The 57369-nt window shown below is 61.9% G+C and carries 52 protein-coding genes and 2 tRNA genes (1 of these 54 only partly in view); 26 read left to right on the top strand and 28 right to left on the bottom strand.

The window, feature by feature from the left end:
* From aceF to ampD, 3 genes are all read right to left on the bottom strand, one after another.
* Positions 1-1398, bottom strand: partial view of a pyruvate dehydrogenase complex dihydrolipoyllysine-residue acetyltransferase gene (aceF, locus tag IE091_RS00265; protein WP_189462517.1) — the 5' portion only. It extends 597 nt beyond the left edge of the window; the window shows 1398 of its 1995 coding nt (coding positions 1-1398); its start codon is at positions 1396-1398; its stop codon lies off the left edge, out of view.
* A gap of 58 nt (positions 1399-1456) precedes the next feature.
* Complete coding sequence (gene aceE / locus IE091_RS00260; RefSeq protein ID WP_039181586.1) at positions 1457-4129, bottom strand: pyruvate dehydrogenase (acetyl-transferring), homodimeric type; 2673 nt, start codon at positions 4127-4129, stop codon at positions 1457-1459.
* A 374-nt stretch (positions 4130-4503) separates the two neighbouring features.
* Positions 4504-5100, bottom strand: a complete 597-nt coding sequence (gene ampD / locus IE091_RS00255) for a 1,6-anhydro-N-acetylmuramyl-L-alanine amidase AmpD (protein ID WP_144979525.1) — start codon at positions 5098-5100, stop codon at positions 4504-4506.
* A gap of 83 nt (positions 5101-5183) precedes the next feature.
* Here ampD and nadC point away from each other — a divergent pair, with 83 nt between their 5' ends.
* A complete protein-coding gene (nadC, locus tag IE091_RS00250) occupies positions 5184-6038 on the top strand; it encodes a carboxylating nicotinate-nucleotide diphosphorylase (RefSeq protein ID WP_189462516.1) in 855 nt (284 codons plus the stop codon).
* A 3-nt stretch (positions 6039-6041) separates the two neighbouring features.
* Here nadC and IE091_RS00245 read toward each other — a convergent pair whose 3' ends face one another.
* Positions 6042-6572 (bottom strand): GNAT family N-acetyltransferase, encoded by a 531-nt coding sequence (locus tag IE091_RS00245; protein ID WP_189462515.1) that lies wholly within the window; start codon positions 6570-6572, stop codon positions 6042-6044.
* Between the two features lie 173 nt (positions 6573-6745).
* Here IE091_RS00245 and tsaA point away from each other — a divergent pair, with 173 nt between their 5' ends.
* Positions 6746-7486 carry a tRNA (N6-threonylcarbamoyladenosine(37)-N6)-methyltransferase TrmO gene (gene tsaA / locus IE091_RS00240; RefSeq protein ID WP_189462514.1) on the top strand — a complete coding sequence of 247 codons (741 nt, stop codon included), beginning with the start codon at positions 6746-6748 and terminating at the stop codon, positions 7484-7486.
* Positions 7487-7526: 40 nt separating this feature from the next.
* On the opposite strand, the gene purC is transcribed toward tsaA, so the two are convergent.
* The 3 genes from purC to dapA form a co-directional block, all read right to left on the bottom strand.
* Positions 7527-8243 carry a phosphoribosylaminoimidazolesuccinocarboxamide synthase gene (purC, locus tag IE091_RS00235; RefSeq protein ID WP_039181600.1) on the bottom strand — a complete coding sequence of 239 codons (717 nt, stop codon included), beginning with the start codon at positions 8241-8243 and terminating at the stop codon, positions 7527-7529.
* A 31-nt stretch (positions 8244-8274) separates the two neighbouring features.
* Positions 8275-9255 (bottom strand): outer membrane protein assembly factor BamC, encoded by a 981-nt coding sequence (locus tag IE091_RS00230; protein WP_039181603.1) that lies wholly within the window; start codon positions 9253-9255, stop codon positions 8275-8277.
* Between the two features lie 83 nt (positions 9256-9338).
* A complete protein-coding gene (gene dapA, locus IE091_RS00225) occupies positions 9339-10223 on the bottom strand; it encodes a 4-hydroxy-tetrahydrodipicolinate synthase (RefSeq protein ID WP_039181608.1) in 885 nt (294 codons plus the stop codon).
* A gap of 269 nt (positions 10224-10492) precedes the next feature.
* Between dapA and IE091_RS00220 the strand changes: the two genes are divergently transcribed.
* Entirely contained in the window at positions 10493-10966 is a 474-nt protein-coding gene (locus IE091_RS00220; RefSeq protein WP_096921463.1) for a peroxiredoxin, read from the top strand.
* A 66-nt stretch (positions 10967-11032) separates the two neighbouring features.
* Here the strand turns inward: IE091_RS00220 and IE091_RS00215 are convergent, their stop codons facing one another.
* Positions 11033-12133 (bottom strand): AI-2E family transporter, encoded by a 1101-nt coding sequence (locus IE091_RS00215; protein ID WP_039181613.1) that lies wholly within the window; start codon positions 12131-12133, stop codon positions 11033-11035.
* Positions 12130-12408 carry a sulfurtransferase TusA family protein gene (locus IE091_RS00210; RefSeq protein ID WP_039181616.1) on the bottom strand — a complete coding sequence of 93 codons (279 nt, stop codon included), beginning with the start codon at positions 12406-12408 and terminating at the stop codon, positions 12130-12132. The genes IE091_RS00215 and IE091_RS00210 overlap by 4 nt, the downstream gene beginning before the upstream one ends.
* A gap of 203 nt (positions 12409-12611) precedes the next feature.
* Between IE091_RS00210 and IE091_RS00205 the strand changes: the two genes are divergently transcribed.
* Positions 12612-14072, top strand: a complete 1461-nt coding sequence (locus IE091_RS00205) for a M48 family metalloprotease (protein WP_189462513.1) — start codon at positions 12612-12614, stop codon at positions 14070-14072.
* A gap of 87 nt (positions 14073-14159) precedes the next feature.
* On the opposite strand, the gene nadA is transcribed toward IE091_RS00205, so the two are convergent.
* From nadA to purL, 8 genes are all read right to left on the bottom strand, one after another.
* Positions 14160-15188: a quinolinate synthase NadA gene (gene nadA, locus IE091_RS00200; RefSeq protein ID WP_189462512.1), complete on the bottom strand. Its 1029-nt coding sequence runs from the start codon at positions 15186-15188 to the stop codon at positions 14160-14162.
* Positions 15189-15525: 337 nt separating this feature from the next.
* A tRNA-Lys gene (locus IE091_RS00195) sits at positions 15526-15601 on the bottom strand.
* An 85-nt stretch (positions 15602-15686) separates the two neighbouring features.
* Positions 15687-15762: transfer RNA gene (locus IE091_RS00190), tRNA-Lys, on the bottom strand.
* Between the two features lie 115 nt (positions 15763-15877).
* Complete coding sequence (rluB, locus tag IE091_RS00185; RefSeq protein ID WP_016916149.1) at positions 15878-16747, bottom strand: 23S rRNA pseudouridine(2605) synthase RluB; 870 nt, start codon at positions 16745-16747, stop codon at positions 15878-15880.
* Positions 16734-17522, bottom strand: coding sequence for an SMC-Scp complex subunit ScpB (gene scpB / locus IE091_RS00180; RefSeq protein ID WP_096921466.1), 789 nt, complete (start codon positions 17520-17522; stop codon positions 16734-16736). The genes rluB and scpB overlap by 14 nt, the downstream gene beginning before the upstream one ends.
* Positions 17519-18463, bottom strand: coding sequence for a segregation and condensation protein A (locus tag IE091_RS00175; protein WP_189462511.1), 945 nt, complete (start codon positions 18461-18463; stop codon positions 17519-17521). The genes scpB and IE091_RS00175 overlap by 4 nt, the downstream gene beginning before the upstream one ends.
* A gap of 48 nt (positions 18464-18511) precedes the next feature.
* On the bottom strand, positions 18512-20329 hold the full coding sequence (radD, locus tag IE091_RS00170; protein WP_189462510.1) for a DNA repair helicase RadD: 1818 nt from the start codon (positions 20327-20329) through the stop codon (positions 18512-18514).
* 30 nt (positions 20330-20359) lie between these two features.
* Positions 20360-24286, bottom strand: coding sequence for a phosphoribosylformylglycinamidine synthase (gene purL / locus IE091_RS00165; RefSeq protein WP_189462509.1), 3927 nt, complete (start codon positions 24284-24286; stop codon positions 20360-20362).
* 175 nt (positions 24287-24461) lie between these two features.
* Here purL and mltF point away from each other — a divergent pair, with 175 nt between their 5' ends.
* A complete protein-coding gene (mltF, locus tag IE091_RS00160; protein WP_189462508.1) occupies positions 24462-25928 on the top strand; it encodes a membrane-bound lytic murein transglycosylase MltF in 1467 nt (488 codons plus the stop codon).
* 14 nt (positions 25929-25942) lie between these two features.
* On the opposite strand, the gene tadA is transcribed toward mltF, so the two are convergent.
* A complete protein-coding gene (tadA, locus tag IE091_RS00155; protein ID WP_222114775.1) occupies positions 25943-26395 on the bottom strand; it encodes a tRNA adenosine(34) deaminase TadA in 453 nt (150 codons plus the stop codon).
* Between the two features lie 109 nt (positions 26396-26504).
* On the opposite strand from tadA, the gene IE091_RS00150 reads away from it, so the two are divergent.
* Positions 26505-27326, top strand: a complete 822-nt coding sequence (locus IE091_RS00150; protein WP_016916141.1) for an acyl-CoA thioesterase — start codon at positions 26505-26507, stop codon at positions 27324-27326.
* A gap of 111 nt (positions 27327-27437) precedes the next feature.
* Here IE091_RS00150 and IE091_RS00145 read toward each other — a convergent pair whose 3' ends face one another.
* Entirely contained in the window at positions 27438-28709 is a 1272-nt protein-coding gene (locus IE091_RS00145; RefSeq protein ID WP_039181639.1) for a malic enzyme-like NAD(P)-binding protein, read from the bottom strand.
* A 437-nt stretch (positions 28710-29146) separates the two neighbouring features.
* Complete coding sequence (rpmE, locus tag IE091_RS00140) at positions 29147-29362, bottom strand: 50S ribosomal protein L31 (RefSeq protein WP_016916139.1); 216 nt, start codon at positions 29360-29362, stop codon at positions 29147-29149.
* A 144-nt stretch (positions 29363-29506) separates the two neighbouring features.
* On the opposite strand from rpmE, the gene IE091_RS00135 reads away from it, so the two are divergent.
* From IE091_RS00135 to tatC, 13 genes are all read left to right on the top strand, one after another.
* On the top strand, positions 29507-31762 hold the full coding sequence (locus IE091_RS00135) for a primosomal protein N' (protein ID WP_229800651.1): 2256 nt from the start codon (positions 29507-29509) through the stop codon (positions 31760-31762).
* Positions 31763-31906: 144 nt separating this feature from the next.
* On the top strand, positions 31907-33592 hold the full coding sequence (argS, locus tag IE091_RS00130) for an arginine--tRNA ligase (RefSeq protein WP_039181646.1): 1686 nt from the start codon (positions 31907-31909) through the stop codon (positions 33590-33592).
* 3 nt (positions 33593-33595) lie between these two features.
* Positions 33596-34378, top strand: a complete 783-nt coding sequence (locus IE091_RS00125; RefSeq protein WP_189462507.1) for an SPOR domain-containing protein — start codon at positions 33596-33598, stop codon at positions 34376-34378.
* Between the two features lie 169 nt (positions 34379-34547).
* The gene (gene hslV / locus IE091_RS00120) at positions 34548-35081 is read left to right on the top strand and encodes an ATP-dependent protease subunit HslV (RefSeq protein WP_016916135.1); all 534 of its coding nucleotides are present in this window, start codon (positions 34548-34550) and stop codon (positions 35079-35081) included.
* Between the two features lie 8 nt (positions 35082-35089).
* Positions 35090-36412: an ATP-dependent protease ATPase subunit HslU gene (hslU, locus tag IE091_RS00115; protein WP_189462506.1), complete on the top strand. Its 1323-nt coding sequence runs from the start codon at positions 35090-35092 to the stop codon at positions 36410-36412.
* A gap of 86 nt (positions 36413-36498) precedes the next feature.
* Positions 36499-36927, top strand: a complete 429-nt coding sequence (locus IE091_RS00110; protein ID WP_189462505.1) for a gamma-butyrobetaine hydroxylase family protein — start codon at positions 36499-36501, stop codon at positions 36925-36927.
* A gap of 121 nt (positions 36928-37048) precedes the next feature.
* Positions 37049-37804, top strand: coding sequence for a bifunctional demethylmenaquinone methyltransferase/2-methoxy-6-polyprenyl-1,4-benzoquinol methylase UbiE (gene ubiE / locus IE091_RS00105; protein WP_016916132.1), 756 nt, complete (start codon positions 37049-37051; stop codon positions 37802-37804).
* 37 nt (positions 37805-37841) lie between these two features.
* A complete protein-coding gene (locus IE091_RS00100; protein ID WP_189462504.1) occupies positions 37842-38504 on the top strand; it encodes a ubiquinone biosynthesis accessory factor UbiJ in 663 nt (220 codons plus the stop codon).
* Positions 38501-40123 (top strand): ubiquinone biosynthesis regulatory protein kinase UbiB, encoded by a 1623-nt coding sequence (gene ubiB / locus IE091_RS00095; RefSeq protein ID WP_081136348.1) that lies wholly within the window; start codon positions 38501-38503, stop codon positions 40121-40123. The genes IE091_RS00100 and ubiB overlap by 4 nt, the downstream gene beginning before the upstream one ends.
* A 54-nt stretch (positions 40124-40177) precedes the next feature.
* Complete coding sequence (locus IE091_RS00090; RefSeq protein ID WP_016916129.1) at positions 40178-40531, top strand: phosphoribosyl-ATP diphosphatase; 354 nt, start codon at positions 40178-40180, stop codon at positions 40529-40531.
* A 24-nt stretch (positions 40532-40555) separates the two neighbouring features.
* Positions 40556-40837: a Sec-independent protein translocase subunit TatA gene (tatA, locus tag IE091_RS00085; RefSeq protein WP_039181664.1), complete on the top strand. Its 282-nt coding sequence runs from the start codon at positions 40556-40558 to the stop codon at positions 40835-40837.
* Between the two features lie 3 nt (positions 40838-40840).
* Positions 40841-41257 carry a Sec-independent protein translocase protein TatB gene (gene tatB / locus IE091_RS00080; protein WP_039181667.1) on the top strand — a complete coding sequence of 139 codons (417 nt, stop codon included), beginning with the start codon at positions 40841-40843 and terminating at the stop codon, positions 41255-41257.
* Complete coding sequence (gene tatC / locus IE091_RS00075; RefSeq protein ID WP_144979492.1) at positions 41254-42045, top strand: twin-arginine translocase subunit TatC; 792 nt, start codon at positions 41254-41256, stop codon at positions 42043-42045. Before tatB ends, tatC begins: the two co-directional genes overlap by 4 nt.
* A gap of 84 nt (positions 42046-42129) precedes the next feature.
* Here tatC and elbB read toward each other — a convergent pair whose 3' ends face one another.
* The gene (gene elbB / locus IE091_RS00070; RefSeq protein ID WP_096921476.1) at positions 42130-42789 is read right to left on the bottom strand and encodes an isoprenoid biosynthesis glyoxalase ElbB; all 660 of its coding nucleotides are present in this window, start codon (positions 42787-42789) and stop codon (positions 42130-42132) included.
* A 185-nt stretch (positions 42790-42974) separates the two neighbouring features.
* Here elbB and hemB point away from each other — a divergent pair, with 185 nt between their 5' ends.
* The 3 genes from hemB (at position 42975) to IE091_RS00055 (ending at position 47382) form a co-directional block, all read left to right on the top strand.
* Complete coding sequence (gene hemB / locus IE091_RS00065; protein WP_016916124.1) at positions 42975-43982, top strand: porphobilinogen synthase; 1008 nt, start codon at positions 42975-42977, stop codon at positions 43980-43982.
* 115 nt (positions 43983-44097) lie between these two features.
* Positions 44098-46308 carry a polyphosphate kinase 1 gene (gene ppk1, locus IE091_RS00060; RefSeq protein ID WP_039181679.1) on the top strand — a complete coding sequence of 737 codons (2211 nt, stop codon included), beginning with the start codon at positions 44098-44100 and terminating at the stop codon, positions 46306-46308.
* Between the two features lie 144 nt (positions 46309-46452).
* Positions 46453-47382, top strand: a complete 930-nt coding sequence (locus IE091_RS00055) for a LysR family transcriptional regulator (RefSeq protein ID WP_096921478.1) — start codon at positions 46453-46455, stop codon at positions 47380-47382.
* Here IE091_RS00055 and IE091_RS00050 read toward each other — a convergent pair.
* A complete protein-coding gene (locus IE091_RS00050; RefSeq protein ID WP_096921479.1) occupies positions 47354-48976 on the bottom strand; it encodes an ATP-binding protein in 1623 nt (540 codons plus the stop codon). The two genes, IE091_RS00055 and IE091_RS00050, sit on opposite strands and share 29 nt — an antisense overlap.
* A gap of 17 nt (positions 48977-48993) precedes the next feature.
* On the bottom strand, positions 48994-49752 hold the full coding sequence (locus tag IE091_RS00045; protein WP_016916119.1) for a winged helix-turn-helix domain-containing protein: 759 nt from the start codon (positions 49750-49752) through the stop codon (positions 48994-48996).
* Between the two features lie 227 nt (positions 49753-49979).
* Here IE091_RS00045 and IE091_RS18550 point away from each other — a divergent pair, with 227 nt between their 5' ends.
* Positions 49980-50111 (top strand): hypothetical protein, encoded by a 132-nt coding sequence (locus tag IE091_RS18550; RefSeq protein WP_016916118.1) that lies wholly within the window; start codon positions 49980-49982, stop codon positions 50109-50111.
* Positions 50112-50206: 95 nt separating this feature from the next.
* Here the strand turns inward: IE091_RS18550 and IE091_RS00040 are convergent, their stop codons facing one another.
* From IE091_RS00040 to IE091_RS00030, 3 genes are all read right to left on the bottom strand, one after another.
* Entirely contained in the window at positions 50207-50386 is a 180-nt protein-coding gene (locus IE091_RS00040; protein WP_039181690.1) for a PLDc N-terminal domain-containing protein, read from the bottom strand.
* A gap of 71 nt (positions 50387-50457) precedes the next feature.
* Positions 50458-50973 (bottom strand): retropepsin-like aspartic protease family protein, encoded by a 516-nt coding sequence (locus tag IE091_RS00035; RefSeq protein ID WP_096921480.1) that lies wholly within the window; start codon positions 50971-50973, stop codon positions 50458-50460.
* 16 nt (positions 50974-50989) lie between these two features.
* The gene (locus tag IE091_RS00030; protein WP_229800648.1) at positions 50990-52315 is read right to left on the bottom strand and encodes an MFS transporter; all 1326 of its coding nucleotides are present in this window, start codon (positions 52313-52315) and stop codon (positions 50990-50992) included.
* 162 nt (positions 52316-52477) lie between these two features.
* On the opposite strand from IE091_RS00030, the gene IE091_RS00025 reads away from it, so the two are divergent.
* The 3 genes from IE091_RS00025 to IE091_RS00015 are packed head-to-tail and all read left to right on the top strand — an operon-like array spanning position 52478 to position 55258.
* Positions 52478-53266, top strand: a complete 789-nt coding sequence (locus IE091_RS00025; protein WP_227407595.1) for a substrate-binding periplasmic protein — start codon at positions 52478-52480, stop codon at positions 53264-53266.
* Positions 53267-53300: 34 nt separating this feature from the next.
* Complete coding sequence (locus tag IE091_RS00020) at positions 53301-53996, top strand: substrate-binding periplasmic protein (RefSeq protein ID WP_229800647.1); 696 nt, start codon at positions 53301-53303, stop codon at positions 53994-53996.
* A complete protein-coding gene (locus IE091_RS00015) occupies positions 53993-55258 on the top strand; it encodes a GGDEF domain-containing protein (RefSeq protein ID WP_189462501.1) in 1266 nt (421 codons plus the stop codon). The genes IE091_RS00020 and IE091_RS00015 overlap by 4 nt, the downstream gene beginning before the upstream one ends.
* Positions 55259-55296: 38 nt before the next feature.
* Here IE091_RS00015 and IE091_RS00010 read toward each other — a convergent pair whose 3' ends face one another.
* Positions 55297-55443: a hypothetical protein gene (locus tag IE091_RS00010; RefSeq protein WP_189462500.1), complete on the bottom strand. Its 147-nt coding sequence runs from the start codon at positions 55441-55443 to the stop codon at positions 55297-55299.
* A 47-nt stretch (positions 55444-55490) separates the two neighbouring features.
* Positions 55491-57113: a BCCT family transporter gene (locus tag IE091_RS00005; RefSeq protein WP_039182919.1), complete on the bottom strand. Its 1623-nt coding sequence runs from the start codon at positions 57111-57113 to the stop codon at positions 55491-55493.
* Positions 57114-57369: the final 256 nt, after the last annotated feature.

The following is a 57369-nucleotide window of genomic DNA, read 5'->3' as shown; positions in this document are numbered from 1 at the left end:
GTCGAACTGGGTGACGTGAGGCACGTTGAGCCAGCTGCGATGCAGATTGGTCGCACCCATCTTGAGCAGGCGACCCATCGGCTTCTCTTCCACTTCACCGAACTGGCTGAAGTCGACTTCCGGCACGGCAGGAATACCCGCGCCACCTGACGCTGCCGGTGCGGCGGTCTGGGCGCTGCCCTGGTTGGCCATCACCTGCTTGACGTAGGCCTGCACGTCTTCCTTGAGCACGCGCTCTTTCGGGCCGCTGGGCTTCACCAGCCCCAGGTCGACACCCAGTTCGCGGGCCAGCATGCGTACCGCCGGGCCAGCATGTACCAGCTTGCCGTCACGGGGCTTGTGCGCTGCCATTTGCGCTTCTGGGCTCGGCGTGCCGCCACTGGCCGCAGGCTTGGCGCTGGCCGGGCTGGCACTGCTTTGCGATGCCTTTTCAGGCGCCGCTTTCTTCGGCGCGGCCTTCTTGGCGCCCGCCACTTCCATGTAGCCAATCACGTCGCCTTCGGAGACGGTATCGCCCTCCTTGACGGTCAGCTCGACGAGTTTGCCCTTGTAAGGGCTGGGCACGTCCATGGAAGCCTTGTCGGACTCCAGCGTGATCAGCGGGTCTTCGACGTCGACTTCGTCGCCTACCGACACGCCAATCTCGATGATGGGCACGTCTGCAGAGCCGGAAAGATCCGGCACGCGGATCTCCTTGCGCTCTGGCTCACCGCTGCCACTCTCTTCTTCAGCCGCTTCTTCTTCGGCTGGTTCGCTGGCAGGGGCAGGCTGTTCGGCCTTGGCAGGCTCTTCGTCGGCAGCGTCATCGCCACCGGCGATTTCCATCTTGCCGATGACATCGCCTTCCGACACGGTATCGCCTTCCTTGACGGTCAAGGAGACGATTTTTCCGCTATGCGGGCTGGGCACGTCCATGGAAGCCTTGTCGGACTCCAGCGTGATCAGCGTGTCTTCGGCGTTGACGTCGTCGCCTTCGCCAACGGCCACTTCGATGATCTCGACGTTGTCGGAACCACCCAGGTCAGGCACCTTGATATCAACGGTCTGCTTGCCACCGCTGGCTTTTTTCGCTGCCGGTGCAGGGGCCTCTTCCTGCTTGGGCGCAGGCGCTTCCTCGGCGGCACTGTCAGCCTTGGCTTCCGGTTCGGCATCGCTGCCGCCATCCACTTCCAGCTCGACGATGTCGTCTCCCTCGGAGACCTTGTCGCCCTCTTTCACCAACACTTTGACCACCTTGCCGCCTTTCGGGGCCGGTACATCCATGCTGGCTTTGTCGGATTCCAGAGTGATCAGGGTGTCTTCCGCTTCAATGACGTCGCCTTCTGACACCGCAATCTCGATGATTTCGACATCGGTATCGCCACCGATATCGGGAACTTTGATGATTTCGCTACTCAAGGTCGCGCTCCTTCCAAATCGGATCGAGCCGGCGGGCAGTGGCCCGCCGGGCAGCGGTTTAGCTGGTCAGCGGGTTGGGCTTGTTGGCATCGATGCCGTACTTCTTCAGCGCTTCGCCAACGTGCTTGCGATCAATTTCACCGCGATCGGCCAGGGCGCGCAGCGCCGCAACGGTCACGAAGTAGCGATCCACTTCGAAGAAGTAACGCAGCTTCTCACGGGTATCGGAACGGCCAAAGCCATCGGTGCCCAATACGGTGTAGTCGTTGGGTACCCAGGCGCGTACCTGGTCCGCATACAGCTTCATGTAGTCGGTAGAGGCAATCACCGGGCCATCACGACCTTCCAGGCACTGGGTCACGTGAGGCTTGCTGGCCTCGGCGTCCGGGTTCAGGAAGGCTTCGCGCTCCAGCAGCAGCGCTTCGCGGCGCAGCTCGTTGAAGCTGGTGACGCTCCAGATATCGGCCCCGATGCCCCAGTCGTTGGTCAGCAGCTCGGCAGCGGCTTCGACTTCACGCAGGATGGTGCCCGACCCCAGCAGCTGAACGCGGCCTTTGTCACCCTGAGTCTCCTTGAGCAGATACATGCCCTTGACGATATCGTCGGCGGGGACGTTCTCGAGCTCGGGGTGCTCGTAGTTCTCGTTCATGACGGTGAGGTAGTAGAAGCAGTTCTCTTTGTCCGTGAACATGCGCTTCAGACCATCCTGCACGATGACCGAGACTTCGTGAGCATAAGTCGGGTCGTAGCTGCGGCAGTTGGGGATGGTAGACGCCTGGATCAGGCTGTGACCATCCTGGTGCTGCAGACCTTCGCCGTTCAGCGTGGTGCGCCCGGCGGTACCGCCGACCATGAAGCCGCGTGCCTGCAGGTCGCCTGCGGCCCAGGCCAGGTCACCGATACGCTGGAAGCCGAACATCGAGTAGTAGATGTAGAACGGCAGCAGCGTGACGTTGTTGTTGCTGTAGGAAGTGGCGGCCGCAATCCACGCGGACATGGCGCCAGCTTCGGAGATACCCTCTTCGAGAACCTGACCTTTCTGGTCCTCGCGGTAGTACATGATCTGACCTTTATCGACCGGCTCGTACTTCTGACCTTCCGAGGTGTAGATACCCAGCTGACGGAACATGCCTTCCATACCGAAGGTACGCGCTTCGTCGGGGATGATCGGTACGACCTGCTTGCCCAGCTGCTTGTCCTTCACCAGGCCGTTCAGGATACGCACGAAGGCCATGGTGGTAGAGATTTCGCGGCCTTTGGAACCGCCCATCTGGGAAGCAAACGTCTTGTCTTCCAGGCTGGGGATTTCCAGCGCTTCGAAATCGCTGCGGCGGCTCGGCAGGTAGCCGTTGAGACGCTCGCGCTGCAGGTGCATGTACTTGAGCTCGGGAGAGTCTTCTTCCGGCTTGTAGTACGGGACTTCCTTGAGCTGTTCGTCGGTCAGCGGAATGCCGAAGCGGTCGCGGAATTTCTTCAGCGCTTCGTATTCCATGCTCTTGACCTGGTGCGCTTCGTTGGCCGCTTCGCCATCGCCGCTACCCATACCGTAACCTTTGACGGTATGCGCCAGGATCACCGTGGGCTTGCCGTTGGTGGTGTTGACCGCCTCGTGATAGGCCGCATAGACCTTGAACGGGTCGTGACCGCCACGGTTGAGCTTCCAGATGTCTTCGTCGGTGAGGTCCTTGACCATCGCTTCGGTTTCCGGGTACTTGCCGAAGAAATGCTCGCGGGTGTAAGCGCCACCGTTGGCCTTGTAGTTCTGGTACTCGCCGTCGACCGCTTCGTCCATGCGCTTCTGAAGGATGCCTTTCTTGTCCTTCTCGAACAGCGGATCCCAGTGACGACCCCACACCACCTTGATGACGTTCCAGCCGGCACCGCGGAAGACGCCTTCGAACTCGTCCATGACGCGGGAGTTGCCGCGTACCGGGCCGTCCAGACGCTGCAGGTTGCAGTTGATGACGAAGATCAGGTTGTCCAGATTTTCGCGGCCAGCCAGCGAGATGGCACCCAGCGATTCCGGCTCGTCGCACTCGCCGTCGCCCATGAAGCACCAGATCTTGCGGTCTTTCATGTCTTTCAGTTCACGGTGATGCAGGTACTTCATCACGTGAGCCTGATAGATGGCCTGAATCGGGCCAAGACCCATGGATACCGTGGGGAACTGCCAGTAGTCAGGCATCAGCCAGGGGTGGGGGTAAGACGACAGGCCGTCACCATCCACTTCACGGCGGAACTTGTCCATCTGCTCTTCGGTCAGACGGCCTTCCAGGTAGGAACGCGCGTAGATACCCGGTGCCACGTGGCCCTGGATATAGATCAGGTCGCCTTCGAAATCACCCTTGGGGGCGCGGAAGAAGTGGTTGAAGCCCACATCGTACAGCGTGGCCGACGACATGAAACTTGCAATGTGACCACCCAGCCCAGGATTGGCACGGTTGTTACGAATGACCTGAGCAATGGCGTTGTAACGGATCAGGGAGCGAATGCGACGCTCCATGAACAGATCGCCAGGCATCGGGGCTTCGCGATGAACCGGTATCGTGTTGCGGTGGGGGGTTGTCACCGAGAAGGGCACCTTCATCCCGTCCCGGCGCAGGCGATCCGCCAAGCGGGTCATCAGGTAGCGGGCGCGATCTTCGCCCTCACGATCCAGTACCGATTCCAGGGATTCCAGCCACTCCGTGGTTTCGACCGGATCGAGATCTTCTCTTGTCTCCAGACTCATAGAGGTCTCTCCGAATGACGATAAATGACAATGAGCCCCGCCAACCCTTCGGGCCTGGGGCGGCTGCGGTGTTTGGCCACCACAGGCCTGTGAATAGCCGACGCGATGCATCGAGCAGGGGATTTTCACCCTACATTCAATGAGCTACGCTTTCATGAATGTAGTTAAGCTACAGGTATTTGGTAAAAATTAGCCTTTTGTATATGCGAAGATACCGCAAAGTCGTCACGCTGCCAATTCCGGCACGCCGCAAAAAGCCATCGAAAACAAACTATTGCACTGCAACATAAGCGCTTTATAGGACCTTGGTCGCTACGACTTAGGATACCTTCGTGTAACCAAACTACCGTTTCATTTGTTGCTAAAAGAACCACTTATTCGCCACGTTTAACCGTGTCATGGGTGGCCGCCATCAAGCGCTGGCGGAAATAGGCCCAGTCGAAGGCGGGCCCGGGGTCGGTCTTGCGCAAAGGTGCTACATGGGCATGGCTGGTGATCCGCTCAGCGGTCAACGCCGGGTAACGCGCCATCAGCCAGTGCGTGGCCTCGACCAGTGACGCATACTGCGCCTCGCTGAACGGTGTCTGGTCATCGCCCTCCAGCTCGATTCCCACGGAGAAGTCGTTCAAGCGTGTCCGCCATGCCTGCGCAGCCGGGTCCCACCAGCGCGATTGCCCGGCGTGCCAGGCGCGCTGGTCGACGTCGACGAACTGAACGCACTCGCCATCGCGGCGAATCAACAGGTGCGCCGACACCCGCAGGTGCGCAATCGTGGCGAAGAAAGGGTGTGCATCGGGCACCAGCCGATTGGTGAACAGCGCCTCGATGGCGTGACCCGAGAATTGCCCGGGGGGCAGGCTGATCGCGTGAAGCAACAGCAGCGACACTTCGTGCTCGGGCCGCGCATCCTGGTTGGGTGACACGACCTGCCGAGCCTTGGCCCACTGGCCGCGGGATGCGAGTTGGTTCATTCGGCTTACTTGCTCCTCTACGTTCGCGTTGTGTTTCACTATAATGCCTTTCACCCAAGATCACGCTTCGAGAACCCACTGCTATGCATTATCAAACCGCGCTTGATGAAGAGATTCGCACCTGCGTTCCCCGCTGGCTGGCGGAAGACCTGGGCACTGGGGACATCACCGCACAGCTGATCCCTGAGAACCAGTGGGCCACCGCCAAGGTGATCACCCGCGAACCGGCGGTACTCTGTGGCGTTGCCTGGGTCGAGGAAATTTTCCGCTGTCTGGACGAGCGCGTCACGCTGCGCTGGCAGGCCAGCGATGGCGACATGCTGGAGGCCCAGCAGTGTTTTCTGGAGCTCGAAGGCCCCGCCCGCAGCCTGCTGACCGGCGAGCGCGCCGCGCTGAACATTCTGCAGACGCTGTCTGCCACGGCCACCGCCACTCGCCGCTATGTAGACCTGATCGAAGGCACCGGCGTACGCCTGCTGGACACCCGCAAAACGCTGCCGGGGCTACGCTTGGCACAAAAGTATGCGGTCAGCTGCGGCGGTGGCCATAATCACCGCCTGGGCCTGTGGGATGCCTTCTTGATCAAGGAGAATCACATCGCGGCCTGTGGTGGCATTCAGGCCGCCGTGGCGCAGGCCCGCAAACTGGCCAGCGACGTACCGGTGGAAGTGGAAGTCGAAACCTTCGAAGAGCTGGACCAGGCGCTGGCAGCGGGCGCCGATATCGTCATGCTGGACAATTTCGACATCGAAGACCTGCACGTAGCGGTAGAGATCAATGGGGGACGCGCCACCCTGGAAGCCTCCGGCAACGTCGATGACACGACGCTGAAAGCCATTGCCGACACCGGGGTGGACTGCATTTCCAGCGGCGCGCTCACCAAGGATGTGGCCTCCGTCGACCTGTCGATGCGCATCACCCAGACCTTCAACGTTTGATCGCTAGGTTTCCACCGCGCTGAGCTGCTTCACCAGCCGGTAGCGCTGAAGCATTTCACCGCTGCGCTCGACCCACTGCTCGCCGAGGTTATCGTAGCCACGGCGCTGCAGTCGTTCGAGCAGCATCCGGCTGGCTTCGATCTCTACCTGCGAAACGCCATGCTCCAGCAGAATGCGCTCGGCATGGATCAACAGCGTGGTGCCGATGCCACGCCCCGCCAGTGATGGCCAGACGTAGAGCGTTTCAATGCGCCCGCCGCTCACGTCCAGCTCGAGAAAGCCAACGCAGCGGCCATCGCAGGCGGCCACCAGCGTTGTGTAGAGCGCCTGACGCGCCGCCCAGGCAGTGGCTTCACGGGGCAGTGCTTGCGCCCAGACACGCCGCTCGGCCAGCCCATAATGATTGGCCGCGCCTTGCATGACGGCGTGATAGAACACCTCGGCCTGGTCGGCGGCGTCCTTTGCCAGCGCCGCGCGATACGTGACGCGGGCCGTTGGCGTGGCCGCCGGTGAAGAAGGGTCGATGTTTGACATGCGTTGCCTCAATGGGATGACGCTGGCCGTCAAGCGCAGCGCTGTGTCGGTTCCGTTGGCTAGTCTATACTCATCGCCCTGGCGGGCAACCCATGCCAGCCGAGCTTGAATTCATCGAACGTGCGGCGCCATGTCACCACGCAACAGTGCGCTCACACACAAAAGGGAGTGCCATGCACGATCCTCGGGGCCTCGGGCCGTTTTCGATCACGCCCATTGGCCATATCATCAGCGACTACCCGGACAAGTTCGGCGTGCCTCGCCAGCCTGGCCTGGCCCCGGCCGCCAATGCTCGCCTGGTACTGGCCCACCCTTTCGACGACCCACTGACCGTGCGCGGACTGGAAGACTTCAGCCACCTGTGGGTATCGTTCATCTTTCACCAAAGTCCCGAGCGCTGGTCGCCCCTGGTACGCCCGCCCAGGCTGGGGGGGAACCGCAAAGTGGGCGTCTTCGCCAGCCGCAGCACCCATCGCCCCAATCGGCTGGGGTTGTCGCTGGTCGCACTCTCCGGCATCGAGATCGGGCCCGGCGTGACGCTTCACTTGGCGGGCTGCGACCTGGTCAGCGGCACCCCCGTGGTGGACATCAAGCCCTATCTGCCCTGGGCAGAGGCCGTCCCCAGCGCTCAGGCGGGGTTTGCCCCCCAACCGCCGGAAACGGTGGCCGTGGTGTTCTCGCCAGAGGCTCACGACGCACTGTCCGAGCGGCAAGATGGCGCGTCGCTACGGGCGCTGATCGAGCAGGTGCTTGGCCAAGACCCACGCCCCGCCTATCAGCGGGGCGGACAGGCCGAACGTCTTTACGGGGTGCGCCTGCGCAATGTCGATGTGCGCTTTCGGGCGCTGACCACCCCTGAAAACGACGCCACCACCCTGGAGGTGGTGGCGATAGAGCCCGAAGACCGCAAGTGACCATGGCGCCAGCGAGCGGCCCCATGGCAAGCCTGACGGATCAGGCGGGGAAGGTGATACCCAGGCGACGGCCGACTTCTTCATAGGCCTCGATGACCCCGCCCAACCCCTGACGGAAGCGGTCCTTATCGAGCTTCTCACGGGTATTGGCATCCCACAGGCGGCAGCCATCCGGAGAGAACTCGTCGCCCAGCACGACTTCGCCCTTGAAGAGACCGAACTCCAGCTTGTAGTCCACCAGCAGCATGTCGCCCTCGGCGAACAGCTGCTTGAGGATGTGGTTCACCTTGAAGGTGAGCGCCTTCATCTTGCTCAGCTGTTCCGGCGTGGCCCAGCCAAAGGTTTCAGCCAGCGACTCGTTGATCATCGGGTCGCCCTTCTCGTCGTTCTTCAGGAACAGTTCGAAGGTAGGCGGATTGAGCGCAATGCCCTCTTCCACGCCCAGACGCTTCACCAGTCCACCCGCAGCGATATTACGCACGACACACTCGACGGGGATCATGTCCATCTTCTTGACCAGACTTTCGGTATCGGAAATCTGCTTTTCGAAGTGGGTGGGAATGCCGCCCTCTTCCAGACGCTGCATGATGTAGGCATTGAAGATGTTGTTCACCATGCCTTTACGGGCGAGCGCCTCTTTCTTCTTGCCATCGAAGGCACTGGTATCGTCACGAAAGTGCAGTACCAGCAAGTCAGGGTCGTCAGTGGTATATACGGATTTTGCCTTACCGGCGTAGAGTTCCTGGCGCTTTTCCATGGGGGCTCCGTCTAAAATCGAGGTCTAAGAGTTAACGTAAGTAGCCGGAGACACGCTCAAGCAACTCGCGCTGGTCATCAGCGCTGAATCCACGCTCGCTGGCATTGATGGCGCGCAGCACGGTCTGGTTGCCCTCCGGCTGGAGCACGAGGCGAATATTCTGAGACATGCGGCGCACGTCCTGGCTGAACACGATCTGCAGCGGGTTACGCCCACGCTCGGTCTCGGTCATGTACTCGACCAGGAACTCGTAGTCATCCGCCGAGGCCTCAAGCAGGTCACGCTGACCTTCCTGAGTGAAATCCAGTGCCAGGTAGTGGTTCATTTCGGCCCACACGCGCTCGATGGGCTGCGGAATCAGAACTTCCCACTCATCGCCCTGCTGACGCATTTGCAACGTTTGCTCACTGGCAAGACGTTGAGCGGTCCAGGAGGATGCGCTGGCCGTTGCGCTACGCGCACCGAGATACTGCTCCAACGCGGCCACACAGCTCTCGACACTCTGGCCACCCTGCTCGCAGCGCACTTCGCTGCTGCCGGCACGCAATGCGCTTTGCAAGCGCAACGTGGCTTGAGGCGTGACGATGACGCCCTGAGTAGCGCTGCTTTCCTGAACGCCCAGCTGGCGACTGCGCACGAATGCCTCGAGCTGCGGCCATACCGCGCCCGTATCCGCCGCGACTACCAACCAGACCTGATCACCCGCCTGGCGACGCTCGACGTACTCAGGCTCCAGCCCACTGCCCAATGCCAGAGACTGAGGAGGCCCAATACGCGCTGCTTCATCGACACGAGCACCTTGAAGACCCGCCTGAGGAATCGGCATGGCATCACGATAACGCTGAGCATTGCGCGTTTCCGGCAAAACGAGAGGCGGCGCTGGGGCGGCTTCGGTGTAGTCCAGGTTGCGGTCGTGGTAGTAACCGTCACGCGCGCAGCCCGCCAGCGTGACGGTTGCGGCCAGCGCCAGCGGAATCCATTTCAGCGCACGTTTTTCTAGCACAGAGCTCATCAAGCCACCTTAACAGTCAACAGGTCATTTACCCGGCAAGGCACGTTGTCACCGGGTAGCAAATGCGTTCGCAGCGCCTGGGGTTACTCCTTGATCACACCCGCCAGTTGCAGCGCTTCGTTTACCGTACCGTGATACTTTTCGGACAGCCAGGTCAGCGGCAGGCGAATGCCCTGCTCCATGTACCCCATACGGTTCAGGGCCCATTTGACGGGGATCGGGTTGGACTCGATACCCAGATTGGTATGCAGCGGCATCAGGCGCGTATTGATCTGATGGGCCTTGTCGGCATCCCCCGCCACCGCGGCGACACACAGCTCGTGCATCGCCTTGGGCGCCACATTGGCGGTGACCGAAATGTCGCCATGTCCGCCCATCAGCATGAAATCACAGGCCGTGGCATCGTCACCGGAGTAGAGCATGAAGCCGCTGCCTTTCAGGCGAGAGATTAGATCCTCGGCGCGCTCAAGGTTCCCGGTGGCATCCTTCAAGCCGATGATGTTGTCCACCTCGGCCAGGCGAATCACGGTTTCGTTGTAGAGATCCGAGCAGGTGCGCCCCGGCACGTTATAAAGAATGACCGGCAGTTTGCTGCCCTTGGCCACCGCCTTGAAGTGCTGGTACAGGCCTTCCTGAGTAGGCTTGTTGTAGTAAGGGCACACGGAGAGGCAGTAGTCGGCGCCTACTTCGCTGGCATAGCGCGCCAGCTCGACCGCTTCGGAGGTGGCATTCGCGCCGGTACCGGCAATGACCGGGATACGCCCATTGACCTCTTCCACGACGCTGCGGATCACATCGAAGTGCTCGGCAAACGACATGGTGGTGGGCTCACCGGTGGTGCCCGCGGCCACGATAGCGTCGGTGCCGTTCTCGAGATGGAAGTTCACCAGGCGACGAAGCGCCTCCCAGTCGATGTCGCCATTGACCTTCATCGGGGTCGCCAAGGCGACAATGCTGCCTGTGATCATCCGTATTTTCCTCACCTGCAAAAAGTGGAGCTCGACCGGCCAAGCGGGGTGGCATGGTCAATGATCGAGTAAAAGACGCGGCGCGGATACCTCGAAGGACACGATGACCCCGCCTGTAAAAAGCAAATGGTACTCAGGCGATTCGAGCCTGTACAGCGTAAAGCACGTAGAGTTTACCACCGAGACTTGCCAAACCAGAACGATTCGCTTTGACAGCACGGCGGCGCATGCGTGTAATCTTGGTGAACCCCTATCTGTGAGGAGCTTGTATGTCACTCGAAATCGGCCAACCCGTTCCCGACTTTTCGGCCAGCGCCACTGGCGACACCACCATTACGCTGTCCGAACTGCGCGGCCAGCAGGTGGTGATATTTTTCTATCCCAAGGCCAGCACACCGGGCTGCACCACCGAAGGCGGCGACTTTCGTGATCGCAAGGCGGCCTTCGATGCCGCGAACACCGTGGTCATCGGCATTTCTCGAGACGGCCTGCGCGCCCAGGAGAATTTCAAGGCGAAGCAGGACTTCAATTTTGCGCTGATCTCGGACAAGGACGAAGCGGTCTGTCAGCTGTTTGACGTCATCAAGCTGAAGAAGATGTACGGCAAGGAGCACCTGGGCGTCGAGCGCAGCACGTTTCTCATCGACAAGGACGGCAAGCTGGCCAAAGCGTGGCGTGGCGTCAAGGTGCCCGGTCATGCGGAAGAGGTGCTGGCAGCAGCTCAAGCACTGCATGCCGAATAACCGGCCCTGAAGGCTCGTTGAGCCATGGCACCGGGACAGCATCCGGTGCCACTTGGCAAGCCCTCGTCAATCGGCCTTCAGCTCTATCTGCTCACGCAGCTCCTGATGCTCCTCCAGCCCTCTGGGCCAGGCAAAGACCAGCGCCTTGAGCAGAGTCGCCAACGGAATGGCGAAAAAGACCCCCCAAAACCCCCAGATGCCGCCAAAGAACAGCACGGCCACGATGATCGAGACCGGGTGGATGTTATTGGTCTCGGAAAACAGCACCGGCGCCAGCACGTTGCCATCCAGGGCCTGGATGATGCCGTAGGCCAGCAGCACGTAGGCAAACTGCTCGCTCACGCCGAAGTGGAAGACCGCCACCGCCGCCACGGGAATGGTGGCCACCGCAGCACCGATGTAAGGCACCAGCACGGAAAAGCCCACCAGCACGGCCAACAGCGCCGTATAAGGCAGCCCAAACAAGGCAAAGGTCAGGTACGAGACCGTACCGACAATGACGATTTCGATGGCCTTGCCACGGATGTAGTTGGCGATCTGGCGATCCATTTCCTGCCAGATACGCGTCAACAGAGAGCGCTTTTGCGGGAGCAGCGAGAGCGCAAACCCCACCAGCGCCTCGCGATCCTTGAGCATGAAAAACACCAGAATGGGCACCAGCACCAGATAAATGATCAGCGACATCACGTTACCCAGCGACGACAGCGACAGTGTCAAGGCGCGCTGCCCTACCTGGCTGATCTCGCGTCCGGCCACCCCGATCCAGCTCTGCATCTGATCAGGCGTGATCAGGTTGGGGAAGCGCGCCTGCAGCTCATCCAGCCATATCTGCGCCGTGGCAAACATGCGTGGCGTCTCCTGCACCAGCCCCACCAGCTGGTTCCATATCAACGGCATCAGGATGAACGCCATGGTCAGCAACACGCTGACGAAGGCCACGAACACGATGATGACCGCCAACAGGTGAGGCACACCTCGCCGAGTCAGCCCGTTGACCAGCCCCTGCAGCAAAAACGCCAGCACCAATGAGGTGAAGAACGGCGCCAGCATGCGTCCAAACATGATGATGGCCGCCAACCCTGCGATCAGCACCACCAGCAGAACCAGTGCTTCTTCATCGGAAAAATAGCGTTCGATCCAGCTCCTGAGAATGGCGCGCATGGTCATGAGCAAGCCACCCCGGCTTTGCGTAGCCAGAACACGTAGATCTCGCCCTGCTGGGCTCTGGCTTCCAACCGATGGTCACTCAGCTCGGCGAAGGAAGCGACGTCGCGCCAGGAGCCCGCATCGGTGGCACGAATCTCCAGCAGCTGCCCGGCAGACAAGCCAGCCAGCGCCTGCTTGGCTTTCAACAGCGGCAACGGGCAGTGCAGCCCGGTAGCGTCCAGTACCGCATCGGGCTGCACCCCCTCGGCCAGCGCGGATGCTATTTGCTCAGACATACCCTCTCCCTTGTGAAAGCGCTATCACACATGACGAAAACAGTTCATCGCTACATAACCGCCGTATTGTTGCATACACTGTTCGGACGATGACCAACCTGACTCGATTTAACGGCACTTCCTTGCCCGAATCAATGTCACACGCTGTGTTTGCAGCGACGCATTTGCAACAACTGCAGCAACCAACCACCACGAGGGATGCCATGGCGCACCTTAAGACTGCTACGCCACGCCTGGCCTGCGTACTGGCCCTGCTGCTGGGCACTGCTGGCCTCAGCGCGCCAGCGCATAGCACCGACAGCTACCAGTTGCCCACTTTGGGGGGGGCCTCTACCTCGGTGAGCAACGAGGAGTATCGCCTGGGCCGTGCCTGGCTGCGCCAGTTCAGGGCCCATGCACCCCAGTGGCAGGACCCCATCGTCAACGACTACCTGGAAAGCCTGGTGGCCAGGCTGGCGCCCCATAGCCAGCTGGGCAATCTGCAGACGACCACGGTAATGGTCGATAACCGCTCGCTCAACGCCTTTGCCGTGCCCGGTGGCGTGGTAGGCATCAACTCGGGGCTGTTTGCCTTTGCCGAGGATGAAGGCGCCTTCATTTCCGTCATCGCCCACGAGCTGGGACACCTCTCCCAGCGCCACTTTGCGCGCGGCAGCGCCAGGGCAGAACAGACGCAACTGCCCGCCATGGCCGCCATGCTGGCGGGCATGCTGATTGCCGCCAGCGGCGGTGGCGATGCCGGTATCGCCACCGCCATGGGCTCCCAGGCGGCGCTGATTCAGGACCAGCTCAGCTACTCGCGGCGCTTCGAGCAGGAAGCCGACCGTGTGGGCCTGCAAGCCATGGCCGCCGCCGGTTACGACCCCGAAGCCATGGTGCGCATGTTTGGCGCCATGCAGCGCATGGCGCGCCTGCAGGGCGGCACGCCCCCGGAATTTCTGCTGACCCACCCGGTCTCCGACAGCCGCTTGAGCGATGCTCAGGCACGGGCAGCACAGCTCAGCGTCGCCAACCGTTATACCAGCGACACGCTGTACGACATGATGCGCGCCCGGGCACTGCTCAGCATTCATCGTAACAGCCCTCAACAAGCAGCTTCTCGCCTCACGCAAGAGGGCGCCGAGGAGCCCGCCCTGCGCTACGTCTCGGCCCTGATCGATGCGCAAAACGGCCAGACCGATCAGGCGCTCCAGACCCTGGATCGGCTGGCCAGCGAGCTGCCGGATTACGCCATGCTGCCCGCCTCGGCCGCCCAGGTAGCCCTGCAGGCCCAGCGCTACGACGATGCCATCCAGCGCAGTCAGCGACTGCTGCGACTGATGCCCAACTACCTACCCGCCCAGCTCACCCTGGCAGAAGCGCAGCTGCAGCGCGACCCCCAGGCAGCCTACACGCTGTTGCGAGAGGTCACGGCGCGCCACCCGGACAACCCTCAGGGGTTCAACCTGCTGGCGGAAGCGGCTGGCCGCAGTGGCCACAATGCCTGGGGGCACCTGGCCCGCGCCGAGCATTTGCAGCTCACCGGCCGAATGGATAGCGGTATTCGCCAACTGGGCATCGCCCGAGATGCTGCCCAGCAGGAGAACGACCAGCAGGCACTGGCGCGCATCGAGCAGCGCCGCGAGGCGTTCATCGAATACCGAGAGGCGCTGGAAAGGTTTTAGCCGCGCTGCCCAGCCACCGCCCAGCCAAATACGACAAGGCCCGGCGCCAAAGGGCGCCGGGCCTTGTGCATTCACGCCAGACAGAGCCTATGCGTTGAAGTTAAGCATCCGCTCCAGCGGCTTGAGCGCCTGCTGACGCAAGGCCGCATCGACGAAAATTTCGCCGCTGCCTTCGCGCAGCGCGCCCGCCAGGTTATCCAGCGCGTTCATCGCCATCCACGGGCAGTGGGCACAGCTACGGCAGGTGGCCCCATTGCCTGCGGTCGGCGCTTCGAACAGCGTCTTGCCCGGCACGGCCTGCTGCATCTTGAAGAAGATGCCGCGGTCGGTGGCCACGATCAGCTTGTCGTTGGGCAGCGTTTGCGCCGCCTTGATCAATTGAGAGGTCGAACCGGCCACATCGGCGAGCTTGACGACCGCCTCCGGCGACTCCGGGTGCACCAGCACGGCCGCCTCGGGGTACAGGCGTTTCAGGTCCTCGATACCCTTGGCCTTGAACTCCTCATGGACGATGCAGGCACCATCCCACATCAGCATGTCGGCGCCGGTTTTTTTCTGGATGTAGCCCCCCAGATGCTTGTCGGGAGCCCAGAGAATTTTTTCCCCGTTGGCCTGCAGGTGCTCGATCACCTCGATGGCGATCGAGGAGGTCACGACCCAGTCGGCACGCGCCTTGACGGCCGCCGAAGTGTTGGCGTAGACCACCACCGTGCGATCCGGGTGGGCATCGCAGAACGCGCTGAATTCGTCGATGGGGCAGCCGATATCCAGTGAGCAGGTGGCCTCCAGGGTGGGCATCAGCACCCGCTTTTCCGGGGAGAGGATCTTGGCCGTCTCACCCATGAAGCGTACCCCGGCCACCACCAGAGTAGTGGCGTCGTGGCGAGCGCCAAACCGGGCCATTTCGAGGGAGTCTGCCACACAGCCACCGGTCTCTTCGGCCAGCTGTTGAATGGCATCATCGGTATAGTAGTGCGCCACCAGAACGGCGTTGTGGGCCTTGAGCAGCTGTTTGATCTCGGCCACGCGGGCTTCGTCTTCCGCCGGGATGCGCGTTGGGCAGTACGGGCTTGGAAGCGGTGCCTCCAGCGCCACTTGAGAAGTCAGAATAGTCATCGTGTCTACCACTGTGACGAACAGGGAATCCCCCCGTTAAACACCAGTTGCGACGTATGCGCTCCGCATGCGCCGCCCTCGGGGCAACTGGCCGCTGCGTCTGTCGCACTCGCCGGTTGCCGATCTGGCCTGCTATTGCGGGCCAGCGCTGCCGAGCATGATCGACAGCCAAATCCACACATCGTTACAGGTCCATTGTGGTGGACAAGTATTGCCTGCTGCAAGCAGAACCGCACGCTGCAGTGCGGCACGGTTTGCCGATGCACCCTGCCCATCGCCAGGGCAGAACGCGCATAGCAGAACGCCCCTGGCAGCAAGCTACCAGGGGCGTTGAATTTGGTGGGTCGTGTAGGATTCGAACCTACGACCAATTGATTAAAAGTCAACTGCTCTACCAACTGAGCTAACGACCCAAATCCTGCTGCTTTTCTGAGGGCTTTCGCCGCTCTGTACGGCGTTACCGTAGTGTATCACTTGGTAACATCGCCGCTGTTCGAATGGTGGGTCGTGTAGGATTCGAACCTACGACCAATTGATTAAAAGTCAACTGCTCTACCAACTGAGCTAACGACCCGTCCGAACGGATGCATATAGTACGGATCACACCCGACAATAGCAAGCCTTTTTTGTCTTTCGTCTAAAAAAACCGCGCGGTGCTCGGTGTCCCCACACCGCGCGGCGAGCATCGCTTAACGACGCTTGGGCTTGCGCATGGCCTGAACCGGGCGACGCTTGTGCTTGTCGCGACTCCAGCGGTTTTTCTCGTCCGGCGTCAGCTCGGGCACCTTGCGGGTTTCCAGGTGGGCCAGGGTCGCCAGATCGTCGACTTCATCCTGGGAAAGCTCTACCCACTCGCCCGCCTTGGCACGCTTGTCGAGGAAGATATTACCGTAGCGCACGCGCTTCAGGCGGCTGACGGTGAGCCCCTGGGACTCCCACAAGCGGCGCACTTCGCGGTTGCGGCCTTCCAGAATCACCACGTGGAACCAGGTGTTGATGCCTTCGCCACCAAACTCCTGCACGTCGGTGAAACGGGCGGGGCCGTCTTCCAGCATGACGCCATCCACCATGGCGACGATATGCTCTCGCTTGACGTCGCCCATGACCCGCACCGCGTACTCACGCTCCACCTGGGTGGAGGGGTGCATCAAGCGGTTGGCCAGTTCACCGTCGGTGGTGAACAGCAGCAGGCCGCTGGTATTGATATCCAGCCGCCCGATGGCAATCCAGCGCTCGCCTTTCAGGCGCGGCAGACGCTCGAAGACCGTGCGACGGCCTTCCGGGTCCTTGCGGGTACACAGCTCGCCTTCCGGCTTGTTGTACATGATGACCCGACGCGGCACTTCTTCTTCCGGGCGCAGCGTGACCGGGCGGTCATCGAAGCTGACCTTGTCGCGGGCTTCCACGCGGTCACCCAGCTTGGCCACCTGGCTGTTCACCTTCACCCGGCCATCGGCAATCGCGGTTTCCATTTCACGGCGGGAGCCAAGGCCCGCACGGGCCAGCACTTTCTGCAGCTTTTCGCTGGTAGGCGGCGTGGTGTTGTTACTCTGACTCATGGTCGTCTGACCTCACATCGTTGGTCTGCGTGCCCGCGTCCTCATCTCGACGCTGGGCACGTGCCGCAAGCCGTGCCTCCAGATCGGCAAAGCTCAGCGGCTGGGTTAACGCCGTCTCGGCGTGGGGGTCGGCACTCGCTGCCGACGTGTTCTGATCTTGCTGGGGTGGCGCATCCTGCACGGTTTCGACGGCTTCGTCCAGTGCGACATGCGTCGCAGCGGGCGGTTCCTCAGCCAATGCTTCTTCGTCGGCGGCCACCAGCGTGTGCATAGGCGGCAAGGCATCCAGCGTCTTGAGCCCGAAGTCGTCCAGAAAGCTGCGCGTCGTGGCATACACGGCGGGACGCCCCGGCACGTCGCGGTGCCCGACGATGCGTACCCAGCCCCGCTCCATCAGCGTGCGAATGATCGAGCTGCTGACGCTGACGCCCCGCACTTCCTCGATATCGCCCCGGGTCACCGGCTGGCGATAGGCAATCAGCGCCAGGGTTTCCAGCAGGGCACGGGAGTAGCGCTGGGGGCGCTCATCCCACAAACGCGACACCCAGTGCGACAGCCGCGGGCGAATGCGCAGCTGAAAGCCCGAGGCCGTTTCGACCAGCTCCAGCGCCCCGTCCTCGTGGCGCCGGGCCAACCGCGCGAGGGCGTCGCGCAGCGCCTTGCGAGACGGGCACTCATCCTCCAGAAACAGCGTCTCCAGCCGCTCCACGGGCAGCGGTTCTCCGGCCGCCAGCAGCGCGGCTTCGACAATATCGTCCAACGTGGTGTCTCTCACCGTGACTCCTCGTCAGGTTCGAAGGCAGACTCTTCGTCCGCAGGGTCATCACTTTCCCGCGCAAAGGGGTCCTCGTCTTCATCGGCCAGCGCCGCCTGCCGAGCACGCACATGGATCGGCGACAGCGGCGCGTTCTGGACGATTTCGATCATCGACTCCTTGGCCAGCTCCAGAATGGCCATGAACGTCACGACGACCCCCGCCCGCCCCTCCTCCAGGGAGAACAGCGCTTCGAAGGGGGTATAGCGCCCATGGGTGCCATCTTCGTGCAAGCGCTCCATGATCTTCAGCATGCGCTCCCGGGTCGAGAGCACCTCTCGGCTGATCTGGTGGGCCTGAGCCAGCTCGGCCCGCTTGAGAATGTCCGACAGCGCGCCCAGCAGTTCGTCCAGCTCGACATCGGGGTGAATCACGCGGGTTTCCAGCGGTGGCAGGCCCGCCTGCACGCTGAACCAGTCCCGGCCCACCCTGGGCAGGGCATCCAGCGCTTCAGCGGCCTCCTTGAGACGCTCGTACTCCTGCAGGCGGCGTATCAGCTCCGCCCGGGGGTCCTCTTCTTCCTCGCCTTCCGCCTTGGGGGGGCGCGGCAGCAGCGTGCGTGATTTTATCTCGGCCAGCATGGCCGCCATCAACAGGTACTCACCGGCCAGCTCGATCTCCATGGCCTTCATCATCTCCACGTACTCGATGTACTGATGGGTGATCACCGCCACGTTGATACTCAGAATGTCGAGATTCTGCCGACGAATCAGATACAGCAGCAGATCCAGCGGCCCCTCGAACGCTTCCAGGAAGACCCGTAGCGCCTCGGGGGGAATATAGAGATCTTCCGGCAGCTGCGTAATGGGCTCATCGAACAGGCGCCCAAGGGCCTCTACGGTGGGCTCCACCGTAGAGGGCATCGCGTCTTGATCCGGCACGGCGCTGGGCGTCTCGCTCACGCGGGTCGAGTCCTTGTCAGTTGAAAACGGCAGTGTAACAGCGCTCCATCAACGCGGCATCTCGGCCGCCTCGGCGGCTTTACGATAGCGGCCCTGATAGTCGAACAGCTTGTCGCGGATTTGAAAGTGGCGGCCTACCTTTCTGCCCACCACAAAGTCGGGATGGCGCAGGCGGGACTGGGCAGTCACCACGTCGTCTGGCGTTGCTGGCTGCCACGGCACGCCCGGCGCGCGCAGATGGGCGCGCAAGAAGACCGCATAAAAGGCGCGGCGCTGGGCGGCGGTCTCCAGGGCAAACCATTCACTCAGGCTCGCACCGTCTTCGTCATGGTAGGTCACTTTGAGACGCGGCAGGCCGCGCCCGTTGGTGGTCGCCTCCAGCTGCATGCCGCTCACCCGCAGCACTTTGGCGTCCTTGAGCCGCAGCGCCTCCTTGAGCTTGTCATCGGCATCCACCAGCAGCTTCTCGCAGCCATGGCAGCGGCGGGCAGCGATATCGTTCTCTGCCCCGCACGCATCACAGACCTTGAAGCGAAAGCGAAAGGTGCACTGGCTACGGCGTCCGGCGTCGTCCTCCACCAGCCCCTGGCAGCGGCGGCCAAAATGCTCGATCACCAGCTCGCCGTCGCGCTTGCCCCAGAACAGGTTGGCGTGCCCACACTCGGGGCACTCGACCTGCACCGGCTCGCTATCGCTGTCGGGACGCGGCTCGCCTACCTCAGGGGCATAGAGGTCCCAGGGGTTGCCCGCATAATCCAGTATCAGGCACGCCTCCTTGCCTGGCGAGAGGCGCAGTCCGCGCCCCACGATCTGCTGATAGAGGCTCACCGACTCGGTTGGGCGCAGGATCGCGATCAGATCCACATGCGGGGCATCGAACCCGGTGGTCAATACCGCCACGTTGACCAGATACTTGAGCTTGCGCGCCTTGAACGCATCGATCAGCGCGGTGCGCTCGGCGGAGACCGTCGCACCGGTGATCAGCGCGGATTGGTCGGCAGGCAGATACCCCATGATCTCTTCGGCGTGGGCGACCGTCGCGGCAAAAATCATCACGCCCTGGCAGTCGGCCGACTGCTCGACCACTTGGGCAATGATGCCCGGCGTGGCACGGCTTCCGGCCACCACCCGATTAAGCTCTTCTTCCCGAAACAGCCCGCTGGAAGAGGGAGCAAGCGCCGAGAAGTCGTACCCCTCAATGGCCATGTCCAGCCGCCGAGGAGCGGCCAGAAAACCCTGCTTGACCATCAGGCGCAGCGGCTGTTCGAACACGCAGTCGGTGAAGAAACTCTCTTCTCCCCCGCGCACCATGCCGTGGTAGTGGCGGTGGTAGATAAACCCCTGACCCAGCCGAAAGGGCGTGGCGGTGAGGCCGAGAATCTTCAGCTGCGGGTTTTGGCGCTGCAGATGGTCGATCACCTGGCGGTAGCTGGAATCCTCCTCCAACGACACCCGATGGCACTCGTCGATCACCAGCAGCGTGAAGCTGGCGTCGTTGAACTGCGCCAGGTTGCGCACCACCGACTGCACCGAGCCAAACACCACCTGCCGACTGGCCTCCTTGCGCTTCAACCCGGCGCTGAAGATATCCGCTACCAGGCCATAGGCCTGGTACTTGGCGTGGTTCTGCTCCACCAGCTCGCGAACGTGGGCCAGTACCAGCACCCGCCCACGGGCCAGCCTCGCCAGCTCGGCAATCACCAGCGACTTGCCGCTGCCCGTGGGCAGCACGACCACCGCCGGGTCGCTGGTGGCGCGAAAGTGGTGAACTACCCGCTTGACCGCTTCCTGCTGGTAGGCGCGCAGCTGCGGCGGCGCATCAGGCGAGAAAGGCGGCCCGGAGGCCGCCTTTTCAGGGTATGTCATGGCACACCAGCGTCATGCTGCGCCTGCCCATCAACCCAGCCATACCCGCGCATTGCGGAACAGCCGCAGCCAGGCGCCGTCCTCGGTCCACTCTGCCGGACGCCAGGAGTTGGTCACTGCCCGCGTCACCCGCTCCGGGTGAGGCATCATGATGGTCACACGGCCATCCGGCGTGGTCAGCCCCGTGATCCCCGACGGGGAACCATTGGGGTTGGCCGGATAGCGAGTGGTGACCTGACCGTAATTGTCGATGTAGCGCAGGGCAATTTGGCTGCTCGACTGCATGCTGCGCAGGTGCGCCGTATCGCGGAACTCGGCACGCCCTTCGCCGTGGGCCACGGCGATGGGCAGCGTCGAGCCTTCCATGCCGGCCAGCAGAATCGAGGGGCTTTTCTCTACCCGCACCATGGCCACGCGGGCTTCGAACTGCTCGGATTCGTTGCGCACGAAGCTGGGCCAGTTTTCGGCGCCCGGAATCAGCGTCTTGAGCTGAGACAGCATCTGGCAGCCATTGCACACGCCCAGCGAGAAGCTGTCGTCCCGGGTGAAGAACGCCGCAAACTGCTCGCGGGCGCGTTCGTTGAACAGCACCGACTTGGCCCAGCCGCCGCCTGCCCCCAGCACGTCGCCATAGGAGAAGCCCCCACAAGCCACCAGGCCCTGGAAGGTATCCAGCGAGACACGACCTTCCAGGATGTCGCTCATGTGCACATCCACCGCATCGAACCCGGCCTTGTGGAAGGCCCAGGCCATTTCCACCTGGCCATTGACCCCCTGCTCACGCAGGACGGCCACCGCTGGCTTGGCAGTGTTGACGTAAGGCGCACTGATGTCGTCATTGACATCGAAGGTCGGCGCCGCGCTGAGACCGGGGTCACGCACGTCGAGCAGGTTGTCGAATTCGTTCTTGGCGCATTCGGGGTTATCGCGCAGCGCCTGCAACCGGTAGCTGGTCTCGGCCCAGGTGCGCTGGGTCAGCTGACGGGTGGTTTCCAGCAGCGGCTCTTCGAACAGCGTCACGCGTACCTGATCGTCGTAGCGCGGGCGGGCAATCACCCCGCAGGTTTCGATACCGGCCATGGCGAACTGGGTCAGCACTTCTTCGGTGTGCTGGCGATTGACCTGGATCACCGCCCCCAGCTCTTCTGCAAACAGCGCATTGAAGGCTTCCACCGGCTCGTCGATCAGCCAGTCGAGCTTGATTTCGAGACCGGCATGACCCGCAAAGGCCATCTCCAGCAGCGTCACCAGCAGGCCGCCGTCGCTACGGTCGTGGTAGGCCAGCAGCTTGCCATCCCGGTTCAGGCCCTGAATGACCTCGAAGAACGCTTTCAGGTCTTCCGGGTCGTCCACGTCGGGGCATTCGTCGCCCACCTGGCCATACACCTGGGCCAGCGCCGAGCCGCCCAGCCGGTTCTGGCCGTTGCCCAGGTCGATCAGGATCAGGTCCGACTCATCCTGCTCGAGGTTGATCTGCGGGGTCAGCGTGGCCAGCGCATCGGTGACCGGCGCAAAGCCAGTGACCACCAGCGACAGCGGCGAGGTGATGCTCTTCTCTTCGGCATCATCGCCCTCCTGCCAGGCGGTACGCATCGACATGGAGTCCTTGCCCACCGGCACGGCAATCCCCAGCGCCGGACACAGCTCCATACCGACCGCATGCACGGCGTCGTACAGCGCCTGGTTTTCGCCGGGGTGGTCGGCGGCGCTCATCCAGTTGGCGGAGAGCTTGATGTCCGAGAGCTTGGCGATCGGCGCGGCGGCCAGGTTGGTAATCGCCTCTGCCACCGCCAAACGGGCGCTGGCGGCCGGGTCGATCAGCGCCACCGGCGGGCGCTCGCCCATGGCCATGGCTTCACCGGCATGGGTATCGAAGCTGGCGGTGGTCACTGCCACGTCGGCGACCGGCACCTGCCAGGGGCCGACCATCTGATCACGGGCCACCTGGCCTGTGATCGAACGGTCGCCGATGGTGATCAAAAAGCTTTTCGAGGCCACCGTGGGCAGGCGCAGCACCCGGTCCATGGCTTCGCGCAGGTCCAGGTTGTCGAGCATCACGCCGGAAAGCTCGGGCGCCTGGCGCTCGAACGAGCGGGTCATCTTCGGCGGCTTGCCGAACAGCACGCTCATGGGCAAATCGACGGGTTTGGTTTCGAAGTGGCCATCGCGCACTTCCAGATGGTGCTCTGCCTGAGCTTCGCCCACCACCGCATAGGGGCAGCGCTCGCGTTTGCACAGCGCATCGAAGGTATCGAGGTCTTCCGGGGCCACGGCCAGCACGTAACGTTCCTGGGCTTCGTTGCACCAGATTTCCAGCGGGCTCATGCCCGGCTCGGCGTTGGGCACGGCGCGCAGGTCGAACAGGCCGCCACGGTTACCGTCCTTGACCAGCTCCGGCAACGCATTGGAGAGGCCACCGGCACCCACGTCGTGGATGAAGCGAATGGGGTTTTTCTCACCCATTGCCCAGCAGCGGTCGATCACTTCCTGGGCACGGCGCTCGATTTCCGGGTTTTCCCGCTGCACCGAGGCGAAATCCAGATCGGCGCTCGATTCCCCCGACGCCATGCTGGACGCGGCACCGCCGCCCAGACCGATCAGCATCGCCGGGCCGCCCATCACGATCAGCTTGCCGCCCACCGGAATCTCGCCTTTCTGGACGTGCTGGGCACGAATGTTGCCGTACCCACCGGCAATCATGATCGGCTTGTGGTAACCGCGACGCTCGATGCCATTGGCACTGAGGGCATCCTGCTCGTAGGTGCGGAAGTAGCCGGTCAGGTTGGGGCGGCCGAACTCGTTATTGAAAGCCGCGCCACCAATCGGGCCTTCCAGCATGATGTTGAGCGCCGACTGCATGCGCTCGGGTTTGCCGTAATCGAAGGCCTCCCAGGGCTGCACGAACTCGGGGATACGCAGGTTTGAAACGGTGAAACCCGCCAGGCCCGCCTTCGGCTTGCCGCCGATACCGGTGGCGCCTTCGTCGCGAATCTCGCCGCCGGAGCCGGTGGCCGCCCCCGGGAAAGGCGCAATCGCCGTGGGGTGGTTGTGGGTTTCCACCTTCATCAGGATATGGATGGGCTCCTGATGAGCATCGTAGTGAGCGCGTTCACCCTCTGCACCGGTCAGCGGTGTGGGGAAGAAGCGACCGCCGTGGCTGCCCTTGATCACCGCCGCGTTGTCACTGTAGGCCGACAGCACGTTGTCCGGTGAGGTCGCAAAGGTGTTCTTGATCATTTTGAACAGCGAATGGCTCTGGGCTTCGCCGTCGATGATCCAGTCCGCGTTGAAAATCTTGTGGCGGCAGTGCTCCGAGTTCGCCTGGGCAAACATCATCAGCTCCACGTCGCTGGGGTTGCGCCCCAGCTCGACGAAGGCCGCCACCAGATAGTCGATCTCGTCGTCTGCCAGCGCCAGGCCCAGCTCCCGGTTGGCGACTTCCAGCGCGGCACGCCCGCCCTCCAGAATATCCACGCTGCCCAGCGGGGCCGGTGAGTGGTGGGCAAACAGCTGGCTGGCCGCCGCCGTGTCGGCCAGCACGTTTTCGGTCATGCGGTCGTGGAGCAGTGCACCGATGGCGTCCCACTGCTCTGCCGTGGCCGTGCCACGCAATGCAACGCGGTAGTCGACGCCGCGCTCGATGCGATGGATCTGGCTCAGCCCGCAGTTATGGGCGATGTCCGTGGCTTTGGAAGACCAGGGCGACTGGGTGCCCAGGCGCGGCACCACCAGAAAACGCAGGGCTTGTTCGAGGGGTTCCTGGGCGGCTTGGCTGCCGTAATCGAGCAGCTTGGCCAGCCGTTCCTGGGAGGCGGTATCGAGCTCTTCGTGGTGGTCAATGAAGTGGACGTAGTGGGCGGACAGCGCTTCCACCTCTGGAACACATTCACGCAACACCGTTAACAGCCGTTCATGACGGAAGGCAGAAAGGGCGGGCGCGCCTCGAAGTTCGAGCATATCTGGGAGCCTCTAAAGCAGGAAGAGTCGAGCAGGAAATCACCGGGCCGCTAAGCGACCGACACACGGACTGCGCACTATGATACTGGAAAGCGGCGGCCACACGAAATCAACAAGGTGACACGGCGATAAAGGCTGGGTATCGTGGCAGCTCGTTCCACGCCGACAAGACACCATGCCGACATTGATTTGCCGACATTTTAGCGCCTTTTATCGGGCATATTTCGCGATGATCGCGATTTTGTTGCTGGTTTTGATCCCGCGCCCATCGACCTTTCCCGACGGCGAACACCTCACCCGCGTGCTGGCCAAAGACTTCATCACCGTACATACCCGCAATACGCCCACCACCTACTACGAAGGCCGCCAGGGGCCAACCGGGTTCGAATACGAACTGATGCACCGCTTTGCGGCCTCCCTCGGGGTCAGCCTCAATCTGAATGCCAGCCACCACCCGGACGGCGTCTTGCCTGCCGTGCGCGAACAGGGTGACCTGGGGGCAGCCGCGCTGCCGCTGATGGCCGACACCCCCGGCATTCACTACACGCGCCCGATCATCGAGATGCAGCCACTGGTGGTCTATCGGCGCGGCCTGTATGGCATCAACGCACCCGAAGACCTCGTCGGCTTGTCCATCGGCACGCTGAGCGAAGCGGGCACCAGCGATGCTCTGAAAGCCCTGCAAAGCGACTATCCCAGCCTGAGCTGGAAGGAGTCCAACGAACTGGAAGTGGCCGAGCTGATGGCCCGAGTCGAGAACGGCACCCTGGATGCGGCCATCATCTTCGACCACCAGTTCCGCCTGAACCGGCTGTTCTTTCCCAATGTCGAACGCGGTTTCTATCTGGGCGAGCCCCTCTCGCTGGTCTGGGCGCTGCCCAGCGGCCGAGGGCTGGGTCTACTCGACGCGGCCAACCAGTTCCTGCAGGAGCTGCATGAGAACGGCACCCTGGACCGCCTGATCAGCCGCTATTTTGGCCATGACGATTACCTGGAGTACGTGGGCACGCGCACGTTTCTGGACCACCTGGATGAACGCCTGCCCCGCTACACCGAGCTCTTCAAGCAGGCCGCCCGAGACACGGGGTTCGACTGGAAACTGCTGGCCGCCGTGGGCTACCAGGAATCCCACTGGGACCCTAACGCCGTCTCCCCCACGGGGGTGCGGGGCCTGATGATGCTGACCAACCCCACGGCCAGTGAGATGGGCGTTTCGGACCGCACCGATGCCGCCCAGAGCATCGACGGCGGAGCCCGCTATCTGCGCAGCATCAAGGACCGCTTACCGGACAGCATCACCGGCGAAGACCGCCTCTATATGGCCATGGCGGCTTACAACGTGGGGCTTGGCCACCTGTATGATGCCCGCAACATTGCCGAACGACGCGGCGGCGACCCCAACCTGTGGCAGGACGTGCGTGCCGCGCTGCCGCTGCTGCAGCAGCGCGAGTGGCATAGCCAGACGCGCCACGGGTACGCCCGTGGCGGGGAGCCGGTGATCTACGTGCGCAACATTCGCCGCTACTACGAAATGATCGAATACGTGGAGCGCAGTCGACAGCAGTTTTTCCAACTGGAGCAGACACCGGCCAGTGAAGAGCCGCTGCTGCTGTTCGAGATCGTGCCGCCGCTCACCCCGTGATACCGGGGACGGCGCTAGCGCTTGTCGGCAAAGAACTGCTTGAGCAGCTTGCTGGCTTGCGCCGCCAGCACCCCGCCGGTGACGTCGATATGGTGATTGAACCAAGGCTGGGCGAGCAGATTGGCCTTTGACTCCACCATTCCCGCCCGTGGCTCGGCGGCAGCGTACACCAGCCGCTGAATGCGGGCATGCACCATGGTGCCGGTGCACATCATGCAGGGCTCCAGGGTCACGTAGAGCGTACAGCCCTCCAGACGGTAGTTGCCCAGCCGCTGCCCGGCATCGCGCAGCGCACGCACTTCCGCATGGCCACTGGGATCGCAGCTGGACAGCGGCGCATTGTGGCCCGCCCCGACGATCTCCCCCTCGGCGTCCACTACCACCGCTCCCACCGGCACCTCTCCGGCGGCCATCGCCAGATGCGCCTGGTCCAGCGCACGGTGCATGTAAAATTCATCGCTGCGTATCAAGACAAACTCCGTTAAGGTAGCGAAACGATCGTTTCAATGGCGTGATCGCCAAACGCTGAGGGCGGCCTCCTCAGTGATCAAGCAGACAGCACCAAGGATACCGAGAATGAACGATGCGCTGAAGTCACTGGTTAGCTTGCTGGAGCTGGAACCCCTGGAAGAGACGCTGTTTCGCGGCCAAAGCCAGGACCTCGGGTTTCCCCAGCTGTACGGAGGGCAGGTACTTGGCCAGGCGCTGGCCGCCGCCGCCCGCACCGTCCCCGAGGAGCGTCGCCCTCACTCCCAGCACGGCTACTTTCTGCGCCCCGGCGACCCCCATCGCCCGGTGGTTTACCAGGTCGATACCATTCGCGACGGCGGCAGTTTCACCACCCGCCGGGTCACCGCCATTCAAAAGGGGCGGCCCATCTTCTTCTGCAGCGCCTCGTTTCAAAGCCCTGAAGAGAGCATCAGCCATCAGCGTGCCATGCCTGACGTGCCCACGCCCGAAGCGCTGCTGGAGAGCGGTGACGCCAAACATGCCCGTTTCCCAGGCCACCCCATCGAGTTCCTGCACCTGAAGAACAATCCGGACAGCGCCTCGCCTGCCGGGCAGTGCCTATGGTTCCGGTTCGCGGGCGGCCCGCTGCCCGACGACCCCGCGCTGCATCGCCATCTGCTCTCCTACGCGTCGGACTTCAACCTGCTGACCACCGGGTTGATCCCTCACGGCATCAAGTACACGGACCCGAAGCTGCGCATCGCCAGCCTCGACCACGCGCTGTGGCTGCACGAAGATACGCGGCTGGACGAGTGGCTGCTGTACGCCATCGACTCTCCCTGGAGCGGCAGTGCCAGAGGGCTGGCGCGAGGCCATATCTATCGCCGCGATGGGCAGCTGATTGCCTCGACGGCACAAGAGGGGCTGGTGCGCTACCCGCTCACCTGACGCCCGGCACCTACATGAACACGAACACGAACACCACACACGACAACGCCCGCAGAAAGCGGGCGTTGATGTCATGACATCTCGAACAGCCAATCTCGTGTCGAGCGGCGCTCAACTGCCGTAGACATCGTTGATGGTCTTGAGCGGATAGTGCGCCGGGTAGGGCTTGCGGGCAACCCCGGAGTCCACCGCCGCCTGGGCCACCGCCGAGGAGACACGCTCCAGCAGGCGAATATCGACCGGTGTGGGGATGATGTACTCACGACCAAAGCTCATCTCGGTACGCTCGTAGGCGTTCAGCACTTCCTGGGGCACCGGCTCGCGGGCCAGATCTTTCAGCGCATGCACGGCGGCCAGCTTCATCGCTTCATTGATGCGCGTGGCGCGTACGTCCAGAGCACCACGGAAGATGAACGGGAAGCCCAGCACGTTGTTGACCTGGTTCGGGAAATCCGAGCGGCCGGTGGCCATGATGACGTCCGGGCGCGCCGCCCGAGCCACATCCGGATGAATTTCCGGGTCCGGGTTGGTGCAGGCAAAAATGACCGGATCCGCCGCCATCTTCTTCACCTGTTCGGCAGACAGCAGCCCGGGGCCAGACAGGCCGATGAACACGTCGGCACCGTCGATGGCATCGTCCAGAGTGCGCATGTCGGTATCACGGGCAAACTCGGCCTTGTACTCGTTGATGCCATCGCGGTCGGTGTGGATCACACCGCGACGGTCGAGCATGACCAGATGCTCTTTCTTGGCACCACAGGAGATCAGCAGGCGCATGCAGGCAATCGCCGCCGCACCCGCGCCCATGCAGACGATCTTCACGTCTTCGATGCGCTTGCCAGCGATTTCCAGGGCATTCAGCATCCCGGCAGCGGTAACGATGGCCGTACCGTGCTGGTCGTCATGAAACACGGGAATGCTGCAGCGCTCGATCAGCGCCTTTTCGATTTCGAAACACTCGGGGGCCTTGATGTCTTCCAGGTTGATACCGCCCCAGGTATCGGCGATGCGTGCCACGGTATCGATGAACGCCTGCGGATTCTCGGCATCCACTTCGATGTCCACCGAGTTGATGCCCGCGAAGCACTTGAACAGCACGCCCTTGCCTTCCATCACCGGCTTGCTGGCCAGCGGCCCCAGATTACCCAGGCCCAGAATGGCACTGCCGTCTGAAATGACCGCTACCAGATTTCCCTTGCCGGTATAACGGTAGGCATTTTCCGCTTCGCGAGCGATTTCGCGAACCGGTTCAGCCACCCCCGGGCTATACGCCAGGGCCAGATCCCGCGCCGTCGCGGTGGGCTTGGTCAGCTCAACGGAGAGCTTACCGGGGATCGGTTTAGCGTGATAATCCAGAGCTGCCTGCTTGTTTGCATCCGTCATGGTCAAGGTCCAATCAGCCTAAAGTAGAAAAGTCATATCAGAATATAGAAAAAACCCAAGCGTCTCAAGCAGCTAGTCAACCAGCCTATGAAACGTGCGTTTTAGCGGCTTTTCCCATCCATTCGGAACTTTTCAGCTTCATTTGCTGCAACTTATGCATAGCACCCTGACCCATAACGGTTTCGTTATGGATGCACTGCAGCATAAGCTGGAAATAGATTCCAAAATGACGCACGGACTTATCCACACCCGCCTCGCAATAGCGGCTGTGGACAACGTCGCGACAGTAGGCTCAGGACCTTGGCTTCATCACAGAGCGTTCAGATGCCGGTGCCGCCAGGGAGCGGCAAAATAAGGCAGGGACAAAAAACCCACGCCGTAGCGTGGGTTTTGCACAGGGCACATGGCGTGCCTGCGATGGGCTGAATCCGTCGGGATCAGCCGCGCTTGACTGCAGCGCCAAAACGCTTGTTGAAGCGTTCTACGCGGCCACCAGTGCTCGCCTGCTTCTGCTTGCCCGTGTAGAAGGGGTGGCAGTTGGAGCATACGTCCAGAGAGAAGTCCTGACCAGAAGTAGAACCAACCTGGAAGCTGGCACCGCAAGAGCAGTTGGCGGTGACCGTGTTGTAATTCGGGTGGATACCTTGTTTCATCTTGAGCCTCATGAGCTATATGCCGCCACCTGATCCGCTGCCAGGCACCGCATACGGGTGTGAAAAACTGCTAACCGGTTAACCGCTCGATCCGATAGATTGAGAGCGGCCGCGCATTCTAGCAAACTAAACGCCGGAGGCCAATTGTCTGATTCTGTTTCTTCCCCGCCCGTCACGGCAGAGCGTACTCCGGGCGCTTTTCAGGTGCTGAAAGTGGCCCTGCCATCGCCGCTGCGCCGCCTGTTCGACTACCTGCCAGCACCCCGCGCGCCCGCCTGCGGCTGGCTGCCGGGGCTGCGGGTGCGGGTACCGTTTGGCCGCCGCGACGTGGTGGGGGTCGTCGTATCTCTGGCTTCCGGCAGCGAACTGCCCCGCGCCCAGCTGCGCGCGGTCAGTGAAGCGCTGGACGACGCGCCGCTCCCCGAAGACTGGCAGTGGCTGTGCCAGTTCACCGCCCGCTATTACCAGCACAGCCTGGGCGACACCATGCAGCACGCCATGCCCGCACGCCTGCGCCAGGGCCACCCCATGGCGGGCCGCACGCAAACCCTGTGGCATGCGCGTCAGGGCGATGACACGCCGCTACAGCGCGCGCCGCGGCAGGCCGAGCTCTACCGCCTGTTGCGCCAGCACCCCCACGGGCTGGCAGGGCGGGCCATCAGTGCCCACGGGTTCACCCGTGAACAGCTCCAGGCGCTGCAAAAAAAGGGCCTGGCCGAACCCCAGGAGATCACCCTGACGGCGGGGCAGCCCGTCTCCGGCAGCTTGCTGGCAACGCCGTCATTACCCCTCAACCGTGAGCAGGCCACGGCCCTGGCGGCGCTGCACGAAAAGCTGGACGGCTACCACCCATGCCTGCTGGAAGGCGTGACCGGCAGCGGCAAGACCGAAGTCTACCTGCAGTTGATCGAGGCGCTGGCCGCCAAGGGCAAGCAATCGCTGGTGCTGGTACCCGAAATCGGCCTGACGCCGCAAACCCTGGCGCGCTTCAAGAGCCGCTTCCGGGTGCCCGTGGTGGCCCTGCATTCGGGCCTCACCGACCCGGAGCGCCTGGACGTCTGGGAAGCCGCCGCCAGCGGGCGCGCCATGGTCATCATCGGCACCCGCTCGGCCATTTTCACACCGCTGGCCAACCCTGGCGCGATCATCGTCGACGAGGAGCACGACGGCTCTTACAAGCAGCACGACGGGCTTCGTTACCACGCCAGGGATCTCGCCGTGGCCCGGGCACACCATCACCAGATCCCATTGCTGCTGGGCAGCGCCACCCCTTCGCTGGAAAGCCTTCAGCAAGCGCTCTCGGGCGTCTATCGGCACCTGCGCCTGACCCAGCGCCCCAGCCGCCACCCGCCCGCCAAGCTGGAACTCCTGGACATGCGCCATCAGCGTCGCCAGGGAGGCCTGCTGCCCGGCGCGCTGCAAGCCATCCGCCAGACGCTGAAAGCCGGCAAGCAGGCGCTGGTCTTCATCAACCGGCGCGGCTTCGCCCCTAGCCTGGCGTGCCACAGCTGTGGCTGGCTGGCAGAATGCCATCAGTGCGATGCCCGCATGACGCTGCACAGGCAGCCCCCTCTGCTGGCCTGCCACCACTGCGACAGCCGACGCGCCCTGCCCGATGCCTGCCCAGAGTGCGGCAGCGGCGACCTGCGCGCGCTGGGGAGCGGCACCGAACGTACCGAAGAGACCCTGCAGGGGCTCTTTCCTGACACCGTCGTGCACCGCATCGACCGCGACAGCACCCGCAAGAAAGAGAGCTTCGAGCAGGTGCTCAAGGAGATCCATCGCGGTGAACCCTGCCTGCTGGTGGGCACGCAAATGCTGGCCAAGGGACACCACTTGCCCCACGTCACCCTGGTCGTGGTGGTCAATGCCGATGGCGGCCTTTATGCCGCCGACTTCCGCGCGCTGGAGCATAGCGCCCAGCTGCTGGAGCAGGTGGCTGGCCGAGCCGGGCGGGCCGCTCATCCAGGCCGCGTGCTGGTGCAGACCCTGCACCCCGACGACCCCCATCTGGGCCAGCTGGCCGAACATGGCTATGGCGCCCTGGCCCGCAACCTGCTGGAAGAACGAAGGCTGGCACAGCTTCCCCCGTTCTGTTTCATGGCGCTACTGCGCGTCGAAAGCCCCCAGGAGCCTGCTGCCATGGCGCTGGCTCAGCAGGCTGCACAGGCCTTGCGCCAGTGGCTCACGGATGCCAACCTGCCGGTACGCTGCCTGGGGCCAGTGCCTGCCCCCATGGAGCGCCGCCAGAATCGCTACCATCTGCATGTCATGATCACGGCCCAGAAACGCAGCCACCGACACACGGCGGCCCACTGGCTGGTACAGTGGCTGGAAGCTCATCGCGATGCGCGCAAGGTGCGCTGGTCCGTGGACATCGACCCGCAAACACTGGCCTAGCCATGACAGCGCCCGCGACGCCCAGCCTGCCCCGGCCTGGAATACGGCTTTGAAACTGCGCGCCAATTGCCGATAATGGCCGTTTTGACGCTGCACCATTTGGGCGCTTGCACACGCCGCCACCGAAGACACCCGGATATTGACATGAAAGACACGATTATTGCTTTGCTCGAAGGCGCCGTTGATGCGCTCAAGCACCAAGGCGTGCTGCCCAACGATGTACAGCCGGTCATCAAGGTCGACCCCACCAAGGACAAAGCCCACGGCGACTACGCCACCAACCTGGCCCTGATGCTGGCCAAACCCGCCAGCATGAAGCCCCGAGAGCTGGCCGACGCCCTGGTAGCCGCCCTGCCCGCCAGCGACGCCATCCAGAAAACCGACATCGCAGGCCCCGGCTTCATCAACTTCTTTGCCGCCGCCGATGCCGCCGCCCAGATCGTTGCCCAGGTACTGGATAGCGGCGACGCCTTTGGTCGCAGCCTGATCGGCAAGGGCGAAAAAGTGCAGGTGGAGTTCGTCTCGGCCAACCCCACGGGCCCGCTGCACGTGGGCCACGGTCGCGGCGCCGCGATTGGCGACTGCCTCTGCCGCCTGCTGGAAGCCAGCGGCTATGACGTCACTCGGGAGTTCTACTACAACGACGCGGGCGCGCAAATCAACAACCTAGCGCTCTCCGTCCAGGCCCGTGCCAAGGGGCTGGGCCCCGAGGACGAGAGCTGGCCTGCCGATGGCTATCGCGGTGAATACATCGTCGATGTGGCCAACGATTACATGGCTGGCAAGACGGTCACCGCCGACGACCGCAAGGTGACGGCCAAGGCCGATGCCGACGACCTGGAAGCCATTCAGGCGTTCGCCGTGGCCTGGCTGCGCCGCGAACAGGATCTGGACCTCAAGGCCTTCGGCGTCGAATTCGACGTCTACTTCCTCGAATCATCCCTCTACGAGGACGGCAAGGTCGAGGCCACTGTCGAGTCCCTGGTCGCCAACGGCCACACCTACGAGCAGGATGGCGCGCTGTGGCTGCGCACCACCGACTTCGGCGACGACAAGGACCGCGTCATGCGCAAGCGTGAAGGCGGCTACACCTACTTCCTGCCCGACGTGGCCTACCACCTGAACAAGTGGCAGCGCGGCTTCAAGACCGTGATCAACGAGCAGGGCGCCGACCACCACTCTACCGTTACCCGCGTACGTGCGGGCTTGCAGGCACTCGGCGTGGGCATTCCGCAGGGCTGGCCGGACTACGTGCTGCACCAGATGGTCATGGTGACCCGCTCGGGCGTGGAAGTGAAACTGTCCAAGCGTGCAGGCAGCTACGTCACCATACGCGACCTGATCGACGAAGTCGGCCGCGATGCCACCCGCTTCTTCCTGGCCGCGCGCCGCGCCGACTCGCAGTTGACCTTCGATATCGACCTGGCGCGCTCCCAGTCCAACGACAACCCGGTGTACTACATCCAGTATGCCCATGCTCGGGTATGCAGCATGCTGCGCAAGGCCGAAGAGGCAGGCCAGCCCTTCGACCACGGCGTGGCAATGGCCAACCTGGCGCTGCTGGACAGCGATCAGGAAAAAGCCGTGCTCAACCGCCTGGCCCGTTACCCGGAAGTGGTCGAACATGCGACCCGCAATCGCGAGCCCCAGCAGGTGGCCCAGTATCTGCTGGATCTGGCGGGCGACTTCCACACCTGCTACAACGCCGTCAAGGTCATGGTCGAAGACGACACGCTGCGCAACACCCGCCTGGCGCTCGGTCTGGCCACGCGTCAGGTGCTGCGCAACGGGCTGGATCTGATGGGGGTCAGTGCCCCAGAGGAGATGTAATTCATGGCCAGCCCGCGTAACAAGCCGTCCCGTCGAGGCGCCACCTCGCAGCGTAAATCTGCTCGCCGCTCCGGCGACGGGTGGCGTATTCCCGGCTGGCTGTGGGGGGTGGCCGGGGTGGCCGCAGGCTTCTTCCTGGCGCAGCATCAGCACGGCACCGCCCCGTGGCAGGAGCAGAGCAGCACGCCCCAGGCCACGGTGCTGCCCAAGCCCTCCAGCGATGAGCGCGGAGACGCCCAGGGCACTGGGCAGGCAGCCTCGGCAGAGCCTGCCATGCCCACCTTCGAGTTCTACACGCTGCTTCCCGAAACCGAAGTCATCGCTCCGGGCGGCGCCATTCCGGCCAATATCACTCGGCCGGAAATCGCCGAGACTGCCGCAGAGGCCGCCAGCGACGCAGCAGCCTCGGACGACACGTCGCCAGGCGACACCGGCAGCAGCGCCAACGACCCGATTGCTCAGGTCATTGCCGCCAACACGCGGCCCAACGAACAGGCCGCCGTGGCAGCTACCCAGCCGCCTGCCGCCGCCAGCACAAGTTCCAGCACGCCGAACCGCTACGTGCTGCAGGCCGCCTCGTTTCGCGACCTCAGCGACGCCGAGCAGCTGCGCGGCCGGCTGCGCAACCTGAGCTTGCTGGCTCAGATCAGCGAAGTGCAGGCCAATGGCGACACCTGGCACCGTGTACAGGTAGGTCCTTACGAGGATACCCGAGAGCTGAACCGCGCCCAGGACCTGATGAGCACCCAAGGGATCGAACCCCTGCTGATACAGCTGCAGAACTGAGCTATCCCCCTGACCGCGCCTGAAGGCGCGGTTTTATCACCTGGCTTTCTCGAGCGGGCGGTTGATTTTTCATCAGCCGCCCGCATTTTGTTGGGAATCGCTTTTTTTACGGCCACCCAGGGTGGCCGATCAGTCATCGGGAGCGCGTCTCCCCCAAGGAGTTATCTCCATGACCACCATTGTCTCCGTTCGCCGCGGTAACCAGGTCGCCCTCGCTGGCGACGGCCAAGTGTCGCTGGGCAACACCGTGATGAAAGGCAACGCCAGCAAGGTTCGCCGCCTCTATCGCGGCAAGGTACTGGCCGGTTTTGCCGGCGGCACTGCGGATGCCTTTACCCTGTTCGAACGTTTCGAAGCTCAGCTGGAGAAGTATCAGGGCCATCTCACCAAGGCGGCCGTGGAGCTTGCCAAGGATTGGCGCACCGACCGCGCCCTGCGCCGCCTGGAGGCGCTACTGGCCGTGGCCGACCACAGCGCCTCGCTGATCATCACCGGCAACGGTGACGTGGTCGAACCCGAACGCGGCATCATCGCCATCGGCTCGGGGGGCAACTACGCTCAGGCCAGCGCCCGCGCGCTGCTCGAAAACACCGATCTCTCCGCCCGAGAAATCACCGAAAAATCCCTGCAAATCGCGGGTGACATCTGCGTATTCACTAACCACCACGTCACGCTCGAAGAGCTGAACATCGACGACCGTTGAGGCCCCTTATGACTCAGATGACACCCCGTGAAATCGTCCATGCGCTGGACCAGTACATCATCGGCCAGCAGGATGCCAAACGCGCCGTCGCCATTGCGCTGCGCAACCGTTGGCGGCGCATGCAGCTCGACGATGACCTGCGCCCGGAAGTCACCCCCAAGAACATTCTGATGATCGGCCCCACCGGCGTGGGTAAAACCGAAATCGCCCGCCGCCTGGCCAAACTGGCCCGTGCGCCCTTCATCAAGGTCGAAGCCACCAAGTTCACGGAAGTGGGCTACGTGGGTCGCGACGTGGAGTCGATCATCCGCGACCTGATGGAAGCCGCCATCAAGATGGTGCGCGAGCACGCCAAGGAAGAAGTCGGCCACCGCGCAGAAGATGCCGCCGAAGACCGCGTTCTCGATGCGCTGCTGCCGCCGCCCCGCGGCCAGGAAGAGCAGCCCCGGGACGATAGCAGCACGCGCCAGCTGTTCCGCAAGAAACTGCGCGAAGGCCAGCTGGACGACAAGGAAATCGACATCGAAATCACCGCCCAGAGCCAAGGCATCGACATCATGACGCCGCCGGGCATGGAGGAGATGACCAGCCAGCTGCAGAGCCTGTTCTCCAACATGGGCCAGCAAAAGCGTGAAACGCGTCGCGTTACCGTCAAGGAAGCCCTGGTGCTGCTGCGTGACGAGGAAGCGGGCAAGCTGGTCAACGAAGAGGAGATCAAGGCTCGCGCCGTCGAGGCCGTCGAGCAGCACGGCATCGTCTTCCTGGACGAGATCGACAAGGTAGCCAAGGGCAGCGGCCAGTCCAGCGGTGGAGAAGTGTCACGCGAGGGCGTTCAGCGCGACCTGCTGCCGCTGATCGAAGGCTCCACGGTGTCGACCAAATATGGCATGGTGAAGACCGACCATATCCTGTTCATCGCCTCCGGTGCTTTCCACCTGGCGCGGCCTTCCGACCTGATCCCCGAGCTACAGGGTCGTTTGCCCATTCGCGTGGAGCTGGACGCTCTCACTCCCGGAGACTTCAAGCGCATCCTCACCGAGCCTTCCGCCTCGCTGACCAAGCAGTATCAGGCGCTGCTGGGCACCGAAGGGCTGGACGTGGAGTTCACTGCCGACGGCATCGAGCGCATCGCGGAGATCTCCTGGCAGGTCAACGAAGGCACCGAAAACATCGGTGCGCGCCGCCTGCACACGGTCATGGAGCGGCTACTGGAAGAGGCCTCGTTCAAAGGCGGCGATATGGATAGCCCGCTGGTGATCGATGCAGATTACGTCAACGCGCAGCTGGGAGAACTGGCGGTGGACGAAGATCTCTCCCGCTATATTCTGTAACCTCTGTCGCACCCCGACACCTGGCTACCCTGGCCAGGTGTCGCTCGTGCCTGAGCGACGTAACGCCAACCATGAGTGCCCCGACCATGAACGCCTCCAACACCCACACGTCTACCCACACGCCCTCTAACACCGACGCCCCGGTCCCCACCCGAGTGCACTACCACAAGCAGGCCCGCGAGCTGGAACTCGGCTACGCCTCGGGCGACACCTACCGGCTGCCCGTGGAGCTGCTGCGCGTCTACTCCCCCTCTGCCGAAGTGCGTGGCCACGGTGGCGACACGGCGGTCCTGCAAGTGGGCAAGAAGGACGTCGGCCTGCAGAACATCACCCAGGCGGGTAACTACGCCCTCAAGCTGCACTTCGACGATGGTCACGACAGCGGCCTCTACAGCTGGAACTACCTGCACGACCTCGCGACGCATCAACACGCCTACTGGAACAACTACCTTGAGCGGCTGGAAGCAGCAGGCGCCTCCCGCGAGCCTGCGGGCATTCAATTCAAGCAGCTGTGACGCCGCGCCCCAGGTGAAGCGCAGACAAAGCAGGCTCGAGAAGGCTACAATGTTGCCAATCAATGATTGCGATGACCTTATGGTCGACTACTACCGCCTCGAACTCGGGAGCTGAAGCCCCATGAGCCCCACGGAAAAACGCACCACCCATTTTGGCTACCAGGAAGTCCCGGTCGACGAAAAAGCCTCACGCGTCGCCGATGTCTTCCACTCGGTCGCCGCTCGCTACGACGTCATGAACGACCTGATGTCCATGGGCATCCACCGTGTGTGGAAGCGCCTCACCATCGAGCGTGCTGGCGTTCGTCCCGGCCATCATGTGCTGGACATCGCTGGCGGCACGGGGGACCTGACCCTCAAGTTCTCGCGTCTGGTCGGCCCCCGCGGCAAGGTCGTCCTGGCCGACATCAACGCCTCCATGCTCAAGGTAGGCCGCGACAAGCTGATGGACAACGGCGTCGGTGGCAACGTCGAGTACGTCCAGGCCAATGCCGAGTGTCTGCCCTTCCCGGACAACAGTTTCGACTGCATCACCATCGCCTTTGGCCTGCGCAACGTGACCGACAAGGACGCCGCGCTACGCTCCATGGCACGGGTGCTCAAGCCCGGCGGCCGCCTGCTGGTGCTGGAGTTTTCCAAGCCCAACAACCCACTGCTCTCCAGGGCCTACGATGAGTATTCGTTCCGGCTGTTGCCCAAAATGGGCGAACTGGTCGCCGGCGACGGCGAAAGCTATCGCTACCTGGCCGAATCGATCCGCATGCACCCCGACCAGGAAACCCTGAAGGGCATGATGGAAACCGCCGGACTCGATCGAGTGGAGTACACCAACCTGACCGGCGGCATCGTCGCCCTGCACCGCGGCATCAAGCTATGACGCCTCGCACGCTGACCCAACGGACGATGAGGCCCGCATGCTAGTCACCCCGACCCTGCTGCTGGCCGGTTGTGAACGTACGCTGAACGCACTGCTTGCCCGTGACCCTGCTGCTCCTGGGCGGCTGGCCGCGCTGGCGGGCAGCCGCCTGCTGGTGCGTCTGGAAAAGCCACAGCTGGCGCTGCTGCTTTGCTATCACAATGCCGGACTGGACCTGCAGCACGGCGACGACGTCGATGAAAGCGACGTGGATGCGGTGGTCGAACTGACCCCGGAAACCCTCTCGGAGTGGCTCAGCGGTGCCTCCGTGGAGCGGCTGATGTTCGAGGGCAAGCTGGCCATTCGAGGCCAGGTGCACTTGCTGGAGGCCACCCGGGAGCTGCTGCTGGACCTGGAGATCGACTGGGAAGGCGAGCTGGCGCACTGGCTGGGTGACATGCCCGCCCATTCGCTGGCCGAAGGGTTGCGCCGAGCCGCGCGCTGGGGCCTGCGCGCCAAGGACGAGCTACTGCAGGATGTCTCGGAGTATGTCTTCGAAGAGGCACGCCTGCTGCCGGGCCGTCAGCAGCGCGACGTGCTGCGCGATCACCTCACCGAGCTGGAAATCGCCACCGACCGCCTGGATGCCAGACTGCAGCGCTTGAATCGGCGCCTTACCCAGCTGACCAAGGCCAGCGCGCCCGAGGAGCCGAGCGAATGAGCCTGCGGCTGTTCAAGATTCTCTGGGTAGTCACGCGGCACCGTTTGGACACGCTCGTACCTGCCGAGCGCATGCCGCTCTGGCTGCGGCTGCTGACCCGTTTTTCGCCTCTCCAACTGGTGCCGGTGGGCAAGCGCAGTCGCGGCGAGCGCCTGCGGCTGGCGCTGGAGGCACTGGGCCCGATCTTCATCAAATTCGGCCAAATGCTCTCGACCCGCCGCGACCTGCTGCCGGAAGACATTGCCGACGAGCTGAAACGTCTGCAGGATCAGGTGCCGCCCTTTGCTGGCGAGCTGGCAGCGGCCCGGGTGGAGAAAGAGCTGGGCATGACCCTGGTGGAGGCCTTTGCGGCCTTCGATCGCGTGCCTCTCGCCTCGGCCTCCATTGCCCAGGTGCATGCCGCCACCCTGCACGGTGGCGAAGAGGTAGTGGTCAAGATCATTCGCCCCGGCATCGACCGAATCATGCGCCAGGACATGGGGCTGATGTACCAGGTGGCGAAGCTGCTGGCCAAAGTGCCCGAAGCCAGACGCCTGCGCCCGGTAGAAGTCATTCGCGACTATGAAGCCACCCTGTTCGACGAGCTGGACCTCTACAAGGAGGCGGCCAACACCTCTCAGCTCAAGCGTAATTTCAAGGACTCGCCGCTCCTCTTCGTGCCCACCATCTACTGGCCCTACACGCGGCGACACGTGATGGTGCAGGAGCGCATTCGCGGCGTACCGGTGGCCGACCTGGAGACCTTGCGGGCCCGCGGCACCAATCTGAAAAAGCTCGCCGAGCGCGGCGTGGAGCTGTTCTTCACCCAGGTATTCCGGGACAACTTCTTCCACGCGGACATGCATCCCGGCAATATCTTCGTCAACTGTGACGACCCGGACGACCCCCAGTACATCGCCATCGACTGCGGTATCGTGGGCAGCCTCACCCGGGAAGACCAGGATTACCTGGCGCGCAACCTGCTGGCCTTTTTCCATCAGGACTATTACGAGGTGGCCTCCCTGCACATCGAGTCGGGATGGGTGGGCGAGAACACCCGTGCCAACGAATTTGCCGCGGCCATTCGTACCGTGTGCGAACCGATTCTGGAAAAGCCTCTGAAGGATATTTCCTTTGGGCAGGTGCTGCTGGGGCTGTTTCAAACGGCGCGACGCTTCAACATGGAAGTTCAGCCGCAGCTGGTGCTGCTGCAGAAAACCCTGCTCAACATCGAAGGGCTGGGGCGTCAGCTCTACCCGGAGCTGGACCTGTGGAGCACCGCCAAGCCCTACCTGGAGAAGTGGATGAGAGAGCGCGCGGGTATCGGCGGGCTCTGGGCATCGCTCAAGCGCCAGGCGCCGGAGCTTTCGCATCAGCTGCCAGAGCTGCCGGTGCTGGCACATCAGGCGCTCAGCCGCATGGAACATGAACACCGCCAGCGGCATCAGCAGGTCACCGCGCTCAGCCAGATGCGCCACCAGTTGAAACAACAGGGCAAACGCCAGCATCGGCTGCGCATCGGTCTGGCACTAGTGGCCATCGCGCTTGCCTGGCAGCCGCTGAGCAGTTGGGCCGCCACCCAGGATTGGCCGATTCTGGCAGCTGCCGGGGTCGGGTTGCTGCTGCTGATCTGGCAGTGAGCCTTTCCAGCGCGTGCCGGATGACACTCTATTGCGATGAATAACGAGAACACCATGACAGATGCCAACCAAGCTCCCGTACTGGACGCTCTGGCCGACGTTTTGAAACAGCGTCGCCATGCGCAACCAGAAGAATCTTATGTTGCCTCCTTGCATCATAAGGGTTTGAACAAGATACTCGAGAAAGTGGGCGAAGAGGCCACCGAAACGCTGCTGGCCGCCAAGGATGCCGAGCACGGCGATGAGCAGGCCCGTCAAGCGTTGATCGCCGAAACGGCCGACCTGTGGTTTCATAGCCTGGTCATGCTGTCGCATCTGGACCTGGACCATCAGCCCGTGCTGGACGAGCTTGCGCGACGGTTTGGAATCTCTGGTCACGACGAAAAAGCGTCCCGATCACAACGTTAACCCTGCATCCATGAGGAAACGCATATGTTAGGTGGTATCAGTATTTGGCAGCTGCTGATTGTTCTGGGCATCATCATCCTGATTTTCGGCACCAAGAAACTGCGTAACGTGGGCACCGACCTGGGCGGCGCGGTCAAGGGCTTCAAGAAAGCCATGCACGAGGAAGAGAAGGACGGCGACAAGCCCTCTGACCAGCCTCAGGCCAAGGTCGCCCACGAAGAGAACGGCAACACCTATGACGTTCAAGCTGAGCAGAAGCCAGCGGCAGACGTTCACTCTGGCGACCGCAACGAAGAGCGCAAATAACCCATGCTGGATATCGGCTTTCTTGAACTCATGCTCATCGGCGTCGTGGCACTGCTGGTGCTGGGCCCGGAACGCCTGCCCAAGGCGGCGCGCACGGCGGGTCTATGGATCGGCAAGATCAAGCGCACGGTATCCGGTATGCAGCGTGAAATCAGTGCCCAACTGGAAGCCGAAGAGCTGCGGCAAAAGCTGAATGAGCAGCAGAAAAAGCTCGATGACAGCCTGAAAAAAGCCAAGCAGGATGTCGAGAGCATTGCTGACGCCCCTTCAGCCTCGTCTGCCCAGCCTTCCGCCCAGGCAGACACCGAACAGCGGGTGGCCAGGGCCAGCGCACGACTGGATGACGCTTTGCAGACCGTGCGTGAAGACCTGCCGAGCGACACCGATACGGCCGATCAAAAGGATAGACCCCACTCATGAGCATGTCTGGCAACTCCCAGCCACCGCAAAACGACCAGGGCCAGGCGCCTCTCATCGAGCATCTGATCGAGCTGCGTTCGCGCTTGATGAAGGCGGTCGTGGTGATCCTGGTGATTTTCCTGGGGCTCTATGCCTTTGCCAACGATATCTACACCTTCGTGGCCGAGCCGCTGATGGCACTGCTGCCCGAAGGCTCCCAGATGATTGCCACCGAGGTCGCCTCGCCCTTCCTGGCACCTTTCAAGCTGACGCTGGTGGTGGCGGTCTTCATTGCCATTCCTTTCGTGCTGCACCAGGCCTGGGCCTTCGTGGCGCCGGGGCTTTACGATAACGAGAAAGCGCTGGCCATTCCGATTCTCGTTTCCAGCGTGGCGCTGTTTTATGCCGGGGCAGCGTTTGCCTATTACGTGGTGTTTCCGCTGCTGTTCGAGTTTTTTACCCAAACGGGGCCGGAAAATGTCGCGGTGATGACCGACATCAACCAGTACCTGAATTTCGTGCTCAAGCTGTTCTTTGCGTTTGGCGTGGCCTTTGAAATACCCATCGCCACGTTCCTGCTGATTCTCTCCGGCGCGACGACCGTGGAAAGCCTGTCGAAAAAGCGCCCGTATATCATTCTGGGGTGCTTTGTCGTCGGTATGCTGCTGACGCCGCCCGATGTGATTTCTCAGAGCCTGCTGGCGATTCCCATGTACTTGTTGTACGAAGTGGGGTTGCTGTTTGGCCGTCTGGTGCGCAAGCCCAGAAACGCCAAGCAAGCGCAGGCCGAGGAAGAGCAGACCGACTAGCCGTAGTGAATGCTGACGGCCATTAAAAAGCCTCTGTCATCCCACGATGACAGAGGCTTTTTCCCTACGGGCGGGCTTGCCAGCCTAGCCCATCATTTCATCGATACGGTCCACCAGCTTGAAGATGCCCGTGGCGGCTTCACTGATACGCGTCGCCAGCATATAGGCAGGCGTGGTGACCACGCGATGTTCGAGATCCACGACGATCTCTTCTACGCCGCAGCTACGGTGCAGCCCCCCCATGGCGCTGATCGCACCCGCCACACCGGGGTCATGCCCTACCGTCACGGCAATGCCATCCCCCAGCAGCCGTGGCACCATGACCGGGGCAATGCACATCAAGCCAATCGGTTTGGCGTCTTCCTTGAACCCTGCCAGCGCCTCCTTGACGCTTTCCAGCACCTGCATCTCGTCGCCTTGCATGGCAAAGTCGGACAGGTTCTTGGCAACGCCAAAGCCGCCAGGCACGATCACCGCATCGAAGTCATCGGACACCAGCTCGGTGATCGGACTGATCTCGCCACGCGCCAGACGGGCCGACTCCTGCAGCACATTGCGTCGCTCACCCTCCACCGGCGTCTGATCCAGGTGGTTGATGACATGGTGCTGCTCTACATCGGGTGCAAAGCAGCGATACCCGATGCCCAACTGATCCAGACGCAGCAGTGTCAGGGTCGTTTCGTAGATTTCCGAACCGTCGAACACGCCACAGCCGGCTAATACCACCGCTACCTGCTTGGTCATACCTCTCTCCTTGTCGAAGCCATGCGAATGGCTGAGTGACTCACTTTAGTCAGTCTGCCCTGCGGCCACAAGGCGGCTTTCGCTGCATGGCATGACTGATATACTCAACCCACGCCCAGAGAGTTGACCGCGCTGTTGGCCAATGCTCGTGGGGCACCCTTTTCGAGACTGCCTGGAGAGAGCCGTTGAACACCTCAAGCCCGCGCCACTTCCCCGCCACCCGAATGCGCCGCATGCGCCGGGACGACTTCTCACGCCGCTTGATGCAGGAGTCGACCCTGACGCCCAACGACCTGATTCTGCCGGTGTTCGTGCTGGAAGGCGAAAATCAGCGTGAAGCGGTGGCCTCCATGCCCGGCGTGGAGCGTCTATCCATCGACCTGCTGATCGAGCAAGCCAAAGAGGCCCATGCCCTGGGCATACCGGCCCTGGCACTGTTTCCGGTGATCGGCGCCGAGCAAAAAAGCGAGCTGGCCGAAGAAGCCTACAATGCCAGTGGCCTGGTACAGCGCACCGTGCGCGCCCTCAAGGAAGCCGTGCCAGAGCTTGGCATCATCACCGATGTGGCGCTGGACCCCTACACCAGCCACGGTCAGGACGGCATTCTCGATGCTCAAGGCTACGTGCAAAACGACCGTACGGTGGACACGCTGCTCAAGCAGGCTCTTTCTCATGCGGAAGCCGGCGCCGACGTCGTGGCCCCCTCCGACATGATGGATGGCCGGATTGGTGCGATTCGCCAGGTACTGGAGCAGGAGCAGCTGCACAACGTGCGCATCATGGCGTACAGCGCCAAGTACGCGTCGAACTACTACGGCCCCTTCCGGGATGCCGTCGGCTCCGCCGCCAACCTGGGCAAGGCCGACAAACGCACCTATCAGATGGACCCCGCCAACAGCGACGAAGCACTGCACGAAGTGGCGCTGGACATCGCCGAAGGCGCCGACATGGTGATGGTCAAGCCAGGCATGCCTTACCTTGACGTGGTGCGGCGTGTCAAAAGCGAGCTGCAGGTGCCGACCTTCGCCTATCAGGTGAGCGGTGAGTACGCCATGCACCGCGCGGCTTTCGACAACGGCTGGCTGGCCGCAGAGCCGGTGATTCTCGAATCGCTGATGTGTTTCAAACGGGCAGGTGCCGACGGCATATTGACCTACTTCGCGTTGGAAGCGGCGCGTCTTTTGCAGCGCTGACGCCATCAAGATGACAAATAGGTGACACCTGTTTGTCATCTTCCCCCTGCATACTTGACACAATTCGCGTTATAACAAGCAGCATGGGCAAGCGCCATTACCGCAGGGGGCCAGCATGGAAGACAACTCAGCCGATTCCAACACCGATGTCAGCAGTGCAGTGCCCGGTAACGAGACTTTCGTTAGCGACAGTACCGAGGTACTGCCTTTACGGGTCAACCGTACACCGACAGGAGTACAGGCCCGTGAAGTACTCCCGGAAGCCAACCTGGATGACCCACAGCTCTACTTCAATCGAGAGCTTTCGCACCTGCAGTTCAATATTCGCGTGCTGGAGCAGGCGCTGGACGATGCGCACCCGCTGCTGAACCGTCTCATGTTCCTGCTGATCTTCTCGTCCAACATGGACGAATTCTTCGAAATCAGGGTCGCAGGGCTCAAACATCAAATGGCGCTGGGCGATGACACCACCGCAGCAGATGGCCGTTTGCCCAAAGCCGTGCTGGCAGAAATCTCAACCATTGCCCATCAGCAAATCGCCCGCCAGTACACGATTCTCAACGACACCCTGCTGCCCGCCCTGGAGGCTCAGGGGCTGCGCTTTCGTCGTCGCGACCAGTGGAACGAGGCGCAAAAGGCCTGGGCGCGTGAGTTTTTCGATAACGAGATCATGCCGGTCATCAGCCCCATCGGCCTGGACCCCTCGCATCCGTTCCCGCGACTGGTCAATAAAAGCCTCAACTTCATCGTCGAGCTGGAGGGCAAAGATGCCTTTGGCCGGGCTGGCGGCATGGCGATTCTGCCCGCACCGCGCTCGCTGCCTCGCTTGATGGCCTTGCCCAAGGAGCTGTGTGCAGAGGGCTACACCGAATACGTCTTTTTGTCTTCGCTCATCCATGCCCATGCCGAGGAGCTGTTCCCTGGCATGCGCGTGCGCGGCTGCTACCAGTTCCGCCTGACCCGCAATGCGGACATGAGCGTCGACCCCGAAGAGGTCTCCGACCTGGCATCGGCGTTACGCGGGGAGCTGCTGGCACGCCGCTATGGCAGCGGCGTACGCCTGGAGGTCGCCGATAACTGCCCGGACGACCTCATCAACTTCCTGCTGCGCCAGTTCGAGCTGGACAACGACGACCTGTATCGTGTGCAGGGCCCGGTGAACCTGACCCGTATGCTGGCCGTGCTGGGTGACGTGGACCGCCCCGAGCTGCTCTATCGCCCGTTTACCCCCAGCGTGCCCAAGGGCTTGAAGGGCGGCAGCCTGTTCAGCGCCATTGCCAAAAACGACATTCTTCTGCACCACCCCTTCCAGGCCTTCTCCCCCATCGAAGATCTGCTGCGCGAAGCCGCACGCGACCCGGACGTACTGGCGATCAAGCAGACGCTCTACCGCACCGGGGCCGACTCCTCCATCGTCAGCGCGCTGGTAGAAGCCGCCAGCCAGGGCAAAGAGGTCACCGTGGTCATCGAGCTACGGGCACGCTTCGACGAAGCAGACAACCTGCAGCTCGCCTCGCGCCTGCAGGAAGCCGGGGCCATCGTCATCTACGGCATCATGGCCTACAAGACCCACGCCAAAATGCTGCATATCGTCCGCCGTGAGCGCGGCGAGCTGCGTCACTATGCGCACCTGGGCACGGGCAACTACCATGCCAAGACCGCCAAGCTGTATACCGACTACAGCCTGCTGACCGCCAACAAGGCGCTGTGTGCCGACGTGCACAAGGTCTTCCAGCAGCTCTCGGGCATGGGCCGCGCGCGCAAGATCGATACGCTGCTGCACGCACCGTTCACGCTGCACGAGCGGCTGGTGGAAATGATCGACCGGGAAGCCCAGGTCGCCCGCAAGGGCAAACGTGGCCATATCATCATCAAGTGCAACTCGCTGACCGAGCCCAAGCTGATCAAGGCGCTTTACCGAGCCTCTCAGGCGGGCGTGGAGTGCGACCTGATCATTCGCGGCATGTGCTGCCTGAAACCCGGCGTGCCGGGCGTGTCGGACAACATTCGCGTGCGCTCGATCATTGGCCGCTTTCTGGAACATACCCGAGTCTTTCACTTCCATAACGACGGCAAACCGGAAATCTGGTGCTCCAGCGCCGACTTCATGTCGCGCAACATGTTCCACCGCGTGGAAACCTGCTTCCCGTTGCTGGACAAGAAGCTCGCCACCCGGGTGCGCAAGGACCTGGAGACCTACCTGGTCGATAACTGCCAGAGCTGGCTACTGCAGAGCGATGGCAGCTACCAGCTCCAGGACCCTGGCCACGGCGATGCCATCAGCGCCCAGGAAACGCTGCTCTACGCTTACGCCACGAAGAGCTGACGACGCCCAGGCACCTTGAGTGGCCGCCACCGTTGGAAACTCAGGGGGCGTCTGGATAGGGGAATGTTCGAGGGTATGCGACACTGTCATATGTGACGCTGAATAACAGCCAAGCTGTTTCATTACCTATGACAGATACTCACCATGATTGAGCTACGCCATTTGCGCACGCTACTGGCGCTGAGGGAAACGGGGTCGCTGGTGGAAGCCGCCGAGCGCGTGCACCTCACCCAGTCGGCGCTTTCCCACCAGTTGAAAGACCTGGAAGGCCGTATCGATAGCGCGCTGTTCGTGCGCAAGACGCGCCCCGTGGAATTTACCCGCGCCGGTTTGCGCCTGTTGGCGCTGGCCGATGACATTTTGCCCGAAGTACGCAAGGCCGAGCGAGACCTGGCGCGCTTGGCAGGCACCGAGCAGGGACGCCTGCACATGGCCATCGAATGCCACAGCTGCTTTCAGTGGCTGATGCCCACCGTGGACTATTTTCGTGACCATTGGCCGGAGGTGGAAATCGACATCCCCAGCGGCCACCATTTCGACCCGCTACCTGCCCTGGCACGCGAGCAGCTGGACCTGGTCATCACCGCCGACCCTCAGCCGCTGGAAGGGGTGCACTACGAGCCATTGTTTCGTTACGAGGGGTTGTTGGCCGTAGCCCGACAGCATCGCCTGGCGGGCAGTGCCTATGTTCTGCCCGCCGCCCTGGCCGAAGAGACGTTGATCACCTACCCGGTGGAGCAGTCACGACTGGACGTCTTCACCCAATTTCTGACGCCCGCCAATGTGCGCCCAAAGGAGATTCGTACGGCCGAACTGACCATCATGATGATGCAGCTGGTGGCCAGCGGCCGTGGGGTTTGCGCGCTGCCCAACTGGGCCTTGACCGAGTATCTGGAGCGCCACTACGTCAGTGCCGTCAAGCTGGGCGAACAAGGTATCTGGAGCACGCTGTACGCGGCCATTCGTGAAGAGACCATGGAAGCGCCGTGGATGCAGGACTTTTTACGCACGGCTCAGGAGACCTCCTTTGCGGTACTCTCCGGGATCAGGCCGGCGAATCGCGACGAGGAATGAGCAGGGTAAAGCGGGCGCCGCCCAGCGCTGGGCTGCTGTCCACGGTGACACTGCCGCCATGGCCACTCATGATTTTCTGCACGATGGACAACCCGAGGCCATACCCGCCCGAGCTGCGGGCTCGGCTATCGTCCAGCCGGGCAAACGGCTTGAAGATATCGGCACGAGCTTCCGGCGGTATGCCCGGCCCATCGTCTTCCACGTCGATGCGCACGAGGTGGGGTTCATCCCAAAGCCGAATGATCACCTGTGATTTGCTGTAACGACAGGCATTGCCCACCAGATTCTGTAGCGCCCGTTGAAGATAGCGAGGCTCGGCCAGCAGTTCGATGTCTGGGCCAGGGTCGAGCTCAAGCGTGAGGCCTGCGTGCAGCGGGGCCAGGGTATCGATGACCCGGTTGGCCATGGCACGGCAGTCGACCAGACTCATTTCAAGCTCGGCACCGTGCAGGGTGTCTCCCCCCAACCGGGCATAGGTCAGAATCTCATCGACCAGTTCGTCCAGCTCTGCAATATCGGCATCGATACCCTGCAGCTGCCTCTGAATGGCTGGCTGGTCGGTCATGTCTTCCACCATCTGCACGGCAAAGCGGATACGCGCCACCGGGGTACGCAGCTCATGGGAGACCGCGCGGATCATCTCCTGCTGGCCACGGAGCAAGCTCTGTACCTGATTGGCCATACCGTTGAAAGCCATGCCGACACGGCCGAGAAAATCACCGCTTTCCACTTTTACACGGGTTTCCAGGCGGCCACTGGCGATGCGGGTTGCCGCCAGCTCCAGTCGCGCCATGCGTGATTCGATACTGCGCATGATCAGATAAACGATCAGGCTGAGCACGGCCATCAGGCCGACCAGCAAGGGGAGATGCAAGTTGAGCGGCAGCGTATCGCCCCGCGTGACGGGGCCTGCCTGTAGCCACTGGGGCGTGTCACCCGGCGGGACGGGGAGCTGGTAGACCAGCGTGATGGCGAGCTTGTCGGACATCAGCCGAGTGATGACACCCCCCAGTGTCATCTGAAAGCGCTGTTCGGCGGTCAGGTCTTCTGGTGGTGCGCTCAGCAGCGTCAATGGCCAGCTACCAGAACGCAAGTGCCCCAGCGCCTGGGTACGCTCTGAGGGTGGCATATCTGCCAGCCACTCGCCCAGCGCTACCAAGGTCCCCTGCCACTGGCGCTCGCCCCAAGCGGCAAAATTCGCCTCCAGCACCCATGCCTCGTGCTGGCGTGACGAACCTGGCAGGCGCTGGCGCAGCTGCCAGGGGGGCTCCTCCACCAGCACGTTGCCTCGCTCGATACGTGTGCGCTCGAAGTAGCCCAGCGGCGTATCCGCCATGCGACGCAGCGCCAACTGCATGCCAAGCCGTTCGGCAAGCTCACCCAATAGCGCTTCCCGCTCGTCCTCTGCCACGCTGGCCAGGCGCTGAGTCATCATCGACATGGGCAACGCAGCCAGCTGTTCTCGGTAATCTTCCCGACGCACTTGCTCGATGAACGAGCGTCCCCCCAGTGCAATCAGGAACACCACGCACAGCGCCAGCCCGAGCAGCAGATAAAAACGTAAGAACGAGCCGTGACTCAGCACTCGCCGCATTGGGCGACCTCTCCTGGTTAGCTGTCCTTGACGAACAGATAGCCCTTGCTACGCACCGTCTTGATCCGGTGAGGCTGATTGGGGTCATCGCCAATCTTGGGTCGGATACGGGAGACCCGCACGTCGATCGAGCGATCCTGACCATCGTACTTGATGCCGCGCAGGTCGCTGAAAATCTCTTCACGCGTCAGTACCCGCCCAGCATTACGTGCCAACAGCCACAAGAGGTCGAATTCGGCGCTGGTCAGATCGATCCGATCACCTGCCAGCCAAGCCTCGCGGGTGGCATTGTCGATTTCCAGGTTCTCGAACTTCAGGCGCATTTCACCATCGGGAGCAGGGCCGTCGGCACGTCGCAACAGGGCACGCATACGGGCCAGCAGCACCCTCGGCTGTACCGGCTTCGGTACGTAGTCATCGGCGCCCATTTCCAGCCCCAGCACCTGATCCAGGTCGTCGGTGCGCGCGGTGAGCATCATGATCGGCCCGGCGAAATTGGGCCGCACGCGGCGGCAGATGGCCAAGCCATCCTCACCGGGCAGCATGAGATCCAGAATCACCAGATCCGGCTGCAGCGTCAGGATACGATCTACCCCCTTGGCACCATCCGCCTCGATCGTCACTTGAAAGCCGTTGGCTTCCAGGTAGTCACGGGTGAGCTCCGCCAAGCGCTGATCATCTTCAATAATCAGCACATGATCCTGGTCGGGGTAGTCGGGCGTTACCGCCTCCTGCGACCCAAGTGCTTGAAATTGCTGTTCCAAGTGATCCACCATCCTTTTCCTTCACTCCGCTTAGGCAGTTTGTGTTGTCACCCGCACACCCCCTCTGCAACCGCAGGTTGTGACCGCTTTCAGGATACCCTAAAACCGAGGTAACGCCTGCCCTTTGATCAACGTTCAGTACCCATCTCCCTGACGTTTCCGTGGGTGGCTTGATTCTTCCACCATCAAGCGCTAATGTGAAGGCGCAACTGTCGACAATGTGGCAGGAGGATATCGCCATGGAAAATGGCAAGGCAAAAAGTGTGATCAAGCGTGTTTATGTACCCACCCAAGTGCGCGATCTGCCCAACGGTGAGAAGTTGAAAATCCCGGGGCATTACAAGGCCCCACCCAGCGATAGTAACAGCTGACTCGAGCGCGTCCATCGCATTGATCGCAAAAAGGCAGGCCCATTGGGCCTGCCTTTTTCAATACTTGCCTTCAGTCGTACTAGCCGTCGAGCACGCTACCCTTTGGGCCCCAGCAGGAACCAGGCTATCAGGCCCACCAGCGGGAACATCAGCAGCACGATAATCCATAGCAACTTGGCAAGACCGCCTGCCGAACTCTTGGCAACCTTGACAATGGCCCACACGACAATGACGAGCCAAATCAAACCTAACAAACCGCCGACTTCAATACCCATGATCTCTCCTTGGTGGGTTGCATCCGTGAGCATTTAGCTAAGCACATGTTAGGCAAGCGCACAAGTTTGGTTCAAGGTTCTGGCACACGCAGAATCATTTCCCCACCACGAATCTCGATGGCCAGATGATTCAGAAAACTCATGCCCAACAGGACGGTATCTCGCTCCATGCCTGGGCTGATGGAGCCCTGCACGTTACTCATGCGAATGCCGCCCAGCACCACTTCATCCAACTGGGTCAGGCTGCCTTCGACCCGGCCATTGGCGGTATTGAACCAGGCGCGCCGCCCCGGCTCCAGGCCCAACTGCGATGCCAGCTCCCCAGGCACGGCCACATAGGTCGCGCCGGTATCCAGCAAGAACGTGACGCTTTCGCCGTTGATCTCACCAGGCGCTTCGAAATGTCCGGCACGGTTGCGCTTGAGCGTGACAGGGCCATTCTCCGGCGACGTATTCATGATCTGGGCATTGGGGTACAGCATCTGCTCGAGCCCCCCCTGTATCCACCAGGTGCCCACGGCGATCAGCAGCACCCAGAACAGCAGCATCATGACGATACCGCCTCGCTGTGACTTGGCTGTCGTCATGCTTTACCTCGCGACATCAGGAGCTTTTCCAGGCCGTCGCAGCATCGCGACCCCGGCGTTCATTCACGAACATACAAATCAGCATAGCCGTTATGAACAGCACCACACACAGGAGAATGGAAGCCTGCAGGCCTATCAAAGCCTGCAACACACCCAGCATGACGATCCCCATGACGCCTGCCAGCTTGTTGGCCAGGCCCCAGAAGCCAAAGAACTCGGCGGATTTGGGCAACGGGGAAAAGACCCCCACCAGGGCGCGGCTGGCGGACTGACTGGAGCCCAGGCTCAAGCCCGCCAGGCAGCCTACCCACAGGAAGAGATGCTGCGCCTGCCACTCCAGCCCGAAACGGCCATTCAACCAGGCCGTGAGTTCCGGCGTGGCCCATATGGCGACGATGGCGGCTATCCATAGCCCAAGGGTCATCTGATAAGTGCGTTTGGCACCCAGGCGATCCTGCAAAAAGCCAAAACCGATGGCCCCGGTGGCCGCAGTCACCTGGACGATGATGAACATGATGTTGCGTATGCTCTCATCCCAGCCAATGACCTGTGCACCGTAAATGAAGGCAAAGGCGATGATGATGTAAACACCGGCCATGGAGAACAGCAGCGACACCAGAAAAATGCTCAAATCCTTGAAGTAACGCAGCTCATGAAAGGTGCCCATGATCCGCTGCCGAGCAATCTGACGGTAAGGGACGCCAGCGGGCTGCGGTATGCCACGCTCTTTCAGCCACAGGAACGTAGGGATTGCCGCCAACAGGAAGAACCCGGCTGCGAAGGGTCCCACCCAGCGGATTCGCTCGAAATTATCCGCCGTCGCCTCTCCCAGCACCATCAGCGTGAAACCTGCAGCCACCAGTCCACCCACATAGCCTAACGCCCAGCCAAACCCGGAAATTCTCCCCAATGCATCCGGTGGGCCCAGCTCGGGAAGAAAGGCAGCAATGAACGACTCCCCCATGGAGTAGGCATAGTTCGACAGCACGATCAGCAATAACCCCAGCACCACGTAGCCCGGCGCCACGAAATAGAGCATGGCGGTGGTCAGCACCGTGGCCAGATAGCTGAAGAACAGAAAGCGTTTTTTCTCGGCACGGTAATCCATGATCGCGCCACACAAGGGAGCACTAACCACTACCATCAGATAACTGATCGCCAGCGCAAGGCTCCAAAGAAAGTTGGCCAGCCGATAGCCATCATTGCGATCACCCACAATGACGGTGGTAAACAGCTCGCCAAAAACCACGGTAATAATTAATAACGTGTAGGCTTGATTGGCAAAATCGAACATTGCCCAGCCGAAAATTTCCCGGCGGGAAGCGTAAGGCGTTTTAGCCATTGGAGCAGCACTGGGCAGCATAAAAGTACTCGCGTGGAAAGAAGCTCAAGATTAGCAGCACCAAATGCAATACCGCCATAAAAGCGTTAACAGAATAGAGGTGACAGCGCTATCAAGTTACTCTAACTTTGCTGGATTATATAATGACAGGGACACACCAGGATGGGACTCGGCAAGTTGATCAACAAGCGAGGGGGAGCTGTACTCTCAGTGTGGCTGGGCAGTTGCCTTGCTTCATTGTCTGCGTTTGCCGATGCGCCACCTGCCTCGCTTGCCGGGTTGACGTTCATTACCGAAGAGTACCCCCCCTATAACTATCTCCAGGCAGGCGAGATAAAGGGCACCTCGGTGGACCTGCTCGAGGCCATGCTGGCGCACACCAGCACCCCTCTCAAGCGTGACACCATCCGTTATTTTCCTTGGGTAAGAGGCTACGAAATTGCCTTGAACCGCCCCAATACCGTGCTCTTCTCCACCACTCGCACCCCTTCCCGAGAGCCACGCTTTCACTGGGTTGGCCCCATTGCCCGAGACCGAGTGGTGCTGCTGGCGGCAGAAGGCGCCCTGCACCCTGTCACTTCCCTGGAAGACGCCATACAGCAGGGCCTGAGCGTGGCCGTCATCCGTGAAGACATTGGCGCCCAGGCGTTGATCGAGGCGGGTTACCCGGAACGATTGATTCGCCCCGCCATCGACAATCGCAGCGCACTGCACATGTTGCTGCACCAACGGGTCGACCTATGGGCGTACAGCGAGGATGTGGCTCGCTGGATCGCCGAACAGGAAGGCTATCGTGCCGAGGTAGTGACTTCTTTATATACACTCAGCGAATCTTATCTATACTTTGCCCTGAACACTGACACCGACCCGCAGTTGGTAACGCAGTTGCAGCAGGCGCTGGAGCGGGTGAACGCTTACTCGGCAGTCACACAGGCATACCATGATGGCTAGACAGCGTTGGCGACGACTCCTCTGGAGAAGCAGCATGGTGATGCTGTGGCTGTGCGGTTGGCTGAGCTCCCCTGCGTTTGCCCACTTGCCACCACTGACCATCAATACGGAAGAGTACCCTCCGTTCAATTATCACAACGATCAGGGCGTCGTGGTCGGCTCGGCGACTCAGCAACTCCGTAATGCGCTCATGCACGCCGGTATCGATGCCGAGTTCCGCCTGCTGCCCTGGGCACGCGCCTATACCGAAGCCCAGTTGCGTGACCATCACTGCGTGTATTCCACCACGCGCACCGCCGCACGCGAGCAGCAGTTCCTCTGGGTGGGGCCATTGGTCATCAACGAGTGGTCGGCTTTCAGTCTGGCCACGCCGCCGGTACCGCTGGACGCCACTCAGTTGGCGGACCTGCAAGGCAAACGGGTGGGCAGCTTCCGGGAAGACGCTGTCGGCGATTACGTGGAGAGCCAGGGTGTGCCCGTGCTACGAGCCCCGAGTGAACGTGAAAACATGGCGCGCCTGGGCGCAGGACTGCTGGACGTGATCGTCACCGGGCGTGCCACGGCCGAGTACCTGGCCAACGCTCAGAATCTGGCAGTACAGCACCTGTTTACCTTTTATTATGCCCCGCTGTACCTGGCTTGCCACCCTAGCGTAGGTGTTGAAACCACCCGCCTGCTGCAACGCCATCTGGACACGCCCCCAGCGCCGACACAGGAGCCAGCGCCGTGAGCGTTGACAAGAGACCCTTCATGAGTGGCCGACTCACTCTCAAGCAGGCGCTGCTGACCCTGATGATTGCGCTGGTGATCAGCCTCATTGCAGGCAGCCTGGAGCTGGTGGGCCATGCCAGCACGATGCGTGAAGAGGTCAAACAGCGTACCTCGCAACAGCTGGCCATCGTCAACGGAGCAGCTGCCGAGGCCGCGTTTCAGCTCAACCCGGACTTGGCACACCAGATTGCCTATGGGCTCTTCAATGGCAACGACATTGCCCAGGTGGCCGTGCGTGACGACTTCGGCCGCGCGCTGGCAGCCTTTGACATGCAAGACCCCCGGCCCGACAGCTGGCTGGGCAAGCGGCTGTTCGGCGATATCATTCATCATGCGATGCCGCTGAGTTACTACATGGGCAGCGGAGCGCCGGAAGCCACCGTCGGTGAAATCGTCCTCTCGCTGGATGACAGCTATCTGGCCAGCCAGTTTCTGGAACGCGGCTACTCCGTCGTGGGAAGAAGCATGATCGAAGCGTTTCTATTGAGCAGCCTGGTCATTGTCTTCTTTCACTTCTTCATCACGCGCCCGCTGCTCAAGGTACATGCGGCCATCATCCATACCGACCCCACTCGCCCCGGCCAGTGGCCAAAACCCACCCTGGCCTGGCACCGCAACGATGAGCTGGGGCACCTGGTAGAGAGCCTCGACCATTTGCTGCGTGAATTCCAGTCAGGGCTGGAGCAGCGCGACCATCTTCACCAGTTGTCACAGTACGACGGCCTCACCGGCGTCGCCAACCGCCGCCATTTCGACATGTTCCTGGCCAAGCAGTGGCAGCGCTGTGCGCGCCAGCACCAGCCCTTGTCGGTCATATTCATCGATATCGACAACTTCAAGGAGTTCAACGACCACTACGGTCATGCCATGGGCGACGATACCTTGCGCGCCGTGGCCGAAGCGCTCAACGGCTGCATAAACCCGCACCGGGACCTGTTGGCCCGTTACGGCGGGGAAGAGTTCGTCTGTGTACTACCAGGCCTGGGGGCCGAAGAGGCCATGCAGATCGCCGGCTGTCTGCGTCAAGCAATCCTGGACTTGGCGATCCCCCATGCCTACTCCACCACGCATTCGCACTTGACCGCCAGCATGGGCATCGCCACGACCACCCCCGACCACCCCTTGGGTCATGACGACTTGCTGAGCAGCGCCGACCAGCAGCTCTATCATGCCAAGCGTCGCGGACGAAACCGCATCGAAACGCAAAAACGCCCGGCTTAGCCGGGCGTTTTTGCAATGGCACCACACCGCTGGGCTCGTCACAGCAGCCAGTGCGCCAGTACGGCGGAAAGCCCCACCAACATCGCAGTCACCACTGCCACCGTCACGATGCGATCCAGCCAGCGGTCGAAGGCCATCCCCTTGGGCTGCCTTCGCGTGGCTCCGTGACGTTCCTGTCTGGCCATCAGCACGCCTGCTCCATTGGTGCTTCCTCTATGATTGACGCTGTTGACTAGCTGTTGATACGCCGATTCACCACATTGGGCGCACGACGCAGCCGCTCCTCTTCACCCAGCAGTTCGGCCTCGAAGGCATCTGCCCCCACCGGGGTTTCCCCATGACGCCGATACAGCTGAGTCAGCATGGCTTTGCGGTCGGCACGCAGCTCGCGCACCAGGACGACTACCATCATATACAAAATGAACGTAAACGGTAGCGCCGACAGCACCGCTGCCGACTGCAGCCCGGAGAGCCCGCCTGCCACGATCAGCGTCAGACAAATCGCCGCGATCAGCACGCCCCAGATAATCCGCTTGTACAACGGCGGATTGATGGAACCATTATCGGTCATTTGCGCCACGATATACGACGCCGAGTCTGCCGAGGTCACCAGAAAAATGAAGATCAGCATCATGGCAATGACCGACAGCACACCGGAAAACGGCATCAGGGCAAACATCTCGAACAGCGCCACCGTGATATTCGCCTCCGTGGCCGCCGCCAGGCCCACATCCCCGTTGAGCTCCATGTTCAACGCAGCGCCGCCAAATACGCCGATCCACAGGCAAGCCAGCAAAGGCGGGACGAACAGCACGCCAAACACGTACTCCTTGATCGTACGCCCACGGGAAACCCGAGCCACGAAGGTGCCGACGAAAGGAGACCAGGCAATCACCCAGGCCCAGTAGAAGATCGTCCAGTTGCTGGCCCATTCGTTGTCGCTGTAGGGAGAGATACGCAGGCTCATGCCAATGAAGTTCTGCAGATAATCCCCGATCCCCAGCGTGATGGTTTCCAGAATGGCGACCGTCGGCCCGGTAACCAGCACATAGACCATCAAGCCGATGCACAGCACCATGTTGAGATTGGATAGCCGCTTGATGCCTTTATCCAGCCCTGACCAGGTAGAAGCCATGTAGGCACAGAACATCACCAGCAGGATCACGAACTGCCACCAGCCGTTCTCAGGCAAGCCAAAAACGGCGTTCAAGCCACCGTTCATCTGCAGTACGCCCAACCCCAGCGAGGTCGCGACCCCCATGACCGTGGCGACGACCGCAAACACATCCAGCCAGGACGCGTAGGGGCGCACTCGTGGATGTTTTGCGGTAACCGAAGAGAGAACCGACGACACCAGCCCCGCCTGGCCTTTGCGAAACTGAAAGTAGGCAATGATCAGTCCCACGACCGAAAATGCCGCCCACTGGTGGATGCCCCAATTGAAATAGCTGTACTGAATGGCGTAACGGGCAGCGGCTTCGCTTTCTGCAGGAACGTCTCCGTAAGGGGGTTCGATGTAATGCGACATGGGTTCGGCCATTCCGTAGAACACCAGGCCTACCCCAAAACCGGCCGCCAGCAGCATGCTGATCCATGAAAAAAAGCTATAGCTCGGTGTACTGTCCTGCGGGCCAAGACGTACTTTGCCGTATTTGCTCAAGGCAAGACCGACCAGAAAAACCACAAAGCCAAACACCGAAAACAGATAAAACCAGCCAAACAGTTCCGTGATGGTTGTCAGTGCCGTTTCGGCGGCATTGCCAAAGGCCTCTGGAAAGGCTGCACCAATAATGACCAAGCCGAAAATAATGATCGCTGATGCGATAAATACCGACTTACCTCCATGGTTCGTCATATCACCACCCTGGTTAATGAACTTGGTAAACACTTTTGTGCGCTCGCATAAATCCTAACACTCAATGTGGGAAGTCGCATGTCAGGCGCTTCACACCGCACAATTAGCGTTTACTCATTTACGAATCAGCCAAATGCAGATTGCAAGAGTGAACGTAACTATTCAGCACCGGTTGGCTGAGTCGGGGCTTCTTGCTGCATGAAGGCTGGCACCTCCCCCGCAAACAGTTGCTCCAGTGCGGTATGCGCCGCCACCC

It is taken from the genome of Vreelandella hamiltonii, from assembly GCF_014651775.1.
Lineage (GTDB): Bacteria > Pseudomonadota > Gammaproteobacteria > Pseudomonadales > Halomonadaceae > Vreelandella > Vreelandella hamiltonii.
The sequence above is the reverse complement of the archived record's forward strand: the minus strand, read 5'-3'. Positions and strand labels throughout refer to the sequence as shown.

Coding starts and splice junctions, on each gene's coding strand:
- purC (WP_039181600.1), bottom strand. CDS start 8,243: ATGGAAAAGCGCCAGGAACTCTACGCCGGTAAGGCAAAATCCGTATAT.
- IE091_RS00245 (WP_189462515.1), bottom strand. CDS start 6,572: ATGTCAAACATCGACCCTTCTTCACCGGCGGCCACGCCAACGGCCCGC.
- hslV (WP_016916135.1), top strand. CDS start 34,548: ATGACCACCATTGTCTCCGTTCGCCGCGGTAACCAGGTCGCCCTCGCT.
- IE091_RS00145 (WP_039181639.1), bottom strand. CDS start 28,709: ATGACGGATGCAAACAAGCAGGCAGCTCTGGATTATCACGCTAAACCG.
- purL (WP_189462509.1), bottom strand. CDS start 24,286: ATGCTCGAACTTCGAGGCGCGCCCGCCCTTTCTGCCTTCCGTCATGAA.
- nadC (WP_189462516.1), top strand. CDS start 5,184: ATGCATTATCAAACCGCGCTTGATGAAGAGATTCGCACCTGCGTTCCC.
- hslU (WP_189462506.1), top strand. CDS start 35,090: ATGACTCAGATGACACCCCGTGAAATCGTCCATGCGCTGGACCAGTAC.
- elbB (WP_096921476.1), bottom strand. CDS start 42,789: ATGACCAAGCAGGTAGCGGTGGTATTAGCCGGCTGTGGCGTGTTCGAC.
- IE091_RS18550 (WP_016916118.1), top strand. CDS start 49,980: ATGGAAAATGGCAAGGCAAAAAGTGTGATCAAGCGTGTTTATGTACCC.
- IE091_RS00110 (WP_189462505.1), top strand. CDS start 36,499: ATGAACGCCTCCAACACCCACACGTCTACCCACACGCCCTCTAACACC.
- argS (WP_039181646.1), top strand. CDS start 31,907: ATGAAAGACACGATTATTGCTTTGCTCGAAGGCGCCGTTGATGCGCTC.
- tatA (WP_039181664.1), top strand. CDS start 40,556: ATGTTAGGTGGTATCAGTATTTGGCAGCTGCTGATTGTTCTGGGCATC.
- tsaA (WP_189462514.1), top strand. CDS start 6,746: ATGCACGATCCTCGGGGCCTCGGGCCGTTTTCGATCACGCCCATTGGC.
- IE091_RS00035 (WP_096921480.1), bottom strand. CDS start 50,973: ATGACGACAGCCAAGTCACAGCGAGGCGGTATCGTCATGATGCTGCTG.
- IE091_RS00025 (WP_227407595.1), top strand. CDS start 52,478: ATGGGACTCGGCAAGTTGATCAACAAGCGAGGGGGAGCTGTACTCTCA.
- ubiB (WP_081136348.1), top strand. CDS start 38,501: ATGAGCCTGCGGCTGTTCAAGATTCTCTGGGTAGTCACGCGGCACCGT.
- IE091_RS00220 (WP_096921463.1), top strand. CDS start 10,493: ATGTCACTCGAAATCGGCCAACCCGTTCCCGACTTTTCGGCCAGCGCC.
- ampD (WP_144979525.1), bottom strand. CDS start 5,100: ATGAACCAACTCGCATCCCGCGGCCAGTGGGCCAAGGCTCGGCAGGTC.
- IE091_RS00205 (WP_189462513.1), top strand. CDS start 12,612: ATGGCGCACCTTAAGACTGCTACGCCACGCCTGGCCTGCGTACTGGCC.
- dapA (WP_039181608.1), bottom strand. CDS start 10,223: ATGATCACAGGCAGCATTGTCGCCTTGGCGACCCCGATGAAGGTCAAT.
- ppk1 (WP_039181679.1), top strand. CDS start 44,098: ATGGAAGACAACTCAGCCGATTCCAACACCGATGTCAGCAGTGCAGTG.
- radD (WP_189462510.1), bottom strand. CDS start 20,329: ATGACATACCCTGAAAAGGCGGCCTCCGGGCCGCCTTTCTCGCCTGAT.
- ubiE (WP_016916132.1), top strand. CDS start 37,049: ATGAGCCCCACGGAAAAACGCACCACCCATTTTGGCTACCAGGAAGTC.
- IE091_RS00150 (WP_016916141.1), top strand. CDS start 26,505: ATGAACGATGCGCTGAAGTCACTGGTTAGCTTGCTGGAGCTGGAACCC.
- aceE (WP_039181586.1), bottom strand. CDS start 4,129: ATGAGTCTGGAGACAAGAGAAGATCTCGATCCGGTCGAAACCACGGAG.
- tatC (WP_144979492.1), top strand. CDS start 41,254: ATGAGCATGTCTGGCAACTCCCAGCCACCGCAAAACGACCAGGGCCAG.
- IE091_RS00010 (WP_189462500.1), bottom strand. CDS start 55,443: ATGGCCAGACAGGAACGTCACGGAGCCACGCGAAGGCAGCCCAAGGGG.
- nadA (WP_189462512.1), bottom strand. CDS start 15,188: ATGACTATTCTGACTTCTCAAGTGGCGCTGGAGGCACCGCTTCCAAGC.
- IE091_RS00050 (WP_096921479.1), bottom strand. CDS start 48,976: ATGCGGCGAGTGCTGAGTCACGGCTCGTTCTTACGTTTTTATCTGCTG.
- IE091_RS00210 (WP_039181616.1), bottom strand. CDS start 12,408: ATGTCTGAGCAAATAGCATCCGCGCTGGCCGAGGGGGTGCAGCCCGAT.
- IE091_RS00040 (WP_039181690.1), bottom strand. CDS start 50,386: ATGGGTATTGAAGTCGGCGGTTTGTTAGGTTTGATTTGGCTCGTCATT.
- IE091_RS00005 (WP_039182919.1), bottom strand. CDS start 57,113: ATGACGAACCATGGAGGTAAGTCGGTATTTATCGCATCAGCGATCATT.
- IE091_RS00045 (WP_016916119.1), bottom strand. CDS start 49,752: ATGGTGGATCACTTGGAACAGCAATTTCAAGCACTTGGGTCGCAGGAG.
- IE091_RS00030 (WP_229800648.1), bottom strand. CDS start 52,315: ATGGCTAAAACGCCTTACGCTTCCCGCCGGGAAATTTTCGGCTGGGCA.
- rpmE (WP_016916139.1), bottom strand. CDS start 29,362: ATGAAACAAGGTATCCACCCGAATTACAACACGGTCACCGCCAACTGC.
- IE091_RS00215 (WP_039181613.1), bottom strand. CDS start 12,133: ATGACCATGCGCGCCATTCTCAGGAGCTGGATCGAACGCTATTTTTCC.
- rluB (WP_016916149.1), bottom strand. CDS start 16,747: ATGAGTCAGAGTAACAACACCACGCCGCCTACCAGCGAAAAGCTGCAG.
- IE091_RS00055 (WP_096921478.1), top strand. CDS start 46,453: ATGATTGAGCTACGCCATTTGCGCACGCTACTGGCGCTGAGGGAAACG.
- IE091_RS00230 (WP_039181603.1), bottom strand. CDS start 9,255: ATGAGCTCTGTGCTAGAAAAACGTGCGCTGAAATGGATTCCGCTGGCG.
- IE091_RS00090 (WP_016916129.1), top strand. CDS start 40,178: ATGACAGATGCCAACCAAGCTCCCGTACTGGACGCTCTGGCCGACGTT.
- IE091_RS00125 (WP_189462507.1), top strand. CDS start 33,596: ATGGCCAGCCCGCGTAACAAGCCGTCCCGTCGAGGCGCCACCTCGCAG.
- IE091_RS00020 (WP_229800647.1), top strand. CDS start 53,301: ATGGTGATGCTGTGGCTGTGCGGTTGGCTGAGCTCCCCTGCGTTTGCC.
- mltF (WP_189462508.1), top strand. CDS start 24,462: ATGCCGACATTGATTTGCCGACATTTTAGCGCCTTTTATCGGGCATAT.
- IE091_RS00100 (WP_189462504.1), top strand. CDS start 37,842: ATGCTAGTCACCCCGACCCTGCTGCTGGCCGGTTGTGAACGTACGCTG.
- tatB (WP_039181667.1), top strand. CDS start 40,841: ATGCTGGATATCGGCTTTCTTGAACTCATGCTCATCGGCGTCGTGGCA.